Genomic DNA, 56,469 nt, shown 5'->3' with positions numbered 1-56,469 from the left:
CAGCAACGCCGACCCCCGTCACACAGCCGCCCGCGACGACGTCGACTCCCCTGGTTGTCCCCGACCTCACCAAGGCGCCGTCCGCTGGCGAGGAGCGCGATGTTCCCGCGCCCGCGGAACAGCTCCGCCTGTCCGGTGACATCACGTACGCGCTGCCCTCGCTCGACCTCCTTGCGCGCGGCGGGCCCGGCAAGGCGCGCAGTGCCGCCAACGACGCGGTCGTCGCGTCACTCTCGAACCTCTTCTCCGAGTTCAAGGTCGACGTTGCCGTCACCGGCTTCACGCGCGGCCCGACGGTCACGCGCTACGAAGTCGAGCTCGGCCCGGCCGTGAAGGTCGAGCGGATCACCGCGCTGACGAAGAACATCGCGTACGCCGTCGCCAGCCCCGACGTCCGGATCATCTCGCCGATCCCTGGCAAGTCCGCGGTCGGCATCGAGATCCCCAACACCGACCGCGAGATGGTCAACCTCGGTGACGTGCTCCGGCTGGCCGCGGCCGCCGACGACGATCACCCCCTGCTGGTCGCGCTCGGCAAGGACGTCGAGGGCGGATACGTCATGGCCAACCTCGCGAAGATGCCGCACATCCTGGTCGCCGGAGCCACCGGCTCCGGCAAGTCCTCGTGCATCAACTGCTTGATCACTTCCATCATGGTGCGCGCGACCCCCGAGGACGTGCGCATGGTCCTCGTCGACCCCAAACGCGTGGAGCTGACGGCCTACGAGGGCATCCCGCACCTGATCACGCCGATCATCACCAACCCGAAGCGGGCCGCCGAGGCCCTCCAGTGGGTCGTACGCGAGATGGACCTCCGCTACGACGACCTCGCGGCCTACGGGTTCCGGCACATCGACGACTTCAACGCCGCCGTACGAAGCGGCAAAGTGAAGGCGCCGGCGGGCAGCGAGCGCGACCTCCAGCCGTACCCGTACCTGCTGGTCATCGTCGACGAGCTCGCCGACCTGATGATGGTCGCGCCGCGGGACGTCGAGGACGCGATCGTCCGCATCACGCAGCTCGCGCGCGCGGCAGGCATCCACCTGGTGCTCGCCACCCAGCGGCCGTCGGTCGACGTCGTCACCGGTCTGATCAAGGCGAACGTGCCCTCCAGGCTCGCCTTCGCCACCGCCTCGCTCACCGACTCGCGCGTCATCCTCGACCAGCCCGGCGCCGAGAAGCTGATCGGCAAGGGCGACGGACTGTTCCTGCCGATGGGAGCGAGCACGCCGGCCCGTATGCAGGGCGCCTTCGTGACCGAGAACGAGATCGCGGCCATCGTCCAGCACTGCAAGGAGAAGATGACGCCCGTCTTCCGGGACGACGTCGTGGGCACCCAGCAGAAGAAGGAGATCGACGAAGAGATCGGCGACGACCTCGACCTGCTGTGCGAGGCGGCCGAACTGGTCGTCTCCACCCAGTTCGGCTCAACGTCCATGCTTCAACGCAAGCTCCGGGTGGGCTTCGCGAAGGCCGGGCGGCTGATGGACCTCATGGAGTCCCGCGACATCGTCGGTCCCAGCGAGGGCTCCAAGGCGCGCGCCGTCCTGGTGAAGCCGGATGAACTGGACGGGGTGCTGGCACTGCTCCGTCCCATACCCGGCAGCGCGCAAGGAGAAGACGCGGACCCCGACAGCCTCCAGGAGCTAAGTCGGACCGCGACTGGCGCAGAGCGGCTGCAATGAGCCGCTCCCGCCGCCATGAAGTCGGCGGGCAGCAAGCCGGGTGCGACCACAACTCGGGACCGGGCACTCCAGGGCCCGGGCCCGTCATGGTCGGCCCCACCAACACCCCGACCACGGCAGATCAGGCAACACGTTGCCTGATCGTGACCGGTGGTCGGGGCTGATGGTCGCCGTCCTGGTCGGGGCCGACGGGTGAGGTGCCCCCATGGACTTCACGCCCGCGCTCGCCTCGGACGGCACCACAGCAGACAACCCCATCGAACCTCAGGACGAGCACGTGACCGTCGCCGGCCAACGCGACGCGCACCACCGGCTGCTCGGCCCCCTTCCGCAGGCCGCCTGATCCCGGATCGGGCGGCCTCCGCCTTTCCAAACCGCTCCCGGACTCCCCAAGGAGGAGAACCCCATGGGCAAGACCATGCGCACCACCGCCGCCATCGCCACGGCCGGCTTCGAAAACCTCGTCATGCTGGCCGCCGCCGGAACCGGCGGCGTACTGGGCTACAACGCGCCGGCCCTGCTCACCGCCGCCGGAGTCGACGGCTGGCCCGGCAGCACCACGCCGACCTGGGCCGCCTTCTCCGCAGGCCTCATCGCAATCGCCTTCGCCTTCGGGGTCAGCGAGCTCCTCGACTCGTTCATGTCGCCGCTGCGCGCCCTCACCCGCACCTCGACCTCCCCGGCCTACGGGCTGGACACACAGGAGACGGACGAGGACCTGCCCACCGACGCCGAGGAACTCATCGACCGCCTGACCGAGGCCGCCCGGGCCGGCGGCGCCCACGAGGCCGCGATGTACTCCGGGAAGATCGACCCCGCCGGGAACCTCCTGCACAAGGCCAAGCTGTGGGTGGGCATCGACGGCACCAGCGCCCTGTTCCCCCTCACCGACGGCGCCTACGTGCACTACCGCAAGAACGAGGACGGCAAGTTCGCGACCCACGAATACGCCTTCGTCGTCCCGGAGACCGAGGACGAGCCGGTCCCCGTCACGTCCATGGACCAGGTGCGTGACCTCCTGGAGCAGCACCTCAACCACGAGGCGGAGGACGAGCCGGTCAGCGCCTGACCTGCCGGACCCCTGTGCCGCCCCGACCCCTCGCGGGCCGGGGCAGTGCAGAGGCCCGACAGACGGGCTCCGACCGACACGGAGGGCCAGCGCCCCATGACGACCATGGACATCACCCACAGCCGCGCGGAGGCACCCGAGTCCGCCGAAGCCGTGGGACCCAACACCCGCCGCACGGAAACGCCGATGATCAGCGAGCTGGTCGTGGCGACGCTCCACCTGGAGCACCTGGCCGAGACGGCCGGTCCGCCCCCGGACGAGACGGCCGCTCACGTGAACGGCATGACGCCCGAGCAGCAGCGCTCCTTCGTCCTGGGCAACGCCGACCGCATCCGCGCCGCCCTCGACAAGATCACCGCACCGTACGAGACGCCCGCACCGTCGGCGCCCCCCGACCCCGGCCCGGCCGAAGACGACGGCCGCGACCTCCAGTCGCCGACCTGCTGCCTCCCGACCGACGCCACGGCGACCGTCGTTGCCACGTTCCCGGAGACAGCCGCTGTGCATGCCGTACTGGCCGACGACCGGAACGATGCCCAGCGGATCGTCGCCGCCATGCTCCCCGACGAACGCGCCGCGTTCGCGAGCCAGCTCGACGAACTCCGCAAGCTCATCGGCCTGGTCTGCGACAACTGCGGTTGCCTGGCCGAGCTCGGGACCGGAACGACCGACCCCTTCGCCGCGGTGTGCCGCTTCCTGTGCGACGCGTGTGCGGCCGAACTCCGGAGCATCCACGGCACCCCTTCCCGGCGGTCCAGCGCGACGAGCAACTCGCCCGCCGCGTCGACGGCACCCTCGCCGAAGACCCGCGGGGCGGCCTGACGCCCCACGAACACGGCGTCGGTGGAAGCCGGCCCCGCCGCCACGGCCACCCATGAGCGATCGGCTCGCTCACGGTCCCGAGCGCCATCCGTACAGCACCACCGTCACCTGCACCCGACCAGCGAGATGAGGAGTCCCTTCACCATGACCGAGCACAGCACCCGCGCCGTCCGCTTCGCCGCCGCCTACGCCCTGATGCGCATGGCCGCGGACCTCGGCGACCACTGGATCCAGTCCGACCACCAGGCTGTCACCAAGGGCCAGCACGACGAGCAGGAGGGCGAGTCCAGCCGGGCCGGACGCATCGCCTGCACCGCGCACGTCGCCACGTACACCGCCACCCAGGCCGTCGCCCTGTTCGCCGGATCCCGTGCCCTCGGCCTGCGCCTCAAGCCGAGCCGTGTCGCCGCGGCGCTCACCCTCTCGGCCGCCACCCACTGGTGGGCCGACCGGCGCATCCACCTCAGGGCCGTCGCGGACGCCACCGGCAAGGAGCGCTTCTACGCCCTGGGCGGCCCGCTGGGAGGCGCTTACGCCCTGGACCAGGCGTTCCACCACACCGTGGAAACCGTCGCGGCCGTCATCGCCGGTTCCAAGTGAACCGGGCAGGAGGTCCGCAGATGACGTTCCGCGAACACAGCAACAAGCCAGGCTGGGACGACTGGGCGCTCGCCTGTGAAGCGGTCATGCTGCGCCAGTTCGCCGGCTACCACGACGACCCGCAGGCCGACGCCGAGCGGCGACTGGGCGAGGCCTTCACGGAGGACGAAGTCCGCCGGGCGGACGCCTACCTGGCCGCGGGCGTGCTCGACGCCAGCCGTCTGGCCGACATCGAGGCCACGCTCAACAGCGCCAGCGACGACACGAAATGGCTCGTCGAGCAGCTCAAGACAGCGTGGGCACGCATGAACGTCCTACGGGACCGGCTCGACGACGCCGGAAGCCTGATGGACATCGGATACGTCGCCAGCGCGATCCGGTACGTCCCGGGCTCGCGCGAGGCGATAGGCGCATGACGACGCGGCCGCCGCACCCGCACCCGCTCACCCCGGACGGCCTGCCCGAGGGCGACACCTGGTCCCAGGGCTGCCCCGAATGTCACCTGCCGATCCAGGGAGGCGCCGCCGGCCTGGACGCGCACCGCAGGACGGTGCACACCCAGGCCGGTGACCCCCGGCGCCAGATCACCATCCACCTCTGACAGCAGGACAGACCCCGTGCCGGTGGGTCCTTTCCGTCGTAAAGAGCCCACCCCACCCGCCCGCACGGTGCGGCCCGGAATCGCCACCGGCAACCGGCTGCCCGGCCGCCAACCGACCCATGACGAAACTGTGTTGGGAGAGCCATGACGAGCTCCGCTCTGGAGCCACACCTCACCTGGCGGTTCCCGGAACGCCACCGGGACCAGGAGACGTTCGGCTGGGACTGTCAGTCCCCCGGCTGCCAGGCCGGCAACTACCGATACCCCGACGTCAGGGACGCGGCGCGCGACGCCGATGCACACGAGCGCGACGAGACCCGGAAGCTCTTCGAGCCGGGGACCCTCGTGGTCTTCGTCGGCCCCGCAGCGGCGGGCAAGACGCGTCTCGCCGACGCCTTCCCCGCCGACTGGGTGGTGAGCCTGGATGAACTGCGCAGGCGCCTGACCGGAGATGCGGGGAACCAGGCCGTGACTCCGCAGGCCGTCCAGATCCAGGACCTGCTGGTGGAGACACGGCTGCAGTACGCCGAGACCACCGTCCTCGACTCCACCAACGTAGAAGCCGCTGTCCGTACGCGTCTGGTGGAACGGGCCCATCGGTGGGGCAGGCCCGTGGCCGCGGTCGTGTTCGTGACCGGGCTGGACGTCTGCCTACTGCGAAACAGCAAGCGGCCGGCCAACCGGCGGGTGCCGGACGGGGCCCTGGAGTGGCAGTTCGAGCAGACGGCGCTGTCGCTGCCGCTGCTGGCCGATGAGGGGTTCATCGACGTCCGTACGGTCGGCGCCTCGTGGCGCACCGGCCTGGCTCTGGCGTATGGCGGAACCGACCGATGCTGAGCGTGATCAGCGGTCAGCCGTGCCGAGATGGGTGCGCGCTGTGAACGGTCCACTGACGCAGACGACGCCCATTCCTTGCCGCGGTCGTCAGCCGCTGATCCCGCCGGTCTTTACGCCGTAAAGCCGCTCGGCGGCCCACCTCAAGCCGACGTACCCCTGCCGCGCTTACGGCGGCGGCATCCTGCCCCACTCATGCGTGCGGGGCGCGCCCTCGGCCTGCAACCACCGGGCGCGCCCCACCAACCCCCGAAACGGAGGCACTTCGAGATGACCACAGCCTTAACCCAGCCCGCAACCACTTCCCTGGCACCGGGCTGCCCGACCTGTGCTGGCCGCCCCGGTGAGCGCCTCTACTCCATCGGCACCGACCAGCCCCGGGCCCTGGCCAAGGCCGATGCTGAGGCCGCGGTCCTCGGCGACGGCGCTCACGTCCACCAGTCCCTCCCTGACGACCAGTACGTCGTCGTCCGCCCCGTCACCGACACCGAAGCGGGGCAGTCGTGAACGAGATCATGCTCACCGCAGCGATACCGGCAGCCGGATGGGCCCTCCACGCCAGCCTGCTCGCCCGCAAACTCCGCGCCGAACGACGGGACCCCCTCACCGGCCTGTGGACGCGACGCCCCTGGATGCACCGCACCGAACGGCTGATCCGCCAGGAGCGCATCACCCACGTGCTTCTCCTCGACCTCGACGGCTTCAAGCCCGTCAACGACGACTTCGGCCACAAGGCCGGGGACGCCGTGCTCACGGCCGAGGGCGCCCGGCTGGACGACTTCGTCACCCAGAACGGCGGACCCCGCAGCGTCTGCGCCCGCCTCGGCGGGGACGAGTTCGTCGCCGCGATCAGCGTCCAGGACCTGAAGGCCTTCATCGACGGCCTGGCCCGCGAGCTCGCCCGGCCAGTGCCCTGGCCGGGAGGCCCGCTCAAGGTCACCGCCTCCATCGGCGCCGTACGAGTCGCCGAGGTGCAGCAGCCGTCGGCCTCGACCGTCCTCGAGGCCGCCGACGCCGCTATGTACGCAATCAAGAAGTCGCGAGGGCGCAGCGGCCGCCGCGCCCACCGCCGCGCCGCCAGCCCCACGGCCTCCACGGTGAACGTCATCTCCCCGGCACAGGAAGCGAGGGCCTCGGTATGAAACCGGTGATCAGTGAGGCGTACCCGGTACGCGCCCTGACGCTCTGGCAGCCCCATGCCTCGGCAGTGGCCGCCCTCGGCAAGGACATCGAAAACCGCAGCTGGGCGCCCACCTACCAGGGACTCATCCTCGTCCACGCCGGCCTCGACACCGACAGTGCGGCCGTGCGCCAGGTGCCCCAAGACCTGGAGCTGCCCAGGGGATCCGTAGTGGCCGTCGCCCGCATCTCCAAGGCGCACACCGACTGCGAGGGACGGTGCAGCACGTGGGCCGACCGCGACAGTACCTGGCATTGGGAGCTCTCCGACGTCATCCAACTGGCCACCCCCGTCACGCAGGTGAAGGGACGCCAACGCATCTGGGTGCCGGACGATCCCCTGCGTCACCGCGTCGCGGCAGCGCTCCCCCGGAACGCTGCCTGCCTCGCTGCTCATCTCCGCAAGGAACCCTCCACGTGCACCGTCGCCGCTGCCTCTTCCCCGGCCGCGCCCGCAGCCACCGCACGGCCCGGAAGGAGTTCAGCATGTCTGTGCACACCCACCCGATGACCCTGAGCGGGACGCTCGCCGACCCCGCCGTGCTCATCGACGGCCAGGCCTACTTCCGGCTCACGTACGCGCCCGAACACCACAACTGCGCCCCCGCTGGGCACGATCACGAAGTCCGCGAGGCCGTGTTGCCCTGCGCGATGGCTGACCCCGCGGCCGCTGCGGACCTCGCCGCATTGCAGCCCGGCGCCCCGCTGACGGTCAGCGGCTACCTCGCCCTGCCCGACACCTACACCAGCGACCTGCGCCTGGTGGTCCATACCGCCGACATCGAACTGGCTGCCCCGAGGCAACCCGCAGCGCCACGGCCGGCGCTGCGTCTCGTCCGCAGCGGCACCCGCCACCTCGCTGGATCGCCCAGCTGACAGCCCTCCTCCCAAACTCCGTTGAAGAAGGACTCCACCATGGCGGCTTCCGTCATCCCCAGCCCGCGGCAGGCACTGACCGCCTCGCAGGCCGTCGCCCTGACCCTGCTCCGCGACGGCTACACGCAGCGCACCATCGCCGTCCGCACCGGCACCGATCCCCATGACCTCTACCGCCTCGCCGCCCTGCACGGCATCACCGCCCCGCACGGAACGGTCGAGGGCCACAACTGCCATGAAGCCCGAGGGGAAGAACCCTGCACCTCCTGCGCGCACGCCCACGGGCGAGCCCACGCCCGAGAGCACGCCCAACGCCGCAGGACGCTGGGCGCACTGCCCCGCGCGCTGCGTCCCCGCGGCCGGCAAGTACGGAGGGCCGTGCGGTGAACGCGCCCCTGCCTGCCCCTCCTCCCGGGGAACCCGGCGGCCTGATCGTTCTGGAGGGCTATCTCGACGACGAGACGCTCCCCGACGACCTGTCCGGTGAGACGACCCGGTTCCAACTGGTCGTCTCACCCACCGAAGACCGCATCGACGAACTCGTCATGCCCTGCACGGTCACCGAGCCCGGACTGGCACACGCCGTCGTGACCGACCTAGGAGCCAGCGACCTGCTCCGCGTCAGCGGCCACCTCCAGCTTCCCCGCGATCCAGGGGACGGAATACGGCTGCAGGTCAGCGCCATCCACGTGCTGGAGAACGGCGTCGACCTCAGCCACGTCGACAGCGAGGACGAGCTGGGCCCCGTGGCCCTGTCCGAGTACGGGTACATCGAGCGCTACGGCGACTACCAGACGTGGAACGACCCCGACGCCTGCCTCACCAGCCTCTGGCACACCTCCGGAGAGTGGGTCGCCTCCACCGACGACCCCAGCGCCCTTGGCGATCTCATTGCCGCCCACCGACGGCGCGCAACCTCCGCACCCGCCGACACCCACCCCACGGAGCCCGACCCAACGGAGCCCGACCCCACACCGCCGCCCCCGCCCACCAGGCGGCGGCCGGCGCGCTTGCACCGAATGCGGAGCTGGCTTCGCCGCACCTGGCCGAACAGGACGGCAAACACGCGCACGCTCTGACCAGCACACCCCACTACGGCCCGGGGCGGCCGCCGGACACCGATCCCGGCCGCCCCGGCTGCCTCCCCCCGGACCGGACCACAACACCACGAAGGAGCGCCATGTCCAGCCTCCCCCAGGCGGACACCACGCCAACTCGCACCCAGCGCAAGCGCACAAAGAATTGGCGCGCCGGAAGCGCGATGATCGTCGACCGAAGCAGCCGCTACGGAAACCCCTGGCGCGTCGAAAACAGCGTCGTCATCGCACCGGACGGCACCGCTCGGGAATTGGGCACACCCTCCGCCGCCCGCGAGCACGCCAGAACCTGCTACCGGGCCTGGCTGCACGGTGAGGGCCCCGACACCTACGCCGTCGGCCGAAAGAGGTTCGACCGGCGCCGCGTCCTCACCGGCCTGAGCCGCCTACGGGGCCGTGACCTGGCCTGCACGTGCCCACTGCCCAGCGCAGGCGAGCCCGACCACTGCCACGCGACCGTGCTCCTGGGACTGGCCGCACAACCCGAGAGGACCACCACGTGACCGGCTCCATAACGGCGCCGTCGCCGCGCGGCCACCGCGCCGCATGGCGGTTCGCTGAGACCGACTACGCCTCCTACCTCAGCCACTCACCGACCTCCGCAACAACCACCACCCCCAACCGCGCAGGAGAAGAGACCCGTGGGTGACCACACCGGAATCGAGTGGACGGACAAGACCTTCAACCCCTGGTGGGGGTGCTCACGAATCTCGCCCGGGTGCAGGAACTGCTACGCGGACCAATTCGCCCGCCGGTGGGGCCACGACGTGTTCCACCTCGGCGGCCAACGACGGATGCTCTCCGACGCCTACTGGCGTAAGCCCCTGACGTGGAACCGCGAGGCAGAGCGCACGGGCGTCCCCCTGCGCGTGTTCGCCGCCAGCATGGGCGACGTCTTCGAGGACCACCCCCAGGTCACGGCCGCCCGCGCGCGGCTCTGGGAGGTCATCGAGCAGACACCCTGGCTGCGCTGGCAGTTGCTGACCAAGAGGCCGGAGAACGTGTCCGCCATGACGCCCTGGACGGGCGCCTGGCCGGACCACGTCTGGATAGGCACCTCGGTCGAAGACCAACGCCGCGCCGACGAACGGATCCCCCTCCTTCTCCAGGTCAACGCCCGAGTTCGGTTCCTGTCCTGCGAGCCGCTGGTCGAACACGTTGACCTGACGCCATACCTCGTCGAGCGGACCGACGTCACTGACCCCTACCTGGATGCTCCCGAGGGCGCAGTGGTCGACGGCATGGAACACGTCGGTGATCACTGGGCCCGGCGGGCACGCATCCACTGGGTCATCGCGGGCGGCGAATCCGGGCCCAAGGCCCGGCCGATGCACCCCGCATGGGCTCGCAGCCTCAGAGACCAGTGCCAGGCCGCGGGCGTGCACTACTTCCTCAAGCAGTGGGGAGAGTGGGCCCCCAGCGGCTACCACGTGATCCGCAGCCGCCCCGTAGCCGGAAGCGTGCTTGTCGGAGAACCCATCGACGACCTCGGGCATCGCGTCGAGATGATCCGCCTCGGCAAGAAGCGAGCCGGCCGCCTCCTGGACGGCCAACTCCACGACGCCGTCCCGCCCCTCACCACCCGCCCGTCGTACCGGGCCTGACCCTCGCCTTCGCGCCGCAAAGAACAGCCCGAGCACGACAACACCGCGGCGCTTCCACCCAGCCGACAACGACCGGACGCGACACAACCGCATGCCCCGCATCCGGACGCCCCTCCACTCCCTTGACCAGGAGCCCCACCATGACCACTCTCGACGACATCCTCACCGCCGGCCTGGACTGGCTGTACGCGACAGAGCAACCCGACAACTCCCACCAGCAGCACCACGGCATCACCCTCAGCCACCCGGCTGCCAACCGCTGGTACGGGTTCTGTCCCACCGGAGCACGCCACCTGCCCGTCGTATCCGTGGACGTCTCCAAGGTCGAGTACAAACTCGACAACGACGGCGACCACGTCCCCGCGAACCCCCTGGACCCCGGGGAGTTGGAGACACTCGCCGACGAACTCCGCCGCCGCGGCTTCGACGTCGACTCCACCTGGAACGGCCACCCCGGGGTTACAGGAAGCGTCGGTCTCGCCCGCACCGCGCACCCGACACTGCTCGCTGCAGTCGACCGCTACCACCGGGGCTGCCTCGTACACCCCCAACGGTCGGTGTTCTGCGACTGCGAGGCATGGCGCGCGGAAGCCGCCCGGATCGTTGCCCCCACCACCACCTCCGTGGCTGCCAGCGCTTGAGCAGCACGACAGCCGCCCGCACCTGGCGGTCCAACGGGCCCGGCTCGTTCCAAGCACCCGCCCATGTACAAGCGGTCCTCGACCGCCACGGACGCCTGTGGACCCGCGGCCCCACTCGGTGGACCTGCACCGGCACACGGTGGATCCGGTGGCGGGTCCTCGTTGCCGAGCACGGCCCGGTGACAGAGACGCCCATCCCCTGAGCACAAACGCCCACCAGACAGCCCCTGAAGGAGGGCCCCTCCATGACGGACAACACCCCCCAACTCACCCGCTTGCGCACCCGCATGCTCGCGACCGCCTACACCAACGCCGACATCTGGACCCGCGACAGCGCCTACCTCACCGACCAGGCGCTGGCCGCGCTTGCCCGCAGGGACCCCGGCGCAGCCGAAGACCTCGCCAAGTCCCTGCTGGCCCCGGAGTTCCTCAACGACACCCGCATCCTGGGCGCAGCCGTAGAAGCCGGCATCGACACCACCGGCTGGGAGGAGCGCCGCGAGAAGATCCGCGCCTACGCCCGCGAGGCCTACGAGCTATCCCCCAAGACCGAGCCGACCGACGAAGCCGGCCGGATATGGGCATCGCTCTACGACCACTACCCGCAGATCGCGGCCGCCCTGGCCGACTTCCTCCGCGCCATGCCGGACACCTGGCGCGAAGACCTGTTCACCACCAGCCCCCATTCCCCCGCCGCCACCCCACAGACACGGGAACTCCCCGGACCGGAGACGGCGCCGTACGACCCGCTGGACTGGGAGGACTGCCCGGCCTGCGCCGAAGCCCAGGACTCCTGCCGCTACCACCGCGGCATCTACGAGGGCATGGAGTACCAGCGGGACCTGATCACCACGGCCCTGACCGACCACACGGCCATGGACCAGCTCCAGCATCGCCACGCCGAACTCGACGCCCAACGCGCCCGGCAGGCGACCTCCGCCGCCACCAGCACCCCGCCGGCCGACCCCACCACCCCGGCGGCAACTGACTGACGACGGTCGCCGTGAACCACGGCAACGAGAGGAACCATGACCACCGCCCTTCCCACCCCCAGCACTCCGGCATCCGACGCGGCCGCCGCCCTACTGGCCGCCCACCCCGGCCTCTCCGCGAAGTCGGTGGACGCCGCCGACGTGAGTGGCCTCGGACCGGCCGCCCTCATCCAGGTCGAAGACCGGACAGCCTTACAGGCCTGGGCACAGGCACTGAACACGACCGCCCACCGGACTGGCGCCAGCGCCTACGGCAACACCGAGCCCCACCAGGACGGCATGCCCGACTGGCTCTGGTGGCGGATGACGTTCATCGACACCACCGTCGACCAGACCCCCATCCGACTGTGGACGCTGGAAGCCTCCGACCATCCCCGCGCCCTGGCCGCCCTCCTCGCCGCAACCGCACACGCCGCCCACTGACCGCGCGGGCGGCCCCAGGCTCTCCGCTTCCGGCCGCCCGCCGATCCCCACCTCGATGAAGGGACCCTCCACATGTCTGAGCGCGGCATCAAACTCACGTCGTTCGGATACCTCCACCTCGACCAGGACGCGGAAGGCCGCCCGGTCCCGCCACAGGCCGACCGCATCGAGGACGTCCGCGACCGCCTCCGCGATCCTGCCGCCGCCCGCGACATCCTGGACCTCGACGGCCTCAACCCCCGCGTGCAGGACGTCGTCCTGGCCACCCCCGGCGCCCGCGAGCTCCTCGACAACCTCACCGCCTACGCCCAGCTGCCCGCCGGGCCCCGGCACATCGCCATCGGATGCGCCGGCGGCCGCCACCGCGCCAGCGGCCTCACCGAACTCCTCGCGCGAAACCTGCGCAAACAAGGCCTGGAGGTTGAGGTCGAACACCTCCACGTCCACCTGCCTCGCGTCCTCACCACGCCGACCGGCTGACCTGAACCACAGGCCAGCTCCAGGACCACACGTCGAACCGCCCCGCCGCGCTGGACGTCGTCCGGCCCCACGACCAGATCACTCCGACCACGAAACGGATCACCGATGGCGAAACCCTTACCCGCCACGCCCCGTGAGGTGCGGCGGTCCGCAGTCCTGTCCGACTGCGGGCAGTACCGCTACCTGCTCGCACGCGAGTGGGCAGACACCGGCAAAAGCGCCGCCTTCGTCCTCCTGAACCCGTCCACCGCCGACGCGACCACGGACGACGCCACCACCGTGCGCTGCATCAAGTACGCCCAGAGCTGGGGCTGCGGGGCCCTCCTCATCGTCAACCTGTACGCGTGGCGGGCCACCCAGCCCCGCGACCTCGCAACGGCGGACGACCCCGTCGGACCGGAGAACGCTGCCTATCTCCGAGCCGCGGCCGCCGTCGCCGAACACACCGGCGGCCCCCTCGTCGCGGGATGGGGAACGCACGCCCACCCCGAACGCGTCACCGACGTCCTCGCTCTTCCCGGCATGCACCGGCTAAGCACGCTCGCAGTCACGCAAGGCGGCCACCCCCACCACCCCCTTCGGCTTCGCGAAGCTCTCACCCCGCAACCCTGGGAAGCCCGCCCCTCCCGCCTCCTGACGTCCGAACGAGAAGCGCAGTACGCCGTCGTACTCGCCCGTCCAGGCCTGCCCGACATACGCCTCGGCCCCTACGACTACCTCCACCAGGCCGCGTCCATCGCCACCAGCCTCCGTCTGCAACGGACCAGCACCCAACACGTCCCCGGCACGACCGTGACCGTGCATCCCCATCTCCCCGGACTCGACTACCTCAACCCACACCTTCCGACGGACCCAGACCAACTCGCCATGCTGATGGACAGCGACCCAGACGGTGACGGCACCGGCCGCAACTTCCCTGACCTCTGGGCACGCCTGCACGCACAGGAGGGATACGAAGAAGCCGCCCGCATCTGGAAGAGGGCCTGCATCGCGTACGACGCCCTCCTCGGCTCCGTGGAAGCCGGATAACCACGGCCACCCATCATCGGCCCGGCCGTCCAGCCAACAGACCGTGACCTCGAGGCCCCGCACCCCGGAGACAGATCCGGGGTGCGGGGCCTTTCGTGTGTCGTGGGCCTCTCTTCGAGCCGCAGCCGATCCCTGGCACGGCCGTCCCTGGCCCCAGCACGGTACGCGGCGCGGGGAGAGGCCACCCCTCCGAGTATTCCGACGGAATATCAGTCCCCAGGCCGATGCACGGCAGCACGCTGGGACGCGCGGACACAACGAGACGAGAGCTACCAAAAGTGGGCGTATAGATCGCCTCGAAGTCTCGGATATTCCGACGGAATACCGCCCCGTTGGCGAGGACCTGGCTACCAGCCCGCTAGGGTCACCTGCAGTTAGCACCCTTTCGTCTCAGGAGTACCCCTCATGGCCGCTGGAGCCTCCGGGCCCACGATGACCTTCGGCAGGAAGAAGAAGACCCGAAGCATCTGGGACGACCCTGATGCCGTTGAGGTCATCGAAATCCCCCTTGAGCAACTCCACCCCAACCCCTTCAATCCGCGCCTCGTCTACCGGGACGAGGACATCGAGGACCTCACCGAGTCGATCAAGGCAGAAGGCGGTGTCCTGCAGGACCTGTCGGTTGCTGAGGTCGAAGGGTTCCTCGAGTACTGGCGCGCCCGCCTTGCTGAGACGCAGCCGGAGAAGCTCGACGAGCTGGAAGACAAACTGGGCTCGGTCCCGGCGGGGGACTACGTCACCCTGATCGGACACAACAGGGCGATCTCGCTGGCCCGGGCCGGCCACGACACTGCTCCCTGCAAAGTCACGAACTCGAAAATCCCCAGGGCCCGGCTCCTCGGTCTGCCCGAGAACATGCGGCGGATCCCCCTCAACCCGATCGAAGAGGCCTTGGGCTTTCAAGGAGCGCTCGACGACGGGATGCTTCAAGCGGAGGTCGCCGCACAGACCGGTTGCAAGCAGCCTCACATCTCCCGCCGGATCAAGCTCCTCAAGCTGCCCACCGAAGTGCAAACGGCCGTCATGGACGGACTCGCTGTCAGCGAGGCAGAGATCCTGCTCGACAGGCTCACCACACAGGAACAGTTGCTGCAGGCTTGGCTGGTCATGAAGGAGGAGGGAATCAAGGCCGCCTTCGCCGCCGCCAGGGTTCTGTCACCGCCAGCACCCACAACCTCCAAGACCAAGGCCAAGACCAAGTCGGCTCCCCCCGTCCCGCAGCAGCAGAAGCACTCCCCCGACGAGCCGGAACCCGAGGGAGCGCCGGCAACGGGTGCCAATCCTGAAGAGGCCAAGCCAAGCAGCTCTGCACTCGGCTCCTCCGACCAGCAGCAGACCGGGCGGACCAATCCCGAGGAACAGAAGGAACCACAACCCGATCCCAGCGCCGAAGCGGCACAGCTGCGAGTGCAGGCCTGCCGCACCGTCCTGGAATTGGGAGTCCCCTCGAACCCCCGGGAGACCCTGCGCCTCCTCGCCCCCGCCCTTCTCGCTGCCCCGAGCAAGGCCGCACGGGAGACGGCCCACGAGTGGCTCCGGTCAAGCGCCAAGCCCATCGGGCCCGATGCTGCGAAGCCGGACAAATACTTCGCGGAGGTGTCCGCATCCGGCGACGCAAAGCTGACCGCTCACGTGGCCCTGGCCGTCGCCCTGGCCATCGCCGAGCAGCGCGCCTCGGTCGCCAGCCGCCCCTGGGATGCCCAGGACCGTGACTACCTCGCCCACCTGAAGTCCGCCGTCAACTATCAGCCCACCGAGTGGGAACAGGACCGCCTCGGCGGCAAGTGAGGCAGGCTCGTATTCCGTCGGAATATCGCGCTCGCTGAGGCAGCGATATTCCGACGGAATACGAGGGCGCCCCAGCACGACCCTCAGGAGAACCATTGCCAACCTCTAGGACCACCCAGGCACCCGAAGAGCCCCGCATCTTCGCCTGCTCTGTCATCGCCGGTGGCGCTGGCAAGACTCAGGACGTCATCAACCTCGCCGTTGAGGCGGCCGGGCGAGGGCATTCTGTAGCCGTCGCCGACTTCGACCCCCAGCGCACCGCGTCCCACATCCTCGGCTACCAGGACCCACCCGAGGGTCAGCCGACCATCTTCGATGTCCTGCAGGGGAAGCACCGGCTTGAGGAAGCCGTCGTGCCGGCCCGCTACCGCATCGGTGAAGGCGAAGACGACAACGCGTTCCGCCGTATCCCCAACCTCGACCTCATCCTCGGGACGCCAGAGATGGCGGATGCGGAAGTCAACCTTGGCCTCGACCCTGCCGGTGTGCTATGGCTGCAGAACGTCCTGGACGAGCAGCTGCCCCCAGGGCGCTGGAGCATCCTGTTCTTCGACTGCGGTCCGACACTCGGCATTCTTCTGCTGTCGATCGCTATGGTCGGCCCGGAAGTCATCGGATGCGTCGCCGACGAGTTCAAGTACATCATCGGCCTGCAAGACCTCGAAGACACCCTGGACAAGGGGGCGCGTAAGTTCCGCCGCTTCGGCTTCAAGACCGAGGTCCAGCACATCCTCGCCACCAACATCCCCATGGACGCCCAAGGAAACATCCGTCGCAGCGGCGGAGCTGTCGCAGACGATGCCATCAAAGCAATCCGCGGCAACCCGGACTGGAACACCAAGCTGCTGCCCATCATCCGCCGCAAGCAGCGCTTCAAGGACACCATCGTCACGCAGCGCCCGCTGCGATTCCTTGATCCCCGCAACGAGGCACTCCAGGACATCGCTGCTGTTGCGGACGCCCTCGGCATCCAACGCCTCAACTCCACGCGGAAGCGATGAGCTTATTCCGACGGAATATCGTGCACGCGCGGCGCCTGACCCCTCACCTGGGGACAGGCGCCGCACTGTTGTCTGGGCGCCCGACAGCACGGACCCCGAGCGCCTACTGCACACCGCCGCAGATGGCCCTCAATGATCACTTTTCGCGGACGATCCGCCCAGAGCCGATCCTGAAGGGCCACAACCCGACCCACATCGTGGGAGTGTGAGAACAGCTCAGTTGTGAGGCTTGAATAGGGGAGTGGGACGTGGCTGCGGGGAACGGTGTGATACCCCAGCTGACCCGAGCACATCGGGTCCTGATCGGCGTGGTGGTTACCGGCGCCGTCATCATCGCCGGCATCGGCTTCGCGGGTTCGTACGCGGCCGTCCGCGAGTTGGCCATCCAGAAGGGCTTCGGGAACTTCTCCTACGTCTTCCCGATCGGCATCGACGCGGGCATCTGCGTCCTGCTCGCCCTGGATCTCCTCCTGACCTGGATCCGTATCCCGTTCCCGCTGCTACGCCAGACGGCCTGGCTGCTGACAGCGGCCACGATCGCCTTCAACGGCGCGGCGGCCTGGCCGGACCCGCTGGGCGTGGGCATGCACGCCGTGATCCCGGTCCTGTTCGTCGTTGCCGTCGAGGCCGCGCGGCACGCGATCGGCCGGATCGCCGACATCACGGCCGACAAGCACATGGAAGGCGTCCGCCTCACCCGCTGGCTCCTCTCGCCCGTGCCCACGTTCCTGCTCTGGCGCCGCATGAAGCTGTGGGAGCTGCGCTCCTACGAACAGGTCATCAAGCTGGAGCAGGAGCGCCTGGTATACCAGTCCAGCCTCCGCTCCCGCTTCGGCCGGGCCTGGCGTCGCAAGGCCCCCGTCGAGGCATTGATGCCTTTGCGGCTTGCCCGGTACGGCGTCCCGCTCGCCGAGACCGCGCTCGCCGGTCTCGCCGCCGCCGGCATCGAGGAGCCACCGATCCAGTTCACCGTCGAGCGGGTCACCGCAGCGGACCAGGAGGAAGACGCCACCCACGAGACCGCGGAACCGCAGGGACAGGGTGCGGCCGAGCTGGAGAGCGCAGAGCCGAAGCCGGTCCCGGACACCGTCCCAACCCCTGTGCCCGGGCGGCCGGACGAGCGGCAGGAGTCGACCGAGGAAGCGGCCGATCGGTTCGCCGAGGCCTACCAGGCGTTCCTCGCCCAGTTCCAGGCCGAGCCGACCCCGACGCAGTGGGCTATCTGGCTTCGCGACACCTATGGCATCTCCACGGGATCTGGCGATCCGCTCTCCGAGGACCAGGTGCAGCCACTGCTCCGGATCCTGCAGAAACGCTATGCGCTCGTTGGCCAAGAGCCCGCTGGCACCGACGGAGCGGAGCCAGCCGACCAGTGGTACGACTACTTCCACAGCGCCTGGCGCACCTACGCGCAGGAATTCGGCACCTATCCGGATGCCGTCGCACTTGCTGCGTACGTGTACGAGCGGGACGCCATCACCGGAGACAGCGGCCGGCCGATCACCGGCGAAGACCTGGCAGCCTTCGTAGCGAGCTTTGAGGAGCGTGACTTCCGCAGTAGCGGACCGCCCACCGGAGATGCAGCCACCGAACCTGACGAGCAGGCCGCCGAAGAGGTCCTCCCGTCTGAAGAGGAACCCGAGGCGGCGCGCGCAGGCGCGGGCGCCCAGGCCGCCAAGGAGCAACGCACCCCGAGGGTGAGCGCCGCCATCGATGAGCAGTCTCCGGACGAGGATGCCGTCGCGGGGGAGCCCGTCGCCCTCACCACCGTCGACCGCTACTACCTGGCGTGGATGGAGTACCAGGCCGAGAATGGCGCCGAACCGGAGAAGGCCGAGCAGCTGTCCGAGTTCCTAGCCGGCAAAGGCCTCTACGGCCGTGGCGGTAAACCGGTGAGCCCCTCCACCTTGCGACGCTACCTGCTGCCGTTCCGGGTCTACAGCCTCTGGGCTGAGCACCGGGTGCGCAGTGACAAGCCGACCTTCGACGCCGTTGCGCAGGAGTGCGCAGCCCACGGGATCACTGCGCAGTACAACAAGCCCATCACCGCCGACTACATCGCCGAGAACGCCGCCGACTTCGAACGCCGCTGGCAGGCACTCATCCGCCACCACGCCGAAGCGCAGCAGTAAGTCCGACACCGCGCACCGGCTGGGCACCCAGTCTTCCCGCTATGCCCAGCAGGCTGCGCAATCAGAAGAAACACCAGGTCAGCACTGCATTGCGCAGACATCGCGATCATTGCGCAGCCGTGCGCACCGCACCCTTGCGCATTGCGCAGCCCCGCCCGTGAACCGACGAGGAGGACCCATGTACGCACTGCGCATCGACCCGGACGCCACGGTCACGGACCTCAACCTGCCCGCTACCGACGCGCACATCGCGATCCAGGAACACGTCGGATCCGACGCCGTCGACCAAGGGGTCTACCACCGGCGGGCCGTTCTGCACATTCACGGCAACGGGCTGAAGCTCGGATTTCCCCAGAACCTGGCCGCATGGGCCCTGGCGAGTGCCTGGCGCGGCATGCCTCTGTACCCGCTGGCCGGCCCCATCGTCATCACGGGCCGAACCACAAGCGGGGACATGGCGGCACTCGACAACGACCTTGCGCAGCACGCCAAGGCCGTTGCGCAGACCGTCCGCGACACGCTGTCCGAGTGGCGTGAACGCCCTCCGGCCTCCAACGAGGCAGCCATCAAGGAACTCCTGGCGTACGCAGCCCGCGACGTCGCCTCCAGCGCGCAGTGACGCGCTGCGCATCTGCGGAACCGCCGGCTAGAGGGCCTTGCGTACGGGCGTGCCCGAGCCGTTGAGGAGCTCGTTGATGAGTTGCGTAGTCTCCATCTCGAGCGAACAGTCGAGCGCCCGGTTGACCTGCTGGACGCGGGAGATGGCCATGTGCAGCCCCTGCCGGTTCCCGGCCGCATACTCGATCCTGAGCCAGTCTCGATAAAGGAGCTCAGCGGTGTCGTCTACGTCGAGACCGGTCGCGACGGCCTGGCGGGCCGCGCTGAGGTCGTGGTGCGGGCCCGCAGACGTGCGGTAGGTGGCCACCGTGTGTGCCACGTCGATGATGCGCGTGACCATTTCCTGCTGGTAGGGCTCAGCCCAGGGCAGGGCCTTGCCCCCGAACGGCCGGCCGCGCACCAACGTGAGCGCCTTCTCCAGATCGGTCAGGCCGGAGGGACCCAACGGGAGAGCGCGTTCGACGAGCTGCAGGAAGCGGCTCCAGTCGCAGCGCACCCCGGGGGCGAGCTGGTACGGATCCTCGCCGGAACTGCGGCGCGGCACGTAGGGGTTGCCGGCGGGGTCGTTGCCCAGTGAGCGACGCAGGCCCTGCAAGCGGGCGTTGAGGGTGCTCGAGGACCAGGGGCTGACGGGATCCATGTCGGAGCACAGCACGTCTGCACTCCGGCCGGGCCGGAAGAAGAGCAATGCTGCGAGCTGCGCCATCCGCGGACCGTGGCCGGTGCTGTCCACGCCGGTCACCTCAACCGGGCCCAACACCCTGATCTCCGGCGCGTGCAGGTCATGCGCCTCGCGTTCCTCCGCCTCCGGCGCTTCGTGTTCCTCGAGCGAGGCCTCAGCGGCGTCGGCCTCCGGGACCTCGTCGCCGACGGTCGTCTCCGCCGCGGCCGGGGGAACAGAAGCCGAGGGCGAAGGCACTGCCTCGGTGCCCGGGCCGGGATCGTCGCCTGCCGCAGTTGCGGGCGTGGCGGTGGGCAGGAGCCGCAGTCCGGACGGATCTGCGCTAGCGGCCAACAGCGCCGGGAACACTCCGCTGCCAGCGTCGGATGCCGCCGCCAGCGACACGCTCGGGACGGTGGCGGCCGCGGCCGCCACCGGCTCCTTGGGCGCGGTCTGCTCGGGCTGCTCCATGTGGGCGGGCTCGTCCGGGACGTCTTGCCAGGGCCCCTCGGCCGGATGGGACGCCTGCCCGGACACCTTCAGTGCCGTGGTGATCTGCAGGTAAGCGGCATGTTCCAGGCGCTGCACCGTGATGTCGACGCCGGCGCAATCGAGGTTCTGCGGTTCATGGAGGGAGGCGTTGAGGATTTCTGCCTCGGGGAAGTGTGCGGCCGCCGTACTCGCGGGGGCGATCAGAGTGACGGGAACCGTGCCCGCCTTGTCGATGACATCGGCAAACTGCCAGGCCGTGTCCGCGTCCAGAGACGACGCGCACAGCAGCAGATACGGCTGATGCTCGGTTTCGGGCATCTGGTGCGCCTCCAGCAGCCGCTCGCTCAGATCGCGCAGGGCGTGCGCGGCCTGCCGCATGTGGGCGATCCGCGCCGTGGGCAGCAGCTGCGGCAGGTCCTCGCCGAACCCCACGGTGACGACCTCGACTTCGCTGGCCCACGGGCTCATTCCGAGTTCCAGCGCGAGCGAGGTGCACACCTCGGTGATGTGGACGGGGTTGCCGTCCAGCAGCAGCGCGGGCAGCCCGGCGAGGTTGAGCAGCAGCAGATCGCCCGCCTCGGTACTGCCGATCGTGACCAGCCCCGGATACGGTGCCGGCACCTCGCGGGCGGCGTCCTCGTCCAGGACGACGGCATCGGAGGGCAGGGCCCACGATCCGCCCTGCCCGGCCACGAAGGGCGCCGCAGGGTCCGCGGTGAGATCCTCGGGCAATACCTCCACCGTGCGGGTGCCGATCCGGGCAGCCCGCAGCGGCGGCAGGACCGCGTCCTCCTCCTGGGCCGCCTGGTGGGCCAGCGTTCGCAGTGCCACGTCCAGGCGGGCAGCGCCGCCCGGCTCGGCGGCCGCCGCCAACTGGGCCTCGGCCGTGGACGTCTCCGACGCGATGGCGATCGTCTCGCCGGGCTTACGGCGGCGGCGCTGCAGCGTACGGCGCAGGGCAAGAGCACCGGTGATGGCGGCCGCCAGCAGCGCGCCGGCACCGAGAACGGTACGAAGGTTCAACGGGCTGCTGGCCGGAGCCGTCGCCGGGGTCTCGGACGCCGTGGCGGCGGGGGAGGAGGCAGCAGCGGAGCCGGACCCTTCAGCCGACGCCGAAGGGGAGGCGGCAGAGGATGACTCGCTGACGCTGGGCTGCGGGGTCGCAGAGGCCGTTGCCGACTGCGATGCCTGATCCTGTCCGGGCTGCTCGGCAGGGCGGCTGGCCGGTGCGCTGGGGGCCGACGACTGGGGTGCGGGCGCGGTGGTCTGGCTCGGCGCGGGCGGCTGCTCGGTGCCCGCGCCCGGCTTCTGGCTGGTCGGGGGAGTGGTCTCCTGGCTGCTCGCCTCATCACCCTGGTCACGGTCCTGGGACGGCTGGCCGGGCTGGGCGCCGGGCACGGTGACCTGCTGCCCCGCATAGATGACGTTCGGGTCGGTGATCGCGGGCAGACCGTGCGGCTGCTCCCGGCCACGGCTGGCCTTGAACAGCTCCGGCCATTCGTCGCCGTCGCCGAACTCCCGTTCCGCGATCTTCGACAGGTAGTCGCCCGAGTGGACCGTGACGACATGCTCGCCCTTCTCGCCGGCAGCCGGCGCAGCCTCACCCAACTGCGTACGAAGGCCGCCCACTCCCGTTGACGTGTCGGGCATCTCCAACTGCCAACCGGGCTGCAGAAAGCTGTTCGCACGGAAAGTCGTACCGTCGACCATGGTGTGGCCCTCGTTGAGAGCAGCGATCTCCCGCCACCTCTCACCATCGCCCAACTCCCGTTCAGCGATGCCCCACAGGCTCTCCGCCGGCCGTGTCTCGCGCACCGTGTACGACGTGCTGGACGCCGCGGTGCTCGCCGAGGACCTGGAGGCCTGCTCGGGCTCGGCGGCCTGCCGGGCCTGGGACTGGCCCGAGAAGGGGGCCGCCGTGGTGGCCGGGGCAGCCTGGGCGTCGGAAGCCAGAGCCGAACTCGTCGGCAGCAGCACCAGGATGCTGCCGATGAGGAGAGCCGCGGCACGCTGGGAGGCACCCATCCCCCGCGGGGCGTGCCAGGTCCGGCCCTGCACCTGCGCGATCAGCTCGCGCACGGCGCAGAAAGCGAACTGGGCCCACCCGATCCACCCCACCGCGACGAGCAGCAGCAGGAACGCCGCACCCGTGTCCTGCCGGTCCAGCAGGTGCGTGAGGTCGTCGTGGGTGGAAGCCCAGATGACCGGGGTGACCCAGGCCAGCAGCAGCGGCAGCCCGGCGACAGCGGCGGCCAGGACCACCAGACTCAGGACTGCTTTGAGGAACCGGCCCAGGGTGCGCCAGGCCGCTGCGGCGGGGGAGGGGGTGGTGCTCATCAGTTTCCTTCGGGAGCGGTGACGCCATGCAGGAGGGTGGCCTTGCCATGGCCGGTCACCGACAGAGAGCCGATTCCAACCACCGACAAGAACTTCGTGTCGTACGTGCCGGTGACGACGACGGTGAGGGTCTTGCCGTCGCCGGACACGCTGACCGTGCCGGTGGCGCCGGCGGAGCGCAAGTACGCCTGGGCTGCGGCCTGTGCGTCCTGCGGATTCACGGTGATCGCGGTCCCGTTGATGGCCTCGGCTGGGTCGATGGCCTGTCCGCCGGCCCGCGCGGCTTCGCCGGCGACGTAGTCGGCGCGTTCCGTGGCCCGCATCTTGCTGCCGCCGTCGACGGCGACGCCGATGATCCCGATCAGCGCGATGACGCACACGGCGACGAACACGGTGACGCCTCCCCGGTCATCCCGTAGCGTTCGGCGCAGGCCTCTCTGGCGGAAGATCATCAGTCCCCCCGCTGCCGGTACTGATCCACTACCGAGGTGGCGGTCGACGTGAGCGTCTTGGCTCCTGGCACGCCCGGGAGCAGTAGATCGGAGAGGTTGACCGTGCAGGTCACGGTCGCGGTGACCGTCCCTACCTGCCCCACCGGCACGCTGAGACCGCCTGTGTTGATGTTGACGCTGGTGGACGAGCACTTGATGCCCTGGTCGTTCAGGGACTGCGCGGCCGCCGCCTGCGCGGCGCTCTGCGCGGACCCCGCAGTGCGGTGAATGGAGGCCTCCCGTGCCGCGTCCTCGGCTGCCGCGTCGATCTTCGAGCCGGAGGTGACGATGCGTCCGCCGGCGATGGCCATACAGATGAACATGATCAGCGCAGGGAGGACGATGGCAGCCTCAATCGCCGCGCTGCCCTCGTCGCTTCGGAGCCTGCGAGCCCACCGGGCCGTGTTTCGCACGTGGTTCACCCTCCCGGGACGGTCCATCTCTCCACCGGGCCGGACGCGGACTGGGTGACCTGAAGGCCCGAAACGCCCGGGATCATCGACATGGCGGTGCCGGACACCTGAACCTGCACCCGCTGCCCGTTGCTGCTGGCCGAGACGCTGTAGCCGCTCAGGCTGTCACCCGCGGTGCGGCCCAGCACGTTTCGTGCCTGGGCCGCACCGTCGGCGGGGCTCGACTGGTAGGCGCGGGCCGCGGTGAGGCCCTCGCGGGCAGCGGTCAGGGCGATCTGCCTCGCGTAGTACCACATGGAGGCCTGGATCACGGCAACCGTGGCGAGCAGCACGAACGGAAAGATGATCGCCATCTGGATGGCGGTGTCACCGCGGTCGTCGCGCCATCTTCGCCCTTGCCACCAGTCCTTCAGCCGCTCGGTACCAGACATCACAGTCCGTTGAGCTTGCCGTTGTACTTGGCGATCACGACGGCGATGGTGCCCGCGATCAGGACGGCGCCGGTGACGGCGGCGACCCAGATGATGACGGTGGTGGTGGAGATGTCGCCGCGGTCCGGACGGCGGGTGGCCTCCTCCAGACCTTCCTGCAGACGCGTGGACAGCCGGATCGCTGCACGGTTGGCGCGTCCGATGACGCGGGATCCGCGGCTGCCGTGGTCGGGCCGGCGGGAAGCCTTGTCCGGGCCGGCGTGCGGGTGGGTGGTCAGCCGGGTCACAGCACGGCGCGTGCGGGCTGCGGTGTACCTCATGTTCTTTACCTCTCTGGAGCGTTGTACGAGTCGTGGTTGGTCTCAGACGGTCAGCATGCGGATCACCGCGGGGAAGGCCATCAAGAGCATGACCAGGACGGCGAGCAGGGCTCCGGGCGCGGTCATCTTCTCGCTGGCTGTGTTCGCTTCGGCGGCCTGATCGGCCAGCAACTCGGCGTTGAGCGCCGCGGTACGGGCCCGAAGGGCCTTGTAGACGGCGGCGCCGTCGGTAGCTGAGCCGCGCATGATGTCGGCGACGTCGTCCAGGACAGGCAGGTCGTATTCGTGGGCGAGTTCCGTGAGCGCTTGATACGGCGGGATCTTCTCCAGCCGGGCCCGGCGCAGCGCGCCTTGGAGATAGAGGAAGGGCCAGCCCTCGCCGACCTCGGCGGCCTTTTCGAGGGCCTCGGCGGGGCCGGCGTCGGCGGCCCGCTTGAGGGCGACCAGGTCGAGGTAGGCGGACAGGGCGTGCGCGAACTCCTCCCGTGCCCGCTTGGCCTGGTCGCGCACGGCGAGATCGGGCGTGATGAACAGCAGGCCGGCGATGATGAGTCCGACGACGGCGGGCACGTAGAACGGCAGGCCCACGCCCGCGATGATCCACGGAATCGTCGCGATCACCGGGCAGAGCAGCCCCAGCGCGGCGAACGCGGTCTTCTTGAGCATGAACTGGCCCGGCCCCTGCCCCAGCAGGGCCAGGTTCACGGTGGGGACCCGGACGCCCGGGAGCCGCTCGAGACGGGCCAGCAGCCACCGGCCCCACACCTCCTCGCGGTCCAGCTCCGGCTCGGGCATCGTCAAGGAGGCCGGGGCACTGCGCTGTAGGGCCGGCCCCAACGCGGGCTGGGGCTGCAGGAGTTCCCGGATCAGCAAGGCGACGCCGGCACCGACGGTGCCGCCGGTCACAACAACGGGGAGCAGGTTCACGAGGCGGCCCCTTCCGGTTCCCGTGCGGTGATCGGCGGGTCCGGCTCCGGGGCGGGCGCGGGCAGCCGGACGGTGCTGGCTGGGTCGGTGACCAGGAAGCGCGGGACGCGCCGGAAATTGCCCAGCTGCCGCATCAGGGCGAGTACGCCGATGAACCCGGCCGTCAGGAAGGCCAGCACGAGCTGTCCCAGCAGCGTGGAGTACGGCTTCGTGTAGGACGGCACGAAGAACCCGGCCACCACGACGCCCACGGTGATGATGGTCATCCACCGCACGGTCGTCCTGGGCTTGGCGCGGTCCGCCTCGATGGCGCGCTTCTTGGCGACCTCTTCGCGGACGGTGCCCGACAGATCCTCCAGGGCCTGAGCCAGGCCCGGGCCGCGGTCGTTGACCGACAGGATGAGCGCGGCGACCACCTTGTCCGCGGTGACATCGTCGAGTTCCTCGGCGAACGCGCGGAGCGCTCCGTCCGGCCGCCACCCCAGGCGCAGCCGGTCGGACAGGTTGATGATCTGGGGTGCGAGTTCGTCCGGCGCCCCCTGACGGCTGGTGATCATCGCCTGTTCCAGGCCCATGCCCAGCCGCAGCAGGCCGGCCAGCCGCTGCGTCCACTCGCTCAGCGCCTCCAGTTGACCGATGCGGTCCTGTGCCATCTGCGCCGGGCTGATCAGCCAGGGCACGCCGAGGACGGCCGCACCCAGCAGCACACCCCCGACGAAGTTCCCCGAGACCAGCCACACGGCCACGAAGACCACGACGGCCGCGACCATGAGAGTCCGCCGACGCATCCGTGCGTCCGCGCTCTGGTTCTTCCCACCGCGCAAGCCTGCCTGCCAGCGCTTGAGCAGCGGGGCCCGGCGCGGCGCAGTCGTGCCCACGACACCCGCCACGACACCGATCAGCCCGCCGACCACAGCCATCCCGGACAGCAGCGCCCACAGAAGGATCATCGGCCCGCCCCCACCTTCAGCGGCAGCGGCGCCGCCCATGCCCCATACGACTCCTGCAGCAGGCCCGAGTCGAAGCCGACGCGGCGCAGGTCATCGATGCAGCCCGGATCCATCCTCGGCACCGCCCGCAGCTCCCCCCACTCGCGGCCGGGGGAGAAGACCTCATTGGTGGCGGGCCGGCCGTTCTCGCCGATCCCGGTCAGCTCCAGCACATGGGAGACGTAGCGGTGGCGGCGGCCGCCGATCTGCGTCTCGTCCGTCATGTCGACGTACACGACGAAATCCAGACCGTTGGCCGTCTGCCGGTAGGCCAGCTGCTCAGAGAGGTTCTCCTGAGCGAGCGCGTACAACTCGGCGATCCGGTCGAAGATGATGTCCGGGCGACGCGCGTGGATGGTGCACAGGTTGCCGCCGGAGCCGTTCGTCAGCGCCTGCATCATGGCGACGACTTCCGGACCGCGGACCTCGCCGACCACGATCCGCTCCAGCGACATCCGCAGCGCCGGATGCATCAGGTCCAGCAGCGTGACCTCACCGGCACCGCGGCCGGTGACGTCCTTCTCCCCGTTGGACTCGCGGCCCACCAGGGACACGACCTGCTTGTGGTAGCCGTTTTGGTGGGCGAACAGTTCGTCCTCGGTCTGGATGGTCGCGAACCGGCACTCCGGGTCGAACTCCTTGAGCATCGCCCGCATCAAGGTCGTTTTCCCGGCCTTCTGCTTCCCCGCGATCATGATGTTCTTCTCGGCGCGCACGGCGGCGCCGAGGAACTCGCGCAGGATCGGGTCGATGGTGCCCAGCCGCACCAGGTCGTCGAGATTCGCGTGGGAGACCCGGTGCCGCCGGATGACCGCATAGGTCATCGGCCCGAGCCCCGTGATGGCCTGGAGGCGGGAGCCGTCCTGCAGGGACAGCGCGAGGGTGGGGTTCGCGGTCGAGATGGTGCGCTCGCTGTGCCCGGAGCCCCGGGCCAACTCCCGCAGCAGCTCCAGCAGTTCCTCTTCCGAGTCCGCGATCGGCCCGACCCGGCGGCGTTCGCCGTCGCCGTAGTCGAGCCACACCTCGTGCGGGCCCTGGATGATGATGTCCTCGACCCGGTCATCGTCCAGGTACGGCTGGAGCCGGCCGGCCCGAAAAAGGAGGTCATACACGGCGCGCCGCAGCGCCTCATCCTCTTGCGGCGTCATCGCCTGGGCGTCCGACCACAGCGCGACCGCCTCAGCAATCCAGTTCAGGCAGCGCTGCTCCTCACTGGCCCGGTCCATGTCGGGCTTCGTCTTGATCAGTTCCTCGCGCTGCTTGGCGACCTGGGACGCGATGTCCCGGGCCACCCGGTAGTCGACGGTGATCTGCGGAACCGCCGTACCGAGAACCTGCGAACTGGAGGCAGCACCGGCAACAGCCGGCACTCCGTTGGTCTGCTGCCCCCACTCCTGGGGCACCGGTGCCACCGAGGGGTCGTGGTGCAACGGCCTAGCGCGCATTGGTCACCTCCCCGCCTGCAGCACGGGCACCGCGTGGATCGAGCCGGGCTCGGCGCATGGCAGCCCGCTGCACCAGCAGCGTGCTGCCCGTGCGGGCGGCCTTCATCAGCGGCGACTTGGGGAAGTGGCGCGGCTGTTCGGCACCGTCGGACAGCACGCGGGCGTCCTTCGGCGCATACGGCAGCGTGGCGATAACCGGCACCTGCAGTACGCGCTGCACCTCGCCCGCGGGATACGGACCCTCGTTGATCATCAGCACGCTGACGTCGCCGACGCGCTCCTCCAGTGCGCGCACCCGGCCCTCTGCTGCTTGCAGGCAGCGCAGGGTGTTGCGGACGACCACGAACGTGGCGTCGGCCTGCTCGGCCAGCACCCCGGAGGGCCCGTACGCCCCGCGCCGGCCCAGGTCGATGAGGACGTCGTGGCCGCTCTCGGCCTCGATGCCGCGGAACATCTGCGCGAGGACCTTCCAGACCTGGCCCAGGCTCGCCGACTGCGAGGGATCGGTGATGCCGGGCAACAGCAGCCGGTCGCGCGGTGACTCCTGCTTGCCGTCCTCACTGCTCAGGTCGATCAGCTGCCGCCAGAAGGCCTCGCTGAACTCCCCCTTGCGGGCGGCGACCGAAAGGTTGCGCAGCCCGTACCGGTCGCCGAGCGTGCCTTGCAGCAGGCCGTGCAGCACGGCTCCGCCGTCCGGGTCGCACTCGGCCAGGATCATCCGCCGGCCCGCCTCCAGCGGCCATGACAGCAGCAGGGCCAGGGCGCTCGTGGTCACGCCGGGAGCGCCGCTGCACCCGGCGAGCGCGATGACAGCCATCAGTTACCGTCCGGAGCAGCGAGGACCAGGCGCAGGGTGCCGGCCGCCTCCCACGCGGCGGCCGTTGGGCCGTCGGTGGCAGAGGTGGCCACGTCGACGACCACGATCCCGGTACCGGGGGCGGCGGCGGAGGCCTTCACGACCCGGCCGTCGATGGTCCGCGGCGCGGCGTCGGACGGCTTGCCGCTGTCCGTCGTTCCCTGAGCCGGGACGTGCACCAGCTCCACCTTCTGGCCCGGCACCAGCGCGGTCGCCGGGATCTGCTTGGGCTCCAGACCGATCGGCACCAGCTGCTCACCAGCCTTCACCAGGTTGTCCTTCGTCACCTGCGAAGGGGAGAGCAGGGAGCCGGGCTTGAGCTCCACGGCGGCCCGCTTGCCCACCACCGACTTCAGGTTGTCGGCGCGTACCGCCTTGAGGGCCGGGTCCAGGGCGACGGAGGCCTTGCCCAGGTCGTCCTCAGTGAGGACCTGGCCGACCTGAACGTCGCGGACCACGGTCACCACGTCCGTGCGGTTGCCGACCTGCAGAAGCAGGACGGCAACTCCGGCACCACCGGCTGCGATCAGCGCCAGCGACAAGGCGATGACGCCTGGCCGTCGCCGGCGAGCCGACACCCGGGGCGGGGCCACGGGCCCGGCCACTCGTCCCTGCTGCGGGACACCGTTCGGGGCTGTGTCTACTTGGGTCTTGCTCACCGTTCTGTCCTTCCGGCGGCTACCTGACGACCTGGACTTCGCCGACCGCCACCTGCACGTTGGTCTGCCGGACCTCGGTGAGCTGGCCGGCTTGTCCGCCGCCCTGCCAGTTGATCGTCCACGTTGCGGTCGCGGTCACCGGGAACTTGCTGTTCTGGGCACCGGCCGAGGTCTTGGCGTACACGTGTCCGCAGTCCGGGGACTGGGCCATGCCCTCGGACGACGTGTAGGGCGTACCGGGGCCGTTGCAGGTCACGGAGGCGCCGTCGCCCATCGACCACACGATCTTCGACACCTTCGCGGTCGCGGTGACGGTGACCCCACCCGCCGTGGCTGTCGCGGTGTTCGGTCCGAAGGTCGTTGCGCTCTGGTTGACCCACATCCACATCGGGACGCCCACGGTGTACTTCCCGGCCGCGCGCGGGCTGGCGATGTCCGGGCCTAGCAGCGTCATGGAGTCGACCGCACGCTGCGCCAACACCCGGGGGTCCACCTGCGGCGCCGGGGGCTGCCCCAGCGGCACGACGACGAAGCCGTCCGGGTTGTTCTGGCCGCCGTCCGTGCACCCGTAGAAGTACACGTCGTTCTTCTTGGGGTCGGCGCCCTTCCAGCCCGGCCACGCGGCCGGAGGCTTCGGATCGACCTTCTGGTACTTGCACTCGACCTTGCTGTCGCCGCTGTCGCTGCCGCCTTGCGAGCCGCCTGCCTGCCCGCCGCTGCCGCCGGTTTCGTCACCGACGCCGACGTCGACGCAGAACTTGATGACCTGGCACTTACCGGCACCGACGTCGGGATCGTCGCCGGCGTGCGCGACGCCCGCCGAGGCCAGGGCGAGGGCGCCGGTGAGTGCGGCGAGGCGCCGTATCAGCAGGATTGCTCTTGAGCGGTCAACTTCGTGACCATCCACTTCGTCCCCCACTTTTCAAGCGTTGCGGTGCTGACGTATTTGATGAGCCGCGTCGTGGGCAGCGGGACCGGCTTCTTCGAGGACTTGTCGATCAGCGTCCAGTGCGTCGTGTCGATGCAGTCCGTCACTGTGGCCGTGGGGATCTTGCCGCCGGTCACCTTCACGACCTTCGGACTGATCACCGGCTTGCCCGTGGTCACCTGTCCGGCCTTGTGCATGACCTCGAGGTCGTGCTCGATGTCGAACAGGGCCCTCAAGGTGGTGTTCTTCTTCAGGTCGGTGCCCGCCGAGGAGGCCTTGCCGTAGGCCTTCGTCTGTGCGTCCCAGGAGCTGTTGTACGCCGCCAGGACGGCGGCGTCGTTGGCGTCGACGGTCGAGCTGGGGGACGGCGAGACAGCCGTCGGGGTAGAGCTGGGCTTGGACGACGAGTCCGATCCGCTGTCGCTACAACCGGCCAGCGCCACCAGACTCCCTGCGAGAAGCAGGGCGGTTGCGTGCTTCCGGGTGCGAACAGCGGCGATATTGAGCCCAGATGAGCGTCGTTGTGTAGCTGTCACGTTGTCTCCCCGTGCGACGCGGTGCGGTCGACCGCTGCCCCCGGCCTCCGACATCCGGCGGCCCAGAACCGCGGCCTGGTCCAGCTGCGGTAATGCATTTGCGTGATCGCAAGGTTACGCATATGCCAGTCAACTTCCCAGCTTGATATTTGAGTTCACTCGTACAACTCGGGACGTAACCGGTCACTTTCGGAACCGGATGTCGATTTATAGTTCTGTGTCTTCGCTCGTCGCACCCGCATACCTCAGGCAGCGTTCGGATCGTCGAACGAACCTTGCCTGCCCGCTGAGCGGGAGAACGAAATCTCGGCCCTCCGGTTCTGCTGGCGGCCGGCCTCGGTGGCATTGGAGGCCACCGGATGCCGCTCGCCGAACCCGTGCGTGTCGAAGGTGACCGCCGTGCCGCGCAGTTCCTGCGCCAGCACCCTCTGGACGGCAACGGCCCGCTGCTGGGAGAGGGCGTCGCCGTGGGAAGAGGAACCGAGGTCGTCTGTGAAGCCGTACACCCGGACCTCCGTTCCCGGCTGCGGCTCGATCTCCCGGGCGACGGAGGCGATACGGGACCGTGCCGAACTGCCCAGCCGCGCACTGTCCTTGGTGAAGAGCACTTCAGCCTGCAGGCCGAACGTCACCTGCGTTCCTGTGTCCTCGCGGCGTTCGGCTCCTTCCTGGTCCTGGACAACCTCACCAATGCCGGCGGGCTGCGAACCGAGGCCGAGGATCTTGGGAGGTGCGAGCGTGGCACCGGCGCGGAGCGCAAGGCCGGGGCTGCCCGAGTCGAGGGTGAGCGGCGCGTGCGCACCCGAGGGGGCCGCGCTCGGTAGGGGAGTAGCGGCAGCCCTCCCGGCCGACCCTCCTGCCAGGATGCTCGCCGCGACGGTGAGGGCGAGGAGCGGAGTGGTGATCCGCGACCTGGTGGTGACCATGCGGGCGCTCACCTCACTCGTCGAACTTGATGTTGGCGGTGTCGAACAGCGGCAGTTGGAAGCCGACCGTGTTCGACGGGGGAGTGGGGAACTGCATGAAGACGTGGGCCCTTTCGCCGGCCTTCAGCGTGGACAGGCCGGTTGTGGTGAGGGGGCGTCCCTCGGTGTCGCGCAGCACGTAGTAGCGCTTCTTGTGGGCGAAGTCGACGAGGGTCGCTCCGCCCAGTGACGGGCCTGTCCTGAGCACCTTCAGCTCGTCGCCGCGCAGTTCCGCGGGGACCACGGCCACGGTGGATGCGTCGTTCTTCAGATCGCCGCGCACGGTGACGTAGCCGGCCGGGTCCCGGTTGGCCGACGTGATCGTGAGGGACAGGCCGCCCTGGCCCTGCAGCTCGGCGAGAGGCTCGTCCGTCTGCAGCTGCTCGTGCGGGGCGGGGCCGCCGCCCGCTTTCGCCGCCGTACGGTCCTGGTCCCGGGCGCCGCCCGAGCAGGTGGAGACGCCCAGGCCAAGGCCGACGGCGATCGCCAGCGCAGTGAGGCGTCTGCCGAACGCTGTGGTGTTCCGACTGGTCATAGGGCTGTGTCCTTTCGCTGAACGGCCTGGAATCAAGGAGGTTGCGTGGTCGTGGTCCGGTGGGGGCCGGCCTGCCGGGTTTGCGAGCAGGGGTGTGCTTACCGGCCTTGCGGGCTTGGGGGCGGCCACACAGTGATCACGTCGCCGTCGAGCGTCACGTACCGGCCGGGGAAGCGGCGGCGTACGAGGTCCAGGTCCTCCGGGGCGAAATCGCCAGTTCCCTCGATCACGCAGGCGCTGCCGATGTGGGAGACGGCTCGTGTCCCGAGGGGCCAAGTGTCCTCACCACTGTCTTCGTGGGTGCGAATGGTGTGCGTTGCTTGCGTCATCAGGATTCCCCTAAGTACAGGGCAGAAAGGGCTGGTTTGAGCCTCCGCCCTACTGTGCGGTAGTAAACTATTGGTTCGCGTGAGCAAATCTCAAGGGGTTTCGGAGGCAGTTGCGAGGCTGAGACAAACGACCGGACGCAGGGCCGCCATGTCACAGCTCGGTCCAGGGCCTCGAATCGCCGCCGGCCAGGGGCACCCAGACGTCACCGGTGGGCCCCGGGTCCTCGAGGTCCTCCAGGACTGCCGCGCCCATCGGTACCTGGCGGGCCAGCGTGCCCACGAGGGGGTGCTCAGCCACCATGGCCTGCAGGTCACTGATCCGGTTGCCCAGGACGTACCGGGAGGCCCCGGTCAGCACGACCAACACCCGGGGGAACACGGGATACCAGCGCAGCCACACCGGCCCGGCAGCGGCGGGCTGCCGCGAGCGGGCCCGGCCGACGGGCTGCGGCTCGTACGACCACAGCCGCGCGTACTCGATCAGCTTGGAGGCGAGCCGCTCGCTGCCCATGGTCGCCCGGTCGACCTCGACGAACGCCCGCAGCTTGGTGCGCTCCTCGCCCTCGATGAGGGTGTAGTGCATGACCGCGTCCGTGATGATCCGCTCGCCGTCGCTGAGCGGGTGGGAGACCTCCGGTGTCCAGTCCAGGTGACCGTGCTCGTCGCCGCGGCGGCGGGCGTCGGCGACGAACGCGAGGTGGCTGCGGAGCACGGTCAAGGTGTGCGGCGTCTTCAGCGAAGCCGCCGTGGCCGAGTTGATCGGATAGGCGGGGCGTCCCCGCAGTGAGGGGAAGTCCTTCGTCAGTCGGGCGCCCTCGCTGGTCAGGTACCAGGCGCGGGACCGGTTGGACTGCGGCAGCACGGTGTAGTCCACCAGGCCGTCGCGGCGCAGCTTGTTGAGCGGCGCGGAGACGGTCTGCCGCGCGGCGCCGGGCCGCAGCAGTTCGTGGAGCTGATTCGTGGTCGCCATCCGGTGCTGGCCGAGCACGGCCAGGAGCTGATGCGGCAGCGGCTCGACCGGGCTCGGCGTACGGCCGGACGGCGTGGTCTCGAAGGCGGTGGTCACTTGTACTTCCTTTTCTTCTGCAGATGGACGGCCGGCTGGGCTGCGGAGGACTGGGCGAGGAAGGCGCTTACGCGGGTGAGCTGGTTTTCGGCCCGGTCGGTGAGCTGGTCCAGCGGGGCGGCGCCTGCCGTGGCCTGGGCGGCGCGCTCCAGTGCCCCGGCCTGGCCCGGGCGGGCGTAGTCGGCGAAGACGTTGTCCAGGTGAGGGCCGGTGATCCGGACGGGACCGACACGGCGGCCCTCGACGGTCAGCGACATGTAGTGCTCGAAGCGGTCCAGAGCGGCGACGACGTCCGGAGTTGGACGGTCACCCCACTCGGCGGTGATCGGGGCGATGGCGGACTGCGAACCCGCGGTCGAGGCCAGGGTGGAGGCGTTTTGCACCAGCGACAGTCGCACCGGGATGGGAAGGCGGGCCAGCAGCTGGGTCATGCCGTGGACGTGCACCTTGTACTTGCGGAAGTCCTCGAACATCGCGGCGATCGTTTCCGGGGCTGCGCCGGTGAGGGTGATCAGCTCGTCGAAGTATGGGCGGAACGGCACCCGTTGGGCTTCGGGGGTGTCGCGGCGCGAGCGCACGGCGCGCAGCAGGTCCCGGGCGAGCAGCGCGGTGATCAGCCGGTCGGTGGGCCCGTTGCCGCCCGGGCACACCCACACGATCATCCGGGAGTCCATCGCGGCCCGGATGTTGTAGATACCGGCCGGCTGCCCGAGGAAGGCGCGGGTGACGGGGTTCGCGGCCAGGCGGGCGATCGGATTGAGGACGACGGCGAACGCGTCGGTGGGCAGTGTGGGAAACACGGTCCGCCACCAGGAGCGGGTCTCCTCGTCCAGGCGCCCCTCGATGCCGGTGAGTGCCGTCGTACGGAAGACCGGGTCGGTCAGCAGGGACCGCACGTGAAAGATCGTGGCCTGGTCCTCCGGCCGCCCGGCCTGGCAGGCGGCCTCGTTGACGGCCACCAGCACCGCCAGGGCGGCGGTGAAGATGGTCAGCGCGCGGGGAGCGGTGGCGTCGTCCCAGCCGAGCACGGACGCGTAGGCGTCGGCGGTCGCCTCGACGACCTCGTGCGCGACCTGGCCTTGGTGCATACCGATCGAGTTCCAGCAACTGAGCTGCGGAGCAGGCCCGGTGGCGTTGAGGTCGATCAGCGCGATCCGCGGCATCAGGTGGTCGTGGGCGAGGAACGGCAGGGCACGCGGCCACGAGTCGCGGTGCGGGTCGACGAACATCAGCCCGCCGCCGGCATGCGCCCAGCCGATCGCCTGGGCGAGGGCGCGCTCCGTCTTGCCGCCGCCCGCCTTGCCCACCCCGACCTCGAACAGCGTCTCCTTGGCGTAGGTGGCGATCAGGCGCCGACGGCCGTCCGGGCCGCGGTAGATCCCCTGCAGCAACAGCTCGGGATCGCCATACTCGAACGTCGGCAGGTCGCCGGCGAGCAGAGGCAGACGGCAGTGCGTCGTGGGCGGCTTGAGCAGGCCGGTCAGCTCTTCCAGCCGGACCCAGTTCGGACGCGGTGGCTGACAGTGCCCCAGAGTCCAGCGGCGTTCGAAGCCGCGCCGGCTGGGCCAGCGGTCCGCCCCGAACCGCCAGGGGCCGACCCTCCAGCCCCGCATCGCCCAGCGCGAGCCGCCGCCGAACACATCCAGGGCGGCCTGGAGTTGAGCGAGCCGGGCTTCGGCGCGGCCCTCGGTGTTCGACGCGCACATCACCAGCAGTTGCACCCGGACCAGGTGGTCGTCCTCGGCGAGCTTGCCCAGCGCCTCCTCCGGGTCCACCCGGCGCGGGACGGGCGGCATGACCAGTCGGCGCCCGCCTCCGCCCTGCTTGCCGGCTACCAGTTGCTGCAGCTGCCAGGTGAGCGAGTCCTCGATGCCGGTGGCGTCCTGCCGCACCCACCGGGCGGCCCGCTGGGCCTCGCGCCGCTCCGCGCGACGCGCGTCGCTCATCAGCTGCAGACGGCGCGCCCGCAGTGCCCACTTGGGGGCGCGCTGGATGTCGAGCCGGATCTCGGCGAGGTCCCCCAGCTCGGCACGGAGGTCCGAGACGGCGTCGATCAGCGGCTGCAACGGGTCCGGGTTCAGCGGAACCTCACGCAGGGGTGCGGTCGGCCTGCCGCGCAGGATGAACTCCGCCCGCACCACGTGGTCACGGGGCTTGTCGACGAGGGGACGCGCCCGGTTCACAGTGACGGCAGGACCGAACGGCGTGATCGACAGCAGGCGTTCGCCGCCGGCCGGGCCTTCGATGCGGTAGCGCAGCGGGCTGGAGCCGTCGGCGCGCAGCCTGATCTGCACCGACTTCGACCGGCGCGGCGCCCACCACGGCATGCTCGTAGACGCCCGGGCGAGTTGCACACCCCGGCGGAAGATCTCCTCCAGACCAGGGTCAAAGTGCCGCGACGGTACGAGCTCCAGCGCCATCCGTTCGGCCGAGGCCTTCCGCGCCAGATGGCGCACCGCCGCCTCGCCCGTGGCCCAGACCGCCACGGCGGCCAAGGCCACCACCCACCAGTAGGTGATCACCCAGCCGACGGTGTGAACGATGCCCAAGACGAGGCCGAGCACCTGGCCGGATGCCGATGCGGAGGCCTGGCCAGTCAGGTACGGGGCTGCGGAGTCCACGTGGACGCCCCCTTCTTTGTGGTGCGGGTGAAGTGCCAGTCGGTGATACGGCCGTCGGTGAAGGTGCCGCCGCGGTCGGTGCCGGCCCACACCAGGTGCACCACCGCCTGGTCCGGGCTGCCGTCGCGGCGGGCGATCGCGGCCTGGATGCGGAAACGGGCGGTGGCGAACGCCGGCGCGAGGCCCTGCCGGGAGGCGGGGAAGACCGCAGGCCAATGCGCGCGGCCGATCCCGGTGGCGTCGGCGCGCAGGAGGTCGCGTCCCGCTGCCAGCAGTTCGCGTGCGTCGCCGGAGGGAAGATCTGGGGGCCACGCGGCCTCCAACGCCTTTTGGATGGCCGCATCGCCGGCCGTGCCTTCGCCGTGGGGCGGCAGTGCGGACTGACCGGCCGCCGGTGTCGACGCGGCGGGCGTCGAGGCAGGAGTGCCGACGGCCGGCGCGTCAGTGGTCGGTGTAGGGGCCGCAGGTGACGGATCCGTGGTTGCGTGAGCGGGCAGAGATGCCGCCGGGGCCGGTGGCTGCTGACCGTGCGGCAGGCCGAGAAGGGCGACGCCGACGACGGCGAGCACGGCGGTGCTCAGCACCAGCAGACGCGGTGAGCGCGGGATGTAGGTTCTCAACCTTCTTGTCCGGGCGCGCGGCTGTGAGCTGCGCGTTTGCAGCGTCTTCTCATCGATCTGGCCAGGCGGATTTCTCATCGCCGTGTCCCGTTCTTGAGTGACTGGGGGATGAGTTGGCCGACACGGGGGTTCTGACCTGGCACTTCTCGCCGCGGTGTCCGATCGTGGACACGTTGATGAGAAGTGGACAGATCAAATGAGTCCCTACACGGGATGGCGGTCACAGCAGCCGCGCTCCCCCCGCATAGCCCGACATGGAGTTGACCGAGTCCAGCCGGACGACGGTGCCCGGGCGGGCGGCGTTGATCATTTGACCGCTGCCGGCATAGATCCCTACGTGATAGATCGTGGAATCGCGGCTGGGGGCGTATGCATAGAAGACGAGGTCGCCCACTTTGAGGGCGCTCGTGCCGAGGCTGGCGGGGATGCGCTGGCCGACGCCGGCTTGCGCGGCCGCGGTGCGCGGCAGGCTGATGTCGGCCTTGGCGTACGCGTAGGTGGTCAGCCCCGAGCAGTCGAAGCCCTTGACCGTCGTACCGCTCTTGCCGCTGGGTGAGCAGCAGATCCCGTACGACGGGCCCTGGGCGTTGCCGCCGCCCCACGAGTAGGGCACACCCCGCTGAGAGAGCGCCGCGTCGATCACGGTACGGACCTTCCCCGAGACGTTCTTCAGGTCCGGGTCCTTGGCGGCCGCGGTGTACTGGTCGATCCAGCCCACCACGTTGGCGACGTACTCGTCCGAGTGGTTGTACTGCAGGATCGCGGCCTTGAGCTGGGCACGTTTGGTCAGGTCGCGGCCGCCTCCGCACAGGTAGATCGCGGCGCCGAGCGCGGCGTCGTCGGCGTTGTGCGGGTCGGCGACCTTGTCGCCGTTGCCGTCTTCGCCGATCGATTCCCACGTGGAGGGCAGGAACTGGAACGGACCGACCGCACGCTCCCCCTGAGAGGTTCCGTCCCACTTGCCGCGGTCGGTGTCCGGGACGACGGTGGTGTTGCCGCCCTGGCCGGAGCCGTTGAGGAGCACCCCATAGATCTTCGGGCGGATGTCGCCGTTGGCGGCGATGTTCCGGCCCACCGCGTGGTTGGACTCGACCTTCGCGATCCCGGCGAGGATCGGCCAGCGCATGCCCTGGCACTTCGGCACGTACTTTCCGACCTGCTGGACCGCCTTCTTGTAGGCGGTGAGCATCCGCGGTGGGATGTCCGCGGCACTGCCGCCCTGGGCGATCCCACCGTCGTCCTCGTCCGACTTCAGCGCCACGTAGGCGCTGATCGCGTTCCCCACCGGTGCGGCGCAGCACACAGCGGCGAACAACAGCAGCACCACCACACAGCCCCAGCGCGCCAGACAGCGCCGGCTCCTCCTCACTCGGTCTCACCGTCCTGCGGAGGCTGCTCTTGCTCCTGGCGCAGGAGCGCGGCGTCGGATGCGGTCCGGCGCAGCAGCTCCTGGAACCGCCTCCGGGCCTCGTCACGCGTGCTGCCGCTCACGTTTCCGCCTCCGGGAAGGACCGGCCCGGGCCCGCCGGGTACGGGGCGACGCCGGGGCGCTCCGCTCCGAAGCCGCGTCGGGGACGTCGGCGGGGCGGTCGGCCCGCTGCCAGATCCTGCTGCGGGCGTGCGAGGCGGAACCGGAGCAGAGGCGGGAGGAACCGGGAGAGAGGCGGAGCGGCGTGTGGGCGGGGAAGGCTGGCTGGCTGCCGGGGCAGGCCGGGCGGGGCGAGCCGTGGGAGTGGACAGGCGGCGGGTGAACGGGGCGGCACCCCCGCGGTCGTCCGCGTGATCCCGCATCGTCCGGCCGACATGCCGGCCGGCGTCGGCCCAGGCCCTGCCGTCCTCGCCGACGGTGTTGCCCCAGACCTGAAGCTGCTGGTGGGCGTCCTGGGTGAACCGCGACCGGCCCTCCCGCGCCTGACGGACCGTGCCCGGCAGACCGTAGCTCGCCCCGTACGCCGCCCGTCCGCTCCGGTTGAGAATGCGGTACCCGCGGTAGCGCACGAGCCGGTTGTGGGCGCGCGTCGCCAGCAACGTGCGGTCGGTGCTCTGATCGTGAAGCACCTCGCCCGAGCGACGGTTGACGATCTGGCCGTCCTCGTCGCGGTAGCGGTCGGGCGGACCGCCGGGCCTGAACGGACCACCGCCGCCGGGGCCGCCGTCGCCTCCGCCCGGACCGCCGGATTGTGCGTCGCCGTCCGCCGTGGGCTTGCGCCACTTCGCGAGCTGCTCGTTGTCCGGGCGGCGGCCGATCAGCAGCCCGTACGCGCCCCGCAGGCCCAGGCGGGCCCCCAGCCCGCCCATCGCCGCGGCCGCCGTCAGGGGTGCGAGACCACGTCCGGCTTCCGCTGTGGCGTCGGCGAGGATCCTGCCAGTGTCCACCGGCATGCCCGTGCCGTCGAACAGGGAGGCGAGCGCGCCCATCAGCCGCTGGCGGGTGCCGAGCGTTCCGTACCGGCCGCCGCCGGCGAGCAGGCGCAGCCCGCCGCCGTATCCGCCCATCGCGGCCGGGGAGTTCATGGCGAGCGCGGCGCCCAGCTCGGAGGTGTCGCCGGGCATGTGGGTGCCGCCTACCTTGGCGTAGCGCATCCGCATGGCCATGCGCTGGCCGAAGGAGGTGATGGCGGTCAGCAGTCTGCGGTGTCCGGCCGCCCCGGCGATGGCCAGCACGTCGATGAGCAGGATCCGTTCCACCATCAGATCGGGTCCGTTGGTCACGGTCGCGTCGATGGCGATCCCGAAGAACGGGATGAACGCGCAGATCCCGACGACGGCCATGATGGCGATGCCCCACAGGGACAGCCACTTCCACACCGACTGCCGGGCCGGCCCGGGCAGCATGCCCGCCACGAACGTGACGCCGCCGACGGCCGCCGCTCCCACGCACACGCCCTGGGTGCCCAGCAGCACGATCGCGCTGGACAGCAGCATGCCGCAGATGAACAGTGCGGCGATCAGCAGCAACAACGCGCCGCCGACCCGCCACCAGGTGGGCTCCTCGGCGTAGGCGGCACACGCTTTGCCGACGTCCCCGGCGTTCTTCATATCGGCGAGGAAGGCGGCGAACTCCTGATCGTCCTCGCTGGTGATCGCGTTGGAGGCGCTGAGCAGATCGCTTCCGGATGTCAGTCCCGGCAGCCCCCCGGCGGTGTCGGCTTCACACAGCTGCTTGCCTGGGCCGCTAATTCCTGCGCAGTTGTCCTTGCTCCCCTCCTCGCAGTACTTCTTCCCGGGGCCGTGGATCAGGGAGCAGGCGTCCTTCCTCTTGTTCTGCTCCTCGCAGTACTTGCGAGCCGGCTTGGCGAGCGAGTCGCAGTCCGCCGTGCTGCCGGCACCTCCGCTGCCAGAGGTCTTGTATCCGCCGGCGACCCACTTGAGATGGACGGCGTAGGCCTTGAGATCGGACTTCTTGGAGGGATCGAGGATGCGCCCGTACTCCAGGAGCATGAACGGTTTGACGATCAGCGCGTTGGTGATGGAGTCCTGCAGGGGCCGGGCCACGTCCTCGGCGGAGACGGGGGCTTCGTCTTCCCGCTGCAGGCATTTGAGTTCGGCGTTGCCGGCCATGCCCGCGCACGGGTCATTGCTGGCGATCTTGCCGCCCCAGTCGTAGGAGGCGACGCTCTGCTGGGCGACTTGGGCGGCTACCTGCTGGGCCTGGCCCAGAGGCCCGTCCTGGCCGAGCAGGGTGTCGGGGCGGATCAGAGCGGAGGCCGCGATCGCCCCGATGAGGAGGGTGAGGAAGATTTCCCCCAGACCGCGACCGACCCGCCCCCGCACGATCATGAACCCGGCGAACACGAACGCCCAGGCGAGCAGCAGGCCCTTCAGCCCAAGGGTGTCGACGACCACGCTGTCGTAGGATTCGGACACCCGCTGTGCAGGGCGGGCGAGGATCTTCAGCAGCGGGAACCGGAAAGCGACCTCGATTGCCCACCCGGCCAGCCCGACCAGCAGCCTGATCAGCGTGAAAAGCCCGGACATGCCGAACGCCAGGGCCTGCCCTTTGAAGTTGATGATCGAGCCGCCTGAAGCGTTGAGGTCGTACCCGTTGATCGGCACCCCCTCGGAGGAGGTGATGTTCAGCGGGGCGAGGAGGTCCCCGGTCTCGCTCGTACTGCTGGCCGCGTACACGACCTGGGTGTTGACCATGAGGAACACGCCGGTGAGCAGGACGACGAAGCCGGCCGAGCGCAGAGTCGTGCGGTCTGGGCGGAACACGTCAGCGCCGCCTCTGCCTTACGGCGGGCCGCAGCCGCCACACCATCAGGGCGGCCACACCCGCACAGGCCGGCACCAGTCGCCATGCTGCACCGGACACGGCATGCCGGTCCGCCGCAGCCCTGGTGGTTGTGGTGCCGTGCTCGCAGTAGGCCTTGGCCGGGCCCACGATCAGGGCGCAGGGATCCCGGTGCGCGGCGTCGGCGGCGAAGACCCGTCCGGTGTGCGGCCACCACGCCTCCGGCACACCCACCCCCAGGGCGAGCACGACCGCGGCGACCACGACGGCGATCACGGTGAGGACGCTCGCGGCGGCGGCAACACGCCGCGAGCGGTCCCAGGAAGAAGTAGTCATCAGACGTGTTCCTTTGGACGGGTCTGAACGGCTTCACCGGCGAGCGGCTCCGGCATGGAGGGGGATACGACGCTCGTGCGGCGTCCTGGCGTGGTGGTGATGGAGGTGGTGATGCGCGGGATGCGAGGGACGGAGACCTTGATGCGGCCGGTGTTCTGCCGCGGGCAGGTCAGCAGGAACTCGCCCTCCCGGCCCTTCTGACCGACGGGGGACAGGCCGGTGGTCACCAGCCGCAGCAGTTCACCGTCGGTTGGGTCGAGCCCGACGAACTCCAGGCCGCGACGGGCGCGTTCACGGTCGGCGGTGCGGGCGAGCGCGCGGTAGGCCATCAGGCCGCGGTCGGGGCCGAGTTCCTCGGCGTCGTGCGAGCCGGCCAGGAGGCCAGCGCCGTGCTTGCGGCCGTCGTGGAGGATCTCGTGCACGAGTGCCGTGCCTTCGGCGGACGAGGTGAGCCAGTACAACTCGTCCAGCACCACCGCGGTGAACCGCTCGGGGTCCTCGAAAGCCGTCTGCCGGGCGATCGCCGCGATCAGGTAGAGCACCGCGCGACCGATCAGCGCCTCCAGCGGCTGCTGGTGCAGGACCTCCGGCTTGTCGAACGCGGCCTTCGGCGGCAGCTTCAACCCGGTCGTCGTGATCACGATCATGTCGGAGGCACTGGAGGCGTCCAGCCGCACCGGCGGCAGCGTCGGGTCGAAGACCATCCGGGCCAGCGAGTTGGTGGCGACGACCCGGATGAGACCGGCGAGGGTCGCCGCCGCGTCCTGACGCTTGCCCACCTCGCTCGTGGCGATCTCCTCGAGGACCTCAAGGACACGGTGCATGGACGGGGCGTCGCAGAGGGCGGCCTGCTCGACGGCGTGGTGGAGGACCTCGCCGTTGGTGCTCATCGGGCCGATGCCGAGCTGCAGGGTGAGGTAGGACAGGGCGTAGTGACGGCCCTCAGGTCCGTCGAACATGCGCAGCGGGTCGATGGACACCTCGGCCTGAGCGGCGTCGATGATCTGGACGCGGCCCTTGGCCGCCGTGCGGGCGAAAGTGGCCCACTCGCGGACCGGGGTGCGGTCGATGCAGATCGCGCAGCCTCCGCGCGCCCACACAGCCTCCGCGATCAGCTTCTGCAGGACGCTCTTGCCCGCGCCGAGATCCCCGACGATGCCCATCGAGGCGGACGCATCGACCTTGGGCGCATCCGCCACGTTGATCATGACGGGGCGGGTGGTACCGCAATCCAGGTCGATGCCGAGGAACATCCCGTTGGGGTCGCCGACCTCCGCAGCGGTGAAGGCCCCACCCAGCGCCCAGTCCTCGCTGACCTGGTGCTGGGTGAACTCCCGCACCACGCCGGGCCGCACGGTGCCGGGCAGCCCCAGGGTGAACAGGGCCTCCTGCAAGCCGGCCGGGCGCACGGCCCGGTAGTCGGCTCCGCCGAGCAGCGCGGCCAGGGCGCGGGCCCGGGCGTCGCACACGGCGGCGGTCGGACCCCACACCGTCAGCACGGTCACCGACTGCACCTCGACCTCGACCGACGTGCGTGACAGACGGGCGTCGAGCTCGCCCAGGTCGCGGGCGGCCTCGGTCAAGGACGCGGGCATGCCGGTCGGGCGGGCGTCGTACTGGTCGGCCTGGTCGATCAGCTCGTTCTTCTTGCGCCGCACCTGATCGCGGGCCCTTTCCGCGGGCACGAGCATCAGGTCGACGGTGTAGTCGACGGGAAAGGCAAGGGTTTCCAGCTGGGCGAACAGATCGGCGGCGTCCTGGCTGACCACGGGCGGGCACTCGGACAGCGCCAACTGCGCCTGGTAGCCCACCCCGTTGTCGGACTCGACCTGCAGCCAGCGCCGCCCGAGCGGCGAGCCGGTGTTCAGCCGCCACCAGGCCTTGCGGCCCGACCGGGTGATCCGGCCGGCGCTCTTGAGTTCGTCGACGTCGTCGAGTTCGAGGTCGATGCCGCCTTCCTGCAGGCGGACCTGGCCGAGGTCAGCGTAGCTGGGGGAGCGCAGCACCCCGTCATGGAGCTGTCCGCCGTACATCTCGCTGGTCTCGGCCTCGGCCAGCAGCGGCTCCGCGAGGCCGCGGTGGAGGGCGTGCTGGATCATCCACACGATCTCCGCCGGGCGGGCCGGGCGGAAGGCGATGCCGCCGGCGAGCGCGGCCTCCACCCGTGAGGCCTGCTCGCGGTAGGCGCTCACCTCGCGCCGTGCCACCGGCGCCGGGCGCATGCCCAGCATCGGTGCGACCTCGGCCCACGCCGCGCCGAGGGACGCCGACACCTGCAGGCTGCCTGTTTCGGTCTGGAGGGGCACGGCCAGCCACAGGGTGCGGCGGTGCATCTCCTGGTCGTCCAGCAGATCGAGGGTGGCCTCGACGTTCTCCACCCATGGGTGCCGGCCTACACCGGGTGCCTGCTTGGCCGGCTCGATGCCCTCGATCATGCGCAGGGCGATCTCGCCCGGGTCGACCTGGGCGCACATGCCGTACAGGCGCGGGGCCCCCGACAGTGACCGCACCAAATGCGTGATCTTTGCCAGTTGCTCGTCGCGGACCGCGGCGGGCACGTAAGTGCCCTGAACGGTCTCCTCGCGGCGACCCTGCGCGTCCGGGCCGGGGTGCAGGCGGTAGATCGCCCACACGCTGCCCTGCGTCGACCACACCAGGTGCCCGGCGATGTGACGGATCGGAACCCTCACCGCGCACCCCCTTGCTGGGCGAGCGCGAGCAGCCGCTGCACACCCGACACCGGCCCTGCTGCCACCGCGGGAGCAACGGGCTGCGTACGGCGGGGTGCCGGCGCCGTGGTCGGGTGCGGCGCCCGGGCTGGACGCCGCTGAACCGCGGGGGAGGGCGAGGCCTGCGCAGGGAGGCCGGGCGCGGGCGTGTCCTCGATGGTGAAGCCGCCGAGCAGCGGGTGGGGAGCGCGGTCGCGGGCGGCCCGTCCGCCGATCCGCCCTCCGCGGGGCTGCCAGCCGAGCAGCACCCAGCCGAGTGCAGCCTGCATCGGCGCACGACCCCGGATCTTCGGCCGGCGCACCATCCAGATGACCAGGACCCACCCGATGATGGGGACCGGCCCCATCCAGGACCACCATCCGATGGTCTTGACCAGAAGGAAGCCGCCACCGACGGCGACCGCGATCTGCGCCGGGGTGTAGGGGCCGAGGGGGATCTTCCAGTCGGCGACCTTGCCCAGGACCCAGGGGTGGCGGCGGGCGGAGGTGTAGAAGCGGCCTACCCGTGCCGCGGCGGCCGCGGTCACAGCCAGCCTCCGACGCCCGGCGAGTGGTCACGAGAGGCCGGGAGTTCGGACCGGACGACCCCAGGAACGGCGGGCGCCCCCTTGGACGGGTTCTTCACCTCGTCGGTGAACATGTTCGCCAGGTCGTTGCGCGAGTTGTACAGACCGAGCGCGATCACCATCAGCAGCAGGGCACCGATCCCCGCCTTGAGGCTGAACTTCTGGATCATGATGACGACGACCATGCAGATCAGCCCGGCCTGCAAACCCTTGGTCGCCCACTCCTTGAACATGTTGATCCACGAGTTGCCGAGGTCGTCCAGCTGCCCGGCGAGCATCAGGCTGTGCACGGTGTTCATCGGGCACCCCCGTCCTGGGCAGCCCCGGACTCCAGCGCGGCGACTTCCCACCGGCCCGAGCGGGCCTTGAGCGTGAGCTCGTACGCCAGCGGCCACCGGCCGGTCGCGTCACGGGCTTCCACCGAGGCGAGCACCCGCACCGTCGTGCCGTCCGCCGGCACCTTCTCGGCGGCCGCGGCTTCCTCGACGGCGGACACCTCCTGGACGGTGACCGCCGTGTACGGGGCGGGGGAGACGGCGGTGAGCTTCACGCCGGGTGCGAGGTAGCGGTCGACCTCTCCAGCACCCGTCAGGTAGGCGGCGAGGAACTGCCCGACGGCGGACGACAGATCCCCCTCGGGGACGGTCACGGCGTACGACGACTTCGGCACCTCGTCCCGGGCCGGGCCGGCCACCACGCCGGGCGCACCGATCACCGTGAACGAGGAGCCCGCCCGGTCGGCGGCCACCGGCACGGCGTAGTACCGCACCGACCCATTGGCGTACTGCGCAGCCACCGTCACCGACCACGCGCCGTCCGCCCGCTGCGCACTGCGCACCGCTGTCACGGACTGAGGCGCCGACTGCGCGTCGACCGCCGGGTTGGGCAGATCGACGTCGGGCGCCATCGACTGCGCAAGCCGCGCCTGCGCACTCGTCTCGTCGTCCGCACTGCTGCGCAACCAGGCGCTGACGAACACCTGCGCATAGCCGCCCGGGTCGGCGGCGGCCGCCGCGGTGCGCACGGCGGTGGGCTTCGTAGCGGGGGCCGCCGAGACCGTGGTCGGGGTGGAGGCGACCGCGACACACAGGGCGATGGGGCCGGCCGCGATGACGGTCCAGACCGCCACGCGTGAGAGGCGTACGCGGCGGCGCATCGCCTCCAGCCGGGCGCCGGCCGCCATCGGAGCAGCGGCCTCGCTCTGTGAGGCCTGCTTGCCAGGGGACATGGTCAAACTCCCAGGTCAGAACGAATGTTGCTGACCTTGAGAAAACCCGGCGACCCCGACCCGACCACCGACCACGAACCCCCGACCATGGTCACGATGGGGACACGAAGTCCATGGTCGGGGTCATGGTCGGCCCGACCACAGGCCCGACCATGAGCCAGCCGCGATCTGGCGACAGGCCATCGTGTCCAGTGCACGTTCCCCGGACGGGCGACCGCTGTGCGATCACGTGCCGCTCGGCCACCCAGACCCAGATACCGATGTGCAGACGGAAGCCGTCCGGGCCCCGCCAGGCGCCTGCGCAGTGGGCCACCCGAACCTGCGCAAGAGAAGATCAGGAACGCGCGGGCCGACTGCGCAGCCGCCCCGCACAACTTGACTGCGCAGGATCCCCAGGCCGGTTGCGCAGCCCCATTGCGCAACGCCCGTGCGGGGCTGCGCAGTCGGCTGCGCAACGGCTGAGCGCCCGGGCTGAAGGCGCGTGGTCGGCCCGACCATGAGCCCGACCACGGCAGCTAGACGGCTACGTTGCCGGATCGTGACCGATGGTCGGGGCTCGTGGCCGTCAGCCTGGTCGGGGCCGGCGGGTGAGCTGACGACATGGAACACATGCACGCCCGCGCACCCAGGCCCGCCGGCCGCCGCACCTCGTCGGGCCCGGTGCGCTGCCCTGGCCACCGCACGCGGCCCGCTTCGGAGGTACGGCGGTGAGCCGCTTCGGGGCAGGCGTCCGCAGGGGTGTGATGGCGGCCGACCAGTTCACCCAGATCGCCAACGGGCTGTTCCGGGACTCCCGGCTCTCCTACAAGGCGAAGGGGATCTTCGGGTACGTCAGTACGCACAGGAACGGCTGGCAGGTGACGGTCACCGACCTCGTTCGCCTGGGCCCGGACGGACGAGAAGCGGTACGCACCGGCCTGCTGGAGCTCGAGGCGCACGGCTACCTGATCCGTGAACGTCTGCGCCGCCCGGACGGCACCCTCGGCGAGATCGTCTACTGCATTACGGACCGACCGGCCGCCTTGGACATCGCGCTGATCGAAGCCGACGTGATGGCCACGTCCCCCGAGGCCGAGCCTGTCGGCGGCCTCCCAGCGGGGATTCGCCGGGGCGTGATGGCGGCCGATCAGTTCACCCAGATCGCCAATGGGCTCTTCCGCGACCGCCAGTTGTCCTTCAAGGCCAAGGGCCTGTTCGGACTGCTCTCCACGCATCGGGACGGCTGGCGGATGACGGTTGCCGACATCGCCCGCCGTGGCCGCGACGGTGACTCAGCCGTCAAGAGCGGGCTGAAGGAGCTGGAGAAGCACGGCTTCCTGGTGCGGGAACGCGAGCGCGGCCCAGACGGCACCCTCGGTGCGGCGGCGTATTTCCTCACCGACCTGCCCGCTCTGCAAAGCAGCAGGTCACAACCAGAGTCGGGTTTTCCACCAGTGGATGACCCTACGTTGGCTGATCGGTCCACTAAGAACACCAACAGAAAGAAGACCACTCAGCAGAACACCAGACCCCTCCGTCCGTGCCGCGGCGACGCGTCGCGAGCACCTGGACGGACGGACCGGCCGGACACGCCGACGTCCCCGCCGGCCGCGCCCGCGGCGGATGAGATGCACGCGGGGATCCGGCTGCTGCTCGACCTCGGGGCGGCTCGCCCCGAGCTGCTGCTGACCGGGCAGGCGCTGACCGACCAAGGCCGCGTCGTGACCGTGATGCTGGAATCCGGCTGGAGCCGCGACCAGCTGCGGCACGTCATCGCCGACCGGCCCCTGCCCCATCCGGTTCGGACCACGGTCGGTGCGATCGTCGCTGCCCGCCTGCGCGCGGCCCAGGCTTACCCGCCGCCCGCCATCGCGGCTGACCACCACGACCAGCCCGTGTGGGACGCCCCGCCGCCGCAGCCGATGACCGGCTCCGCCGCCGCCCGCACGGTGAGCGAGGCCCTGACCTACCGGGCCCTTACCGAATGCGCCGGCTGCGGCGTTCCCGGAACCGCCCCCGGCGAGGACCTCTGCCCGGCCTGCCTCGGCTGGCCGCTCTGCCGCACCTGCCCGGGCCCCACACCCCGGCGCGCCCACCCCGACAGCGACGGCCGCTGCACCACGTGCGCCTCCGCCCTGACAGACCACCACCTGGAAGGAAGCACCTCGTGACGGACACGCTCCACACACCGACGCCACCGACCGCGGCTGCGCACCACGAGCGCCCCTTCACCCGTGATCCGGGGCGGTGGGAGAAGGAACGCTCCCGCGCCCTGCGGACCGGGCACGTCCGCGACCACACCTGCTCGGCCGCCTGCGAGCCCGTACTCGTCCACGAACGCACCCCCTGGGGATGGCTCGCCTGGACCGTCCCCGGCGACGGCAGCCCGCCCGAGATCCCCCACCAGATCGGGGTGCTCGCCCCGGCCGCGACGCGCTTGCAGCGCCTGGCCCTGCGCTGGCTGACAAGGCGCCCCGCCCAGCGCATCGCCGTGGACACCGTTCCCGGATCGCTGCGGTTCGCCGCTGCCGCCATCGCCCTCATCAGCCTGCTCGCCGGCCTGTTCGCCCTCCGCCACGGAGTCCCCCTCGACGTGGCCCTGCCGGCGATGCTCCTTGCCCCGGTGCTCGCCGAGCACCTCCCGGACCGGCTGGATGCCCGGGCCCGCGAACACGTCCGCATGGTCGAAGGCGACGTCGCCTGCCGCTACCTCCAGCGCCTCGCTGTCCTGCAGACCTCTCTCGTCCAGGCCGCCCCTGGCAGCGACCGCTACGAGTTGCGCCGCTCGGCCGAGGTCGGCCAGGGCTTGCTGTGGGACGCCGCAGGCCTGCTCCAGACCCGGGACACCCACTCGGCCTCAGCCGACCTCATCGCCCGCGAACGGCTGATGCTCCAACTCGCCCACCAGGTCACCCAGATCCTCAAGCGCACCGCAGAGGACAGCACAGCCGGCGCGAACCAGGCCTCCGACCCTGGGCGGCCCCTGGGCCCGTACCCGCCTGACGCCCGGCCGACAACCCATCCGGCATCTCGTCATGCACCGAACCCACAGCTGCAGAAGGGAACCCTCCCCATGACCCAGCCCGAACCCGGCCCGGCTGTCCCCACCTTGGACGTCTACCTCCTGTTCGCGCACGAGCCCTACTACCCGGTCGGCGCCCAGGAGATCAACACAACCGTCGTGGCCGCAGCCTCCCTGCTGCACCCCCGCGTACGGCAGCCCGACGGCGCCCGCATCCACGACCGCCTCGTCCACGACCGCCGGCCCGGCGAGATCGTTCCGCTGTCCACGCTCACCCACGAACTCGACGGAGGCGAGCGCTGGCCGGAGGTCGGAGACTGGGAGGCAGCCACCGAAGACCTGCTGCAGCTCATCCGCGACCACGACTGCGACGCCCTCAACCTGGGCCTGCCGGACATCGCCCGCGCCCTGGTGTGCGCCGGCCCGCACAGCGAGATCCGCACCGTCGACCCCAGGTCCGGGGCACATCGGGCGTACGGGCCCGCTGACCGGATCGAGGTCCTCGTCGAGGTCGGCCGGCACCTGGCCTGGGCGGAAGCAGGATCTCCCCTATGGCCCGGCAATGGCCTGCTGCCTCCGATCAACTCCGCGGATGCCACCTGATGTTCGGCTACGAAGCGTACGAAGTCTGGGCGGAGCTCCGCCGACTGCTGGCCGGACTCCGACACCGGAACCACCGCAGTCACGGCAGGTGCTGCCGATGTCAGGGCGGCCTGACAGGCTCGGCTCGACGCGGCCCCCCTGTGGTCCCTGACGGCAGGCGTCGCGACTCTGGCGGCCGATCCACGTGATCCGCCTGCGCCGGGCGCAGGGCCTGCCCAACCACCCTGTGTTCACGGTGGGCTGGGTGCTCGGCCTCCTGGCCGCCTCCGTTGCCCCGTGGGGGCTCGCGCCGGCACTCGACCCGGACGGCAGCATGGGCAACCTGCGGGAGGCGTGGGTATCCGGTTTGCCGATCGGTCTCGTCCTGGGGCCGGTTGCCGGCGTCCTGTGGGCACGAGCGTCTCTCAACACGCTCAGGACGTACTTCCCCGAGCGGCTGAGGCAGAAGTAGCAGGAGATCCGTAGCGATGGCCGGTTCCGCGAAGCCGTGTGGCTTCGCGGGGGAGAGGTGGCTGGCCTCTCCATACCGGCCATCGTGCGGCGTCTGGTCCGCCGGGAGTTCGTCGATCCCTTAAACCAGAGGCCGCGGTCTTACGGTATCCCGCCGGCGACGCGGTTCGGTGCGCTGCAGTCAGGAGGTCGAGGAGCGGCGGGATGCCAGGTCCTCGAGGCGGGAGCGTTTCCAGCGTTGCTGACGGGGGCGGCCGCCGCTGCCGCGCCGGTACTCGTATCCGTCGGGCTGCTCGAGGTCGGGCAGGAGTCCGTGCCCGAGTGCGCTGATGAAGCTGTCGGCGTTGCTGTATCCCAGGATGCGGGCTGCTTCGGCGGCGCCGACCAGGTCCTCGTTCTCGTCCTGGTCGGCCGGCGGCAGCACTCCACGCTTGCGGGCGACAGCGACGACGGTCGCCCGCCGCCACTTCTTGCGGCCCGGGCCGCGGCTTCCTTCTTCCTTCTCCAGGGCGTCCGGCTCGGGCAGTTCGGGGATGCGCCCCTGGTAGAGGGCGCTGGAGAAGGAAGCCGGACTGCCGTAGCCGAGCAGCGCAGCAACCTCGGCCGTACCGAGCAACTCCTCGGGGTCCCCGTCCGCCGACACCTCGGGCCGCGCTGCCGCCGGAGCGGAGCTGCGCCGGCCCTTGCCGGGGCGGCTGGCGACCCAGGCCACGATCGTGCCGCGGCGCCACATCGAGCCGTCAACGTCCTCGTCGGGCTCCGGGAAGTAGCCGGGCCGGTCGCGGAAGTAGGCGTCGATGGTCGACGTGCGGGTGTACCCCAGAAGCTGGGCCACTTCCCGCTTGGTCAGCAGCTCGTCCTGGTCGGCCTCGAGTACCGCGGCCGGCAGCGCGCGCTGCTTCGGGGCACGCTGCGCAAAGAACGCGGCGACCTCGTCGTAGCGCCAGAACCGCTTGCGGCCCTCGGTGCGCGCGACCGCGGGGAAACCGCTGTCCGGGGTGTTGCTCCACTCGCTGACCCGGGGCTTGCTCGTGCCGAACTCGGACACGATCTGCGCGGTGTCCACGAGCCGGTCGGCGGAAGACATCGGGTCCCCTTGGAAGAGTCAGCGCGGCGGAGCCGGCACTCGGACGAGTGCGACATGTTCGATAATGCCAAAGAAGGCGGTTTGCTGTCCAGCCTGACGCCAAATCCGCCTACAGCACTTCCTCGCCCAGCAGGCACACACCGAAGCGCGCCGCACGCTCCTCCAGCTCCGTATAGGCCATGGCGGCCGGCGCCGCGTCCCAGGTCACGAACGCGAGAGCGGAGAGCGCCTCGTCGCGCGTCATCCCCTCCTCCCACGCGGCGCCCGCAGCGGAGCACCGCTCGGTGAGTTCGGCGTCGGACAGGCTCGAGGTCTCCCGGTCAACACCGGCCCGGACATCGGCGACGCCCTCGCACCAGGCCCGGTGGCCCGCAGACAGCAAGTCGCGCAGCGTGTCCGGGTCGCTCACGCTCTGGGCCTGGGCGGCGAGATCGAGCAGCAGGGCTGTGGGGTTCATCTCCATGGTCATCTCCTCATCCACTGTGGGCCGCCTGCCGCGCCGCGGGCTTCGGCTGGCGCGGCAGACGGTGGTCATCAGCTGTGAACGGTGCAGCCGTCGCACAGGGCGCGGCCGCCGTGACGAGCCAGTTCGGGTTCCTTGCGGGGCTCCTTCTGCAGCGCCGTCCGTACCTGCTTCGTGAGGGCGGTGAACTCCGGACCGTCGTCCGGGCAGACGACGCCGGGGTCGGGCGCCCCGCACTGCTCGGCGTGCCGGATCAGGTCGGCGATGCGCCAGTCCGCGCGGAAGCTGTCGCCCCGCGCCCGCTCGACCTCGGCGTACAGGTCGGCCAGCCGCGGCCGCCGGCCGATGGAGAGCAGTACGTCGCGCTTGGAGGCAAAGACGCACAGCGAGCAGGAGCATCGGGAGGTACCGGACCAGTCGCCGGCACCGGGCACGGAGTCGTACGTCCAGGAGTACGGAACCGGCGCGTCGACGTGCCACTCCTTGACGGCGGCGGTTGACCAGTCCTTGACGGGCAGCCACTCGTCCACCACCCGCGCCCCGTTGACCTGCACCGTACGGAAAGCCGGGCGCTTCTTGCGGTCGGGGCCCTCATCGCTGCGCAAGCCCATGACCTTTAAGATCCGCACCGGCCGGCCGAGCTCGCGCTTGAGGCGGTCGACGATCGGCGTCCAGGCGGCGGAGACCACGCTCTCCTTGGCGCTCTTGCGGCAGTACGGACTGCCCATGCGCGGGAAGCGCCCGTACGCCGCGATCTCGGTGAGCAGACTGTGCGGCATCCGGATCCCGTCCGGGCCCGGCATCGTGCGGGTGACCTCCAGGTGCCGGTCGGCGGGCACCCCGAACGCGGCGCTCTGCAGGGCGGCGAGCTCGGACACCCCCGGGTAGCGGATGCCGTCGAACACGACGGACGGCCACTCCAGGACTCCCAGGCTGGAGTGGTACGAGATCACCCGGTCGGCCACGCCGGCGGTGCGGGCGGCTTCCATGAACACGGCCATCATGACCGCGCTGTCCTTTCCGCCGGACAGCTGCGGGGCGAGTAGATCGTACGAGGTCAGGTCGGGCGTGGTGGACGAGCTGGTGGGACGCGAAGGCATGTCAACTCCAGTGAGACGAGAGCAGTCGGGTTGGAACTCAGGGGGCGGACGGTGCCGCCGTAGATCAGGCGGGCGATGGTTCGGGGTCGGGCTGCTTGGGATAAGGCCGACGCGCGGGGAGGCCGAGCTCGATCTCCTCCCGCTCGCGGCGGGTCCGGCCGAGCCGGAACACGAATCTGTGCGCGCCGCGGTGGCGTACGTTGCGGGCCCCGACCGCGGCCAGCGCCTCGCGCAGCCAGAGGGCGGGGTCGCAGCCGGGCCGCGGCCGCGGTGCTCCGAGCGCGATGAGCTGGGCGGCGGCGTACTGGTGACCCTGCTCCCGGCGGCGGATCTTCTGCGCGGCCCGGGCGTGGAAGACGGTTCCGTCCGGCAGGAGCTTCACCGTGCGGGCGGTTGCCCGGCCGGCGTACACGGCGTTGGTCGCGGCGTAGATCGTCCCGACGTGCCCGGGCATCACCAGGACGCCGGAGGCGGTGCGGCGCGGGACAGGGTCGGCGAACGAGACGACCCCGCGGACACCGCCGGCGAGCAGCGCCTCGAAGCACCGGGCGAGAAACCACGATTCGGTGTTGCCGGGGCACTCATCCAGCAGGACGAACCGGGAGCACTCCAACGACTCCGTGTAGGGGACCAGGTGCGGCAGGGGGTTGGTGAGGACGGCCGTGCTGACCGGCACCCCGAACACGGCCACGCCGCACAGCCGCCGCTTGCTGCCGGAGACGTCGTACAGGCCGAACTGCACCTTCACCGCCGGGTACGACCGCGAATAGTGGTGCGCGAGCACAAACTCCTCGCCCGGCCCCTTCTCGGCGATGACGTCCACGCGGTAGGTGCGGGCGTCGAATCCGCCGTCCCGCATGTGCCGCCAGGAGTGCGCACCCTGGCGCCACCGCTGGCACCAGGGCGACGTGGGCGGAATCTCCGGCAGGTCCTCGAACGGGAGCGTCTCCTGGACAGGGAACGTCATGGCGTCTCACCGCCGGTGGACTCCTCCGGCGCAACGGCGCCGGAGAAGAGGGAGAGTTGCCCGTCCGGTGCGGACACGGGCGCGGACGACAGGCAAGGCGCCGTCGACCGGTGGGCGGTCGGCGCCGCCTGCTCGGGGGCGGCGCCGACGGTGGCCTCGTCTGCTTCGGCGTCCGGTTCGTGCGTGCACGGGCAGATCCAGCGGCAGGGCTGCTGGTCGGGCCTGTAGAAGATCACGGCGACGACGAAGCCGCGGCGGTCCGTCATGGTGCCGGCGTGCTCGTCGACGCGGGGGCCGTCTGAGCTGATGCACTGGTCGTGGTGGCCGGTGCGGCAGGAGTGGCAGAGGCCGGCCTCGCACGAGCACCACCGGTGGAAGCCGTGGGGGTAGGCGTTGTCGATCTTGCGCAGTCCTTTGGTCCAGGCATTCTCGCGGACCCATGCGCTCTCCTCCTCGGTCATGGGGGAGGCCACGGTGGAGGGGACGGGGTCGAGGATGCCCATGATCGATGCGCCCACGTAGCGCAGCCAGGTCGTCGTCATGTGTCGTCTCCGAACAGGGTTGGGGTCGTGTGGAGTTCGTTCATCCAGGCCAGGAGGCGGGGCAGGTTGGTGTCGGGGCCGAAGGCGAGGTAGGTGCCGTCGGCGCTGGTACAGCCGAAGGCCTGTGCGATGCGCAGCCGCCGGCGGGAGTTGACGCGGCCCATGTGGACGGCCAGGCCGCGCTCGCGGGCCTCAAGGGCGAGGCGGTGGGCGGCCGGTGAGGTCTTCCACTCGGTGGAGCCCGCCAGGAACAGCACGTCGATCAAGTCCCAGGGGATGAGGCCGTGTTCGCTGCCGTCCTGGGCGGCGAAGGCGGCCGGGATGCCCAGGGAGCGGATCGGCTCAAGCCAGGGCAGCGACTGGGTCAGGGTCGCCGCGGCGTCCATCGGGACGTCGGGGGCGACGGCCCACAGGCAGCGATCTCGTCCGTAGCGGTCGACCGTCGCCTTCAGCCAGGCGAACCAGGCCTTCTCACCGGGCCAGCCCTTGCCGAACTTCCCGTTGTCGCAGGCGTACAGGCAGCCGGGCGGGATCACGTTGCCCTGGGCCGGGGTCGTCATGCAGGCCAGCAGTCCGGCCCGCATGGCGGCCCGTACGTCATTCCCGGACGGTGTGGCCAGGTACAGCACGGCGCGAAAGACGAGACGGATCAGGGAGTAAGGCCGGGCGAGCGCGCACGACGGGTCCTTCCGGAAGGGGGTGGGGTGTTCAGGCGAGCGGGAGCTGGGCGGTGGAGCCGGTGACCAGGGCGTCCCATGCCTGCTCGAAGTTCGGGTCCTGTTTGTTGATCACGCGGGCCGGGGCGGTCGCGAAGAGTTCCTCGGCCATCGGCAATGTCTTCGTGCGGGGGCGGGTCCAGGAACGCGCGCGCCCGTACTGCGGGTCGCGTTCGACGTCGATGCCGTGACGTCCGCCCACGGTGACCAGCCGCTGTGCCATCTGCTCGGGGCGTCCGATGTCGACGCGCTCGGTGGATCGCTTCACCGGGCGCCGTTCGCCGGTGCCGGACAACAGGAACAGGCGGCGGACGTGGTAGAGCGCCCACGGCATGTCGAGCTCACGCTCGAACGCGTCCAGGCAGGCCCGGTCCCGCGGCTGGGAGGGGTCGAACATCTCCAGGAGGGTCCTGCGGCCGTAGAGCTTCGCGTTCGGGTTGAGGCTCATCGCCGTGTACTCCAGGCGCAGCACCTCGCCCGCGATCTCCGGGTGCGTGCGCATGCGCTCCAGGTGGGCGGGCAGGGCGCCCATGGAGACCGGGAAGCAACAGAAAGTGCAGTAGCTCTTGGGCCAGTGCACCCCGAACCGCTTCAGGAGGTAGTCCTCCACCTGCTGCCGGCCCCAGCCCCAGTCGATGAGCGGATACACCCCGGTCCGGCCGGGGAGTTTCGACGCGGTCTCGTCACGGAGGCAGCGCCCGGCTTCATTGGCGTTGAAGCCCATGACCTGCCGGAACGGGCGGTGGCCGCCGAAGACCCGGGCGAGCCACCAGTCACCGACGTCGCCCTTCGCCCACAGACTGCACTTGCGGGTGCCGGCCTGCTGGGGCACCGTGCCGACGGACTCCAGGTCGTCCCACAGCGTCCACGGTCCGCGGGTGAAGAGCTGCTCGGGGTGGCGGGAGTCGTCCAGGACCGTGAAGCCGTCGGACTTCAGGTGCCCGTTGCGGGCCAGCTGGACGAGGCGCACGCCGTGTTCGCGCAGCAGCGGCAGCATGAACTCCTCGACCAGGAGCCGGGTTTCCGGCCACTCGCTACCTGTGGCCATATAGAGGACGGCGGTGCGCTCCAGGTCGATGCCGTGCGCGTCGGGGTCGGTGAGCATCTGGGCGAGGTAGGCGGTGGAGTCGGCGCCGAGGCCCCAGTTGATGACGGTGTCCAGGTCGTCGGTAGTGCTCAGGCCGGGCAGCGACAGCGTGTACGCGGTGCGGGGCATGGCCTCCGTCACTCCTTCCGGGGTCCGGGGGGCCCCCGGGGGGGGGGGGGCGCGCGGGGGGGGGGGGGGGGCGCGCCGGGGGGGGGGCCCCGCGGGCCGCGGGGGGGGGGGGCGCGCCGCCGCCGGCGCGGGGCGCGGG

General features: G+C 70.4%; 58 protein-coding genes and 1 pseudogene (1 of these 59 running past the window's edge). 28 read left to right on the top strand and 31 right to left on the bottom strand.

What is annotated here, in order from left to right; translation table 11 throughout:
- The 25 genes and pseudogenes from ACWGJB_RS38135 to ACWGJB_RS38015 form a co-directional block, all read left to right on the top strand.
- Positions 1-1,685, top strand: partial view of a DNA translocase FtsK 4TM domain-containing protein gene (locus tag ACWGJB_RS38135; protein ID WP_453384640.1) — the 3' portion only. Its footprint begins 892 nt before the window's first position; only the last 1,685 of its 2,577 coding nucleotides appear in the window; its start codon lies off the left edge, out of view; it ends in the stop codon at positions 1,683-1,685.
- A gap of 205 nt (positions 1,686-1,890) precedes the next feature.
- Positions 1,891-2,028 (top strand): hypothetical protein, encoded by a 138-nt coding sequence (locus tag ACWGJB_RS38130; protein WP_453384639.1) that lies wholly within the window; start codon positions 1,891-1,893, stop codon positions 2,026-2,028.
- Between the two features lie 63 nt (positions 2,029-2,091).
- The gene (locus tag ACWGJB_RS38125) at positions 2,092-2,754 is read left to right on the top strand and encodes a hypothetical protein (RefSeq protein WP_453384638.1); all 663 of its coding nucleotides are present in this window, start codon (positions 2,092-2,094) and stop codon (positions 2,752-2,754) included.
- Positions 2,755-2,850: 96 nt separating this feature from the next.
- Positions 2,851-3,576 carry a hypothetical protein gene (locus ACWGJB_RS38120; protein ID WP_453384637.1) on the top strand — a complete coding sequence of 242 codons (726 nt, stop codon included), beginning with the start codon at positions 2,851-2,853 and terminating at the stop codon, positions 3,574-3,576.
- A 144-nt stretch (positions 3,577-3,720) separates the two neighbouring features.
- Complete coding sequence (locus tag ACWGJB_RS38115) at positions 3,721-4,176, top strand: transcriptional regulator (RefSeq protein ID WP_453384636.1); 456 nt, start codon at positions 3,721-3,723, stop codon at positions 4,174-4,176.
- Between the two features lie 20 nt (positions 4,177-4,196).
- Positions 4,197-4,592 carry a hypothetical protein gene (locus tag ACWGJB_RS38110; protein ID WP_453384635.1) on the top strand — a complete coding sequence of 132 codons (396 nt, stop codon included), beginning with the start codon at positions 4,197-4,199 and terminating at the stop codon, positions 4,590-4,592.
- Complete coding sequence (locus tag ACWGJB_RS38105) at positions 4,589-4,777, top strand: hypothetical protein (RefSeq protein WP_453384634.1); 189 nt, start codon at positions 4,589-4,591, stop codon at positions 4,775-4,777. Before ACWGJB_RS38110 ends, ACWGJB_RS38105 begins: the two co-directional genes overlap by 4 nt.
- Positions 4,778-4,921: 144 nt before the next feature.
- Positions 4,922-5,614, top strand: a complete 693-nt coding sequence (locus ACWGJB_RS38100; RefSeq protein ID WP_453384633.1) for an AAA family ATPase — start codon at positions 4,922-4,924, stop codon at positions 5,612-5,614.
- 267 nt (positions 5,615-5,881) lie between these two features.
- The gene (locus tag ACWGJB_RS38095) at positions 5,882-6,118 is read left to right on the top strand and encodes a hypothetical protein (RefSeq protein WP_453384632.1); all 237 of its coding nucleotides are present in this window, start codon (positions 5,882-5,884) and stop codon (positions 6,116-6,118) included.
- The gene (locus tag ACWGJB_RS38090) at positions 6,115-6,753 is read left to right on the top strand and encodes a GGDEF domain-containing protein (RefSeq protein WP_453384631.1); all 639 of its coding nucleotides are present in this window, start codon (positions 6,115-6,117) and stop codon (positions 6,751-6,753) included. Before ACWGJB_RS38095 ends, ACWGJB_RS38090 begins: the two co-directional genes overlap by 4 nt.
- The gene (locus ACWGJB_RS38085) at positions 6,750-7,301 is read left to right on the top strand and encodes a hypothetical protein (protein WP_453384630.1); all 552 of its coding nucleotides are present in this window, start codon (positions 6,750-6,752) and stop codon (positions 7,299-7,301) included. Before ACWGJB_RS38090 ends, ACWGJB_RS38085 begins: the two co-directional genes overlap by 4 nt.
- On the top strand, positions 7,277-7,666 hold the full coding sequence (locus ACWGJB_RS38080; protein ID WP_453384629.1) for a hypothetical protein: 390 nt from the start codon (positions 7,277-7,279) through the stop codon (positions 7,664-7,666). The genes ACWGJB_RS38085 and ACWGJB_RS38080 overlap by 25 nt, the downstream gene beginning before the upstream one ends.
- 39 nt (positions 7,667-7,705) lie before the next feature.
- Positions 7,706-8,053, top strand: a complete 348-nt coding sequence (locus ACWGJB_RS38075) for a hypothetical protein (protein ID WP_390848976.1) — start codon at positions 7,706-7,708, stop codon at positions 8,051-8,053.
- Positions 8,050-8,745: a hypothetical protein gene (locus ACWGJB_RS38070; RefSeq protein WP_453384628.1), complete on the top strand. Its 696-nt coding sequence runs from the start codon at positions 8,050-8,052 to the stop codon at positions 8,743-8,745. The genes ACWGJB_RS38075 and ACWGJB_RS38070 overlap by 4 nt, the downstream gene beginning before the upstream one ends.
- 101 nt (positions 8,746-8,846) lie before the next feature.
- A complete protein-coding gene (locus tag ACWGJB_RS38065) occupies positions 8,847-9,266 on the top strand; it encodes a DUF4326 domain-containing protein (RefSeq protein ID WP_453384627.1) in 420 nt (139 codons plus the stop codon).
- 138 nt (positions 9,267-9,404) lie between these two features.
- Positions 9,405-10,367, top strand: coding sequence for a DUF5131 family protein (locus ACWGJB_RS38060; protein WP_453384626.1), 963 nt, complete (start codon positions 9,405-9,407; stop codon positions 10,365-10,367).
- Between the two features lie 140 nt (positions 10,368-10,507).
- A complete protein-coding gene (locus tag ACWGJB_RS38055; RefSeq protein ID WP_453384625.1) occupies positions 10,508-11,008 on the top strand; it encodes a hypothetical protein in 501 nt (166 codons plus the stop codon).
- 245 nt (positions 11,009-11,253) lie between these two features.
- Positions 11,254-12,000 (top strand): hypothetical protein, encoded by a 747-nt coding sequence (locus ACWGJB_RS38050; RefSeq protein ID WP_453384624.1) that lies wholly within the window; start codon positions 11,254-11,256, stop codon positions 11,998-12,000.
- A 36-nt stretch (positions 12,001-12,036) separates the two neighbouring features.
- Positions 12,037-12,423 (top strand): hypothetical protein, encoded by a 387-nt coding sequence (locus ACWGJB_RS38045; protein ID WP_453384623.1) that lies wholly within the window; start codon positions 12,037-12,039, stop codon positions 12,421-12,423.
- Positions 12,424-12,495: 72 nt separating this feature from the next.
- Positions 12,496-12,903, top strand: coding sequence for a RapZ C-terminal domain-containing protein (locus tag ACWGJB_RS38040; RefSeq protein ID WP_453384622.1), 408 nt, complete (start codon positions 12,496-12,498; stop codon positions 12,901-12,903).
- 105 nt (positions 12,904-13,008) lie between these two features.
- Complete coding sequence (locus ACWGJB_RS38035) at positions 13,009-13,932, top strand: DUF1643 domain-containing protein (protein ID WP_453384621.1); 924 nt, start codon at positions 13,009-13,011, stop codon at positions 13,930-13,932.
- 405 nt (positions 13,933-14,337) lie between these two features.
- Positions 14,338-15,720, top strand: a complete 1,383-nt coding sequence (locus tag ACWGJB_RS38030) for a ParB/RepB/Spo0J family partition protein (RefSeq protein ID WP_453384620.1) — start codon at positions 14,338-14,340, stop codon at positions 15,718-15,720.
- A gap of 95 nt (positions 15,721-15,815) precedes the next feature.
- A complete protein-coding gene (locus ACWGJB_RS38025; RefSeq protein ID WP_362995054.1) occupies positions 15,816-16,721 on the top strand; it encodes a ParA family protein in 906 nt (301 codons plus the stop codon).
- 266 nt (positions 16,722-16,987) lie between these two features.
- Positions 16,988-17,678: pseudogene (locus ACWGJB_RS38020) on the top strand (DUF2637 domain-containing protein); the annotation flags it as partial.
- A 1,353-nt stretch (positions 17,679-19,031) separates the two neighbouring features.
- Positions 19,032-19,472, top strand: a complete 441-nt coding sequence (locus ACWGJB_RS38015; protein WP_453384619.1) for a hypothetical protein — start codon at positions 19,032-19,034, stop codon at positions 19,470-19,472.
- A gap of 27 nt (positions 19,473-19,499) precedes the next feature.
- On the opposite strand, the gene ACWGJB_RS38010 is transcribed toward ACWGJB_RS38015, so the two are convergent.
- The 24 genes from ACWGJB_RS38010 to ACWGJB_RS37895 form a co-directional block, all read right to left on the bottom strand.
- Positions 19,500-22,961, bottom strand: coding sequence for a LysM peptidoglycan-binding domain-containing protein (locus ACWGJB_RS38010; protein WP_453384618.1), 3,462 nt, complete (start codon positions 22,959-22,961; stop codon positions 19,500-19,502).
- On the bottom strand, positions 22,961-23,413 hold the full coding sequence (locus ACWGJB_RS38005) for a TadE/TadG family type IV pilus assembly protein (protein WP_453384617.1): 453 nt from the start codon (positions 23,411-23,413) through the stop codon (positions 22,961-22,963). Before ACWGJB_RS38005 ends, ACWGJB_RS38010 begins: the two co-directional genes overlap by 1 nt.
- A complete protein-coding gene (locus tag ACWGJB_RS38000) occupies positions 23,413-23,892 on the bottom strand; it encodes a TadE/TadG family type IV pilus assembly protein (RefSeq protein WP_453384616.1) in 480 nt (159 codons plus the stop codon). Before ACWGJB_RS38000 ends, ACWGJB_RS38005 begins: the two co-directional genes overlap by 1 nt.
- Positions 23,871-24,296, bottom strand: a complete 426-nt coding sequence (locus ACWGJB_RS37995) for a TadE/TadG family type IV pilus assembly protein (protein ID WP_453384615.1) — start codon at positions 24,294-24,296, stop codon at positions 23,871-23,873. Before ACWGJB_RS37995 ends, ACWGJB_RS38000 begins: the two co-directional genes overlap by 22 nt.
- The gene (locus ACWGJB_RS37990) at positions 24,296-24,475 is read right to left on the bottom strand and encodes a hypothetical protein (RefSeq protein ID WP_308286723.1); all 180 of its coding nucleotides are present in this window, start codon (positions 24,473-24,475) and stop codon (positions 24,296-24,298) included. Before ACWGJB_RS37990 ends, ACWGJB_RS37995 begins: the two co-directional genes overlap by 1 nt.
- A 183-nt stretch (positions 24,476-24,658) precedes the next feature.
- Entirely contained in the window at positions 24,659-25,543 is an 885-nt protein-coding gene (locus tag ACWGJB_RS37985; protein ID WP_453384614.1) for a type II secretion system F family protein, read from the bottom strand.
- Positions 25,540-26,493, bottom strand: coding sequence for a type II secretion system F family protein (locus ACWGJB_RS37980; RefSeq protein ID WP_453384613.1), 954 nt, complete (start codon positions 26,491-26,493; stop codon positions 25,540-25,542). Before ACWGJB_RS37980 ends, ACWGJB_RS37985 begins: the two co-directional genes overlap by 4 nt.
- Complete coding sequence (locus tag ACWGJB_RS37975; RefSeq protein WP_453384612.1) at positions 26,490-27,977, bottom strand: CpaF family protein; 1,488 nt, start codon at positions 27,975-27,977, stop codon at positions 26,490-26,492. Before ACWGJB_RS37975 ends, ACWGJB_RS37980 begins: the two co-directional genes overlap by 4 nt.
- Positions 27,967-28,794, bottom strand: a complete 828-nt coding sequence (locus ACWGJB_RS37970; RefSeq protein WP_453384611.1) for a hypothetical protein — start codon at positions 28,792-28,794, stop codon at positions 27,967-27,969. Before ACWGJB_RS37970 ends, ACWGJB_RS37975 begins: the two co-directional genes overlap by 11 nt.
- Positions 28,794-29,492, bottom strand: a complete 699-nt coding sequence (locus ACWGJB_RS37965; protein ID WP_453384610.1) for an SAF domain-containing protein — start codon at positions 29,490-29,492, stop codon at positions 28,794-28,796. Before ACWGJB_RS37965 ends, ACWGJB_RS37970 begins: the two co-directional genes overlap by 1 nt.
- A 19-nt stretch (positions 29,493-29,511) precedes the next feature.
- Entirely contained in the window at positions 29,512-30,399 is an 888-nt protein-coding gene (locus ACWGJB_RS37960) for an ATP/GTP-binding protein (protein WP_453384609.1), read from the bottom strand.
- Positions 30,357-30,863 (bottom strand): hypothetical protein, encoded by a 507-nt coding sequence (locus ACWGJB_RS37955; RefSeq protein ID WP_453384608.1) that lies wholly within the window; start codon positions 30,861-30,863, stop codon positions 30,357-30,359. The genes ACWGJB_RS37960 and ACWGJB_RS37955 overlap by 43 nt, the downstream gene beginning before the upstream one ends.
- A 338-nt stretch (positions 30,864-31,201) precedes the next feature.
- Complete coding sequence (locus tag ACWGJB_RS37950) at positions 31,202-31,882, bottom strand: OmpA family protein (protein ID WP_453384607.1); 681 nt, start codon at positions 31,880-31,882, stop codon at positions 31,202-31,204.
- A 13-nt stretch (positions 31,883-31,895) separates the two neighbouring features.
- Entirely contained in the window at positions 31,896-32,456 is a 561-nt protein-coding gene (locus tag ACWGJB_RS37945) for a hypothetical protein (RefSeq protein WP_453384606.1), read from the bottom strand.
- 480 nt (positions 32,457-32,936) lie between these two features.
- Positions 32,937-33,851, bottom strand: coding sequence for a replication-relaxation family protein (locus tag ACWGJB_RS37940; protein WP_453384605.1), 915 nt, complete (start codon positions 33,849-33,851; stop codon positions 32,937-32,939).
- The gene (locus tag ACWGJB_RS37935; RefSeq protein ID WP_453384604.1) at positions 33,848-36,472 is read right to left on the bottom strand and encodes an ATP/GTP-binding protein; all 2,625 of its coding nucleotides are present in this window, start codon (positions 36,470-36,472) and stop codon (positions 33,848-33,850) included. The genes ACWGJB_RS37940 and ACWGJB_RS37935 overlap by 4 nt, the downstream gene beginning before the upstream one ends.
- Positions 36,448-37,092: a hypothetical protein gene (locus tag ACWGJB_RS37930; protein ID WP_453384603.1), complete on the bottom strand. Its 645-nt coding sequence runs from the start codon at positions 37,090-37,092 to the stop codon at positions 36,448-36,450. Before ACWGJB_RS37930 ends, ACWGJB_RS37935 begins: the two co-directional genes overlap by 25 nt.
- Positions 37,093-37,312: 220 nt before the next feature.
- Entirely contained in the window at positions 37,313-38,461 is a 1,149-nt protein-coding gene (locus tag ACWGJB_RS37925; RefSeq protein ID WP_453384602.1) for a C40 family peptidase, read from the bottom strand.
- On the bottom strand, positions 38,458-41,307 hold the full coding sequence (locus ACWGJB_RS37920; RefSeq protein WP_453384601.1) for a hypothetical protein: 2,850 nt from the start codon (positions 41,305-41,307) through the stop codon (positions 38,458-38,460). The genes ACWGJB_RS37925 and ACWGJB_RS37920 overlap by 4 nt, the downstream gene beginning before the upstream one ends.
- A 1-nt stretch (position 41,308) precedes the next feature.
- Positions 41,309-41,662 (bottom strand): hypothetical protein, encoded by a 354-nt coding sequence (locus tag ACWGJB_RS37915; protein ID WP_453384600.1) that lies wholly within the window; start codon positions 41,660-41,662, stop codon positions 41,309-41,311.
- On the bottom strand, positions 41,662-44,352 hold the full coding sequence (locus ACWGJB_RS37910) for an ATP-binding protein (RefSeq protein WP_453384599.1): 2,691 nt from the start codon (positions 44,350-44,352) through the stop codon (positions 41,662-41,664). Before ACWGJB_RS37910 ends, ACWGJB_RS37915 begins: the two co-directional genes overlap by 1 nt.
- Entirely contained in the window at positions 44,349-44,918 is a 570-nt protein-coding gene (locus tag ACWGJB_RS37905; protein ID WP_453384598.1) for a hypothetical protein, read from the bottom strand. The genes ACWGJB_RS37910 and ACWGJB_RS37905 overlap by 4 nt, the downstream gene beginning before the upstream one ends.
- Positions 44,915-45,256: a hypothetical protein gene (locus ACWGJB_RS37900; protein WP_453384597.1), complete on the bottom strand. Its 342-nt coding sequence runs from the start codon at positions 45,254-45,256 to the stop codon at positions 44,915-44,917. The genes ACWGJB_RS37905 and ACWGJB_RS37900 overlap by 4 nt, the downstream gene beginning before the upstream one ends.
- Complete coding sequence (locus tag ACWGJB_RS37895; RefSeq protein ID WP_453384596.1) at positions 45,253-46,185, bottom strand: conjugal transfer protein; 933 nt, start codon at positions 46,183-46,185, stop codon at positions 45,253-45,255. The genes ACWGJB_RS37900 and ACWGJB_RS37895 overlap by 4 nt, the downstream gene beginning before the upstream one ends.
- A gap of 707 nt (positions 46,186-46,892) precedes the next feature.
- On the opposite strand from ACWGJB_RS37895, the gene ACWGJB_RS37890 reads away from it, so the two are divergent.
- The 3 genes from ACWGJB_RS37890 to ACWGJB_RS37880 all read left to right on the top strand — a co-directional run bounded on the left by ACWGJB_RS37890 (position 46,893) and on the right by ACWGJB_RS37880 (position 50,240).
- On the top strand, positions 46,893-48,335 hold the full coding sequence (locus ACWGJB_RS37890; RefSeq protein WP_453384595.1) for a hypothetical protein: 1,443 nt from the start codon (positions 46,893-46,895) through the stop codon (positions 48,333-48,335).
- Complete coding sequence (locus ACWGJB_RS37885) at positions 48,332-49,789, top strand: hypothetical protein (RefSeq protein WP_453384594.1); 1,458 nt, start codon at positions 48,332-48,334, stop codon at positions 49,787-49,789. Before ACWGJB_RS37890 ends, ACWGJB_RS37885 begins: the two co-directional genes overlap by 4 nt.
- A gap of 184 nt (positions 49,790-49,973) precedes the next feature.
- Positions 49,974-50,240 (top strand): hypothetical protein, encoded by a 267-nt coding sequence (locus ACWGJB_RS37880; RefSeq protein WP_453384593.1) that lies wholly within the window; start codon positions 49,974-49,976, stop codon positions 50,238-50,240.
- A gap of 180 nt (positions 50,241-50,420) precedes the next feature.
- On the opposite strand, the gene ACWGJB_RS37875 is transcribed toward ACWGJB_RS37880, so the two are convergent.
- The 7 genes from ACWGJB_RS37875 to ACWGJB_RS37845 form a co-directional block, all read right to left on the bottom strand.
- Positions 50,421-51,326 (bottom strand): helix-turn-helix transcriptional regulator, encoded by a 906-nt coding sequence (locus ACWGJB_RS37875; protein WP_453384592.1) that lies wholly within the window; start codon positions 51,324-51,326, stop codon positions 50,421-50,423.
- A 109-nt stretch (positions 51,327-51,435) separates the two neighbouring features.
- The gene (locus tag ACWGJB_RS37870; protein ID WP_453384591.1) at positions 51,436-51,789 is read right to left on the bottom strand and encodes a hypothetical protein; all 354 of its coding nucleotides are present in this window, start codon (positions 51,787-51,789) and stop codon (positions 51,436-51,438) included.
- Positions 51,790-51,860: 71 nt separating this feature from the next.
- Entirely contained in the window at positions 51,861-52,889 is a 1,029-nt protein-coding gene (locus ACWGJB_RS37865; RefSeq protein WP_453384590.1) for a phosphoadenosine phosphosulfate reductase, read from the bottom strand.
- 64 nt (positions 52,890-52,953) lie between these two features.
- The gene (locus ACWGJB_RS37860; RefSeq protein WP_453384589.1) at positions 52,954-53,856 is read right to left on the bottom strand and encodes a Mom family adenine methylcarbamoylation protein; all 903 of its coding nucleotides are present in this window, start codon (positions 53,854-53,856) and stop codon (positions 52,954-52,956) included.
- Positions 53,853-54,398, bottom strand: a complete 546-nt coding sequence (locus ACWGJB_RS37855; RefSeq protein WP_453384588.1) for a DUF6248 family natural product biosynthesis protein — start codon at positions 54,396-54,398, stop codon at positions 53,853-53,855. Before ACWGJB_RS37855 ends, ACWGJB_RS37860 begins: the two co-directional genes overlap by 4 nt.
- Positions 54,395-55,027, bottom strand: a complete 633-nt coding sequence (locus ACWGJB_RS37850) for a hypothetical protein (protein WP_453384587.1) — start codon at positions 55,025-55,027, stop codon at positions 54,395-54,397. Before ACWGJB_RS37850 ends, ACWGJB_RS37855 begins: the two co-directional genes overlap by 4 nt.
- 79 nt (positions 55,028-55,106) lie before the next feature.
- Positions 55,107-56,330: a hypothetical protein gene (locus ACWGJB_RS37845; protein WP_453384586.1), complete on the bottom strand. Its 1,224-nt coding sequence runs from the start codon at positions 56,328-56,330 to the stop codon at positions 55,107-55,109.
- Between the last annotated feature and the right edge of the window lie 139 nt (positions 56,331-56,469).

The sequence above is a fragment of the Streptomyces sp. NPDC054813 genome, from assembly GCF_053611365.1.
The sequence above is the reverse complement of the archived record's forward strand: the minus strand, read 5'-3'. Positions and strand labels throughout refer to the sequence as shown.

Excerpts from the sequence above, each read along its gene's own strand:
- ACWGJB_RS38130 (WP_453384639.1), top strand. The coding sequence starts at position 1,891 with ATGGACTTCACGCCCGCGCTCGCCTCGGACGGCACCACAGCAGACAAC.
- ACWGJB_RS38125 (WP_453384638.1), top strand. The coding sequence starts at position 2,092 with ATGGGCAAGACCATGCGCACCACCGCCGCCATCGCCACGGCCGGCTTC.
- ACWGJB_RS38120 (WP_453384637.1), top strand. The coding sequence starts at position 2,851 with ATGACGACCATGGACATCACCCACAGCCGCGCGGAGGCACCCGAGTCC.
- ACWGJB_RS38115 (WP_453384636.1), top strand. The coding sequence starts at position 3,721 with ATGACCGAGCACAGCACCCGCGCCGTCCGCTTCGCCGCCGCCTACGCC.
- ACWGJB_RS38110 (WP_453384635.1), top strand. The coding sequence starts at position 4,197 with ATGACGTTCCGCGAACACAGCAACAAGCCAGGCTGGGACGACTGGGCG.
- ACWGJB_RS38105 (WP_453384634.1), top strand. The coding sequence starts at position 4,589 with ATGACGACGCGGCCGCCGCACCCGCACCCGCTCACCCCGGACGGCCTG.
- ACWGJB_RS38100 (WP_453384633.1), top strand. The coding sequence starts at position 4,922 with ATGACGAGCTCCGCTCTGGAGCCACACCTCACCTGGCGGTTCCCGGAA.
- ACWGJB_RS38095 (WP_453384632.1), top strand. The coding sequence starts at position 5,882 with ATGACCACAGCCTTAACCCAGCCCGCAACCACTTCCCTGGCACCGGGC.
- ACWGJB_RS38085 (WP_453384630.1), top strand. The coding sequence starts at position 6,750 with ATGAAACCGGTGATCAGTGAGGCGTACCCGGTACGCGCCCTGACGCTC.
- ACWGJB_RS38080 (WP_453384629.1), top strand. The coding sequence starts at position 7,277 with ATGTCTGTGCACACCCACCCGATGACCCTGAGCGGGACGCTCGCCGAC.
- ACWGJB_RS38075 (WP_390848976.1), top strand. The coding sequence starts at position 7,706 with ATGGCGGCTTCCGTCATCCCCAGCCCGCGGCAGGCACTGACCGCCTCG.
- ACWGJB_RS38065 (WP_453384627.1), top strand. The coding sequence starts at position 8,847 with ATGTCCAGCCTCCCCCAGGCGGACACCACGCCAACTCGCACCCAGCGC.
- ACWGJB_RS38055 (WP_453384625.1), top strand. The coding sequence starts at position 10,508 with ATGACCACTCTCGACGACATCCTCACCGCCGGCCTGGACTGGCTGTAC.
- ACWGJB_RS38050 (WP_453384624.1), top strand. The coding sequence starts at position 11,254 with ATGACGGACAACACCCCCCAACTCACCCGCTTGCGCACCCGCATGCTC.
- ACWGJB_RS38045 (WP_453384623.1), top strand. The coding sequence starts at position 12,037 with ATGACCACCGCCCTTCCCACCCCCAGCACTCCGGCATCCGACGCGGCC.
- ACWGJB_RS38040 (WP_453384622.1), top strand. The coding sequence starts at position 12,496 with ATGTCTGAGCGCGGCATCAAACTCACGTCGTTCGGATACCTCCACCTC.
- ACWGJB_RS38035 (WP_453384621.1), top strand. The coding sequence starts at position 13,009 with ATGGCGAAACCCTTACCCGCCACGCCCCGTGAGGTGCGGCGGTCCGCA.
- ACWGJB_RS38030 (WP_453384620.1), top strand. The coding sequence starts at position 14,338 with ATGGCCGCTGGAGCCTCCGGGCCCACGATGACCTTCGGCAGGAAGAAG.
- ACWGJB_RS38015 (WP_453384619.1), top strand. The coding sequence starts at position 19,032 with ATGTACGCACTGCGCATCGACCCGGACGCCACGGTCACGGACCTCAAC.
- ACWGJB_RS38010 (WP_453384618.1), bottom strand. The coding sequence starts at position 22,961 with ATGAGCACCACCCCCTCCCCCGCCGCAGCGGCCTGGCGCACCCTGGGC.
- ACWGJB_RS38005 (WP_453384617.1), bottom strand. The coding sequence starts at position 23,413 with ATGATCTTCCGCCAGAGAGGCCTGCGCCGAACGCTACGGGATGACCGG.
- ACWGJB_RS38000 (WP_453384616.1), bottom strand. The coding sequence starts at position 23,892 with ATGGACCGTCCCGGGAGGGTGAACCACGTGCGAAACACGGCCCGGTGG.
- ACWGJB_RS37995 (WP_453384615.1), bottom strand. The coding sequence starts at position 24,296 with ATGTCTGGTACCGAGCGGCTGAAGGACTGGTGGCAAGGGCGAAGATGG.
- ACWGJB_RS37980 (WP_453384613.1), bottom strand. The coding sequence starts at position 26,493 with ATGATCCTTCTGTGGGCGCTGCTGTCCGGGATGGCTGTGGTCGGCGGG.
- ACWGJB_RS37975 (WP_453384612.1), bottom strand. The coding sequence starts at position 27,977 with ATGCGCGCTAGGCCGTTGCACCACGACCCCTCGGTGGCACCGGTGCCC.
- ACWGJB_RS37970 (WP_453384611.1), bottom strand. The coding sequence starts at position 28,794 with ATGGCTGTCATCGCGCTCGCCGGGTGCAGCGGCGCTCCCGGCGTGACC.
- ACWGJB_RS37950 (WP_453384607.1), bottom strand. The coding sequence starts at position 31,882 with ATGGTCACCACCAGGTCGCGGATCACCACTCCGCTCCTCGCCCTCACC.
- ACWGJB_RS37945 (WP_453384606.1), bottom strand. The coding sequence starts at position 32,456 with ATGACCAGTCGGAACACCACAGCGTTCGGCAGACGCCTCACTGCGCTG.
- ACWGJB_RS37915 (WP_453384600.1), bottom strand. The coding sequence starts at position 41,662 with ATGACTACTTCTTCCTGGGACCGCTCGCGGCGTGTTGCCGCCGCCGCG.
- ACWGJB_RS37900 (WP_453384597.1), bottom strand. The coding sequence starts at position 45,256 with ATGAACACCGTGCACAGCCTGATGCTCGCCGGGCAGCTGGACGACCTC.
- ACWGJB_RS37895 (WP_453384596.1), bottom strand. The coding sequence starts at position 46,185 with ATGTCCCCTGGCAAGCAGGCCTCACAGAGCGAGGCCGCTGCTCCGATG.
- ACWGJB_RS37875 (WP_453384592.1), bottom strand. The coding sequence starts at position 51,326 with ATGTCTTCCGCCGACCGGCTCGTGGACACCGCGCAGATCGTGTCCGAG.
- ACWGJB_RS37870 (WP_453384591.1), bottom strand. The coding sequence starts at position 51,789 with ATGGAGATGAACCCCACAGCCCTGCTGCTCGATCTCGCCGCCCAGGCC.
- ACWGJB_RS37865 (WP_453384590.1), bottom strand. The coding sequence starts at position 52,889 with ATGCCTTCGCGTCCCACCAGCTCGTCCACCACGCCCGACCTGACCTCG.
- ACWGJB_RS37860 (WP_453384589.1), bottom strand. The coding sequence starts at position 53,856 with ATGACGTTCCCTGTCCAGGAGACGCTCCCGTTCGAGGACCTGCCGGAG.
- ACWGJB_RS37855 (WP_453384588.1), bottom strand. The coding sequence starts at position 54,398 with ATGACGACGACCTGGCTGCGCTACGTGGGCGCATCGATCATGGGCATC.
- ACWGJB_RS37845 (WP_453384586.1), bottom strand. The coding sequence starts at position 56,330 with ATGCCCCGCACCGCGTACACGCTGTCGCTGCCCGGCCTGAGCACTACC.